At 63.9% G+C, this 47,777-nt stretch carries 41 protein-coding genes, 1 pseudogene and 1 riboswitch; of the genes and pseudogenes, 33 read left to right on the top strand and 9 right to left on the bottom strand.

Annotated features, from left to right (window positions below; translation table 11 throughout):
* Positions 1 to 157: 157 nt before the first annotated feature.
* Positions 158 to 3,976: an S-layer homology domain-containing protein gene (locus Q0Y09_RS01940; protein WP_297716850.1), complete on the top strand. Its 3,819-nt coding sequence runs from the start codon at positions 158 to 160 to the stop codon at positions 3,974 to 3,976.
* A gap of 546 nt (positions 3,977 to 4,522) precedes the next feature.
* On the opposite strand, the gene Q0Y09_RS01935 is transcribed toward Q0Y09_RS01940, so the two are convergent.
* The gene (locus Q0Y09_RS01935) at positions 4,523 to 5,551 is read right to left on the bottom strand and encodes a hypothetical protein (protein WP_297716848.1); all 1,029 of its coding nucleotides are present in this window, start codon (positions 5,549 to 5,551) and stop codon (positions 4,523 to 4,525) included.
* 585 nt (positions 5,552 to 6,136) lie between these two features.
* Between Q0Y09_RS01935 and Q0Y09_RS01930 the strand changes: the two genes are divergently transcribed.
* The 4 genes from Q0Y09_RS01930 to Q0Y09_RS01915 all read left to right on the top strand — a co-directional run bounded on the left by Q0Y09_RS01930 (position 6,137) and on the right by Q0Y09_RS01915 (position 12,485).
* Entirely contained in the window at positions 6,137 to 8,149 is a 2,013-nt protein-coding gene (locus tag Q0Y09_RS01930; protein WP_297716846.1) for an LTA synthase family protein, read from the top strand.
* A gap of 10 nt (positions 8,150 to 8,159) precedes the next feature.
* The gene (locus Q0Y09_RS01925; protein ID WP_297716844.1) at positions 8,160 to 8,486 is read left to right on the top strand and encodes a hypothetical protein; all 327 of its coding nucleotides are present in this window, start codon (positions 8,160 to 8,162) and stop codon (positions 8,484 to 8,486) included.
* Between the two features lie 14 nt (positions 8,487 to 8,500).
* Complete coding sequence (locus tag Q0Y09_RS01920; RefSeq protein ID WP_297716842.1) at positions 8,501 to 10,570, top strand: serine hydrolase; 2,070 nt, start codon at positions 8,501 to 8,503, stop codon at positions 10,568 to 10,570.
* 328 nt (positions 10,571 to 10,898) lie between these two features.
* Positions 10,899 to 12,485, top strand: a complete 1,587-nt coding sequence (locus Q0Y09_RS01915; RefSeq protein WP_297716840.1) for an MBL fold metallo-hydrolase — start codon at positions 10,899 to 10,901, stop codon at positions 12,483 to 12,485.
* Between the two features lie 74 nt (positions 12,486 to 12,559).
* Here Q0Y09_RS01915 and Q0Y09_RS01910 read toward each other — a convergent pair whose 3' ends face one another.
* Entirely contained in the window at positions 12,560 to 13,204 is a 645-nt protein-coding gene (locus tag Q0Y09_RS01910) for a YitT family protein (RefSeq protein ID WP_297716838.1), read from the bottom strand.
* A gap of 355 nt (positions 13,205 to 13,559) precedes the next feature.
* On the opposite strand from Q0Y09_RS01910, the gene Q0Y09_RS01905 reads away from it, so the two are divergent.
* The 3 genes from Q0Y09_RS01905 (at position 13,560) to Q0Y09_RS01895 (ending at position 17,385) form a co-directional block, all read left to right on the top strand.
* Positions 13,560 to 14,066, top strand: a complete 507-nt coding sequence (locus Q0Y09_RS01905) for a dihydrofolate reductase family protein (protein ID WP_297716836.1) — start codon at positions 13,560 to 13,562, stop codon at positions 14,064 to 14,066.
* A 222-nt stretch (positions 14,067 to 14,288) separates the two neighbouring features.
* Positions 14,289 to 16,196: a S41 family peptidase gene (locus Q0Y09_RS01900; protein WP_297716834.1), complete on the top strand. Its 1,908-nt coding sequence runs from the start codon at positions 14,289 to 14,291 to the stop codon at positions 16,194 to 16,196.
* Between the two features lie 178 nt (positions 16,197 to 16,374).
* On the top strand, positions 16,375 to 17,385 hold the full coding sequence (locus tag Q0Y09_RS01895; protein WP_297716832.1) for a copper amine oxidase N-terminal domain-containing protein: 1,011 nt from the start codon (positions 16,375 to 16,377) through the stop codon (positions 17,383 to 17,385).
* 243 nt (positions 17,386 to 17,628) lie between these two features.
* Here Q0Y09_RS01895 and Q0Y09_RS01890 read toward each other — a convergent pair whose 3' ends face one another.
* From Q0Y09_RS01890 to Q0Y09_RS01880, 3 genes are all read right to left on the bottom strand, one after another.
* On the bottom strand, positions 17,629 to 18,423 hold the full coding sequence (locus tag Q0Y09_RS01890) for an ABC transporter ATP-binding protein (RefSeq protein WP_297716830.1): 795 nt from the start codon (positions 18,421 to 18,423) through the stop codon (positions 17,629 to 17,631).
* The gene (locus Q0Y09_RS01885; RefSeq protein ID WP_297716828.1) at positions 18,416 to 19,363 is read right to left on the bottom strand and encodes an ABC transporter permease; all 948 of its coding nucleotides are present in this window, start codon (positions 19,361 to 19,363) and stop codon (positions 18,416 to 18,418) included. The genes Q0Y09_RS01890 and Q0Y09_RS01885 overlap by 8 nt, the downstream gene beginning before the upstream one ends.
* 105 nt (positions 19,364 to 19,468) lie before the next feature.
* Complete coding sequence (locus Q0Y09_RS01880; RefSeq protein ID WP_297716826.1) at positions 19,469 to 20,470, bottom strand: ABC transporter substrate-binding protein; 1,002 nt, start codon at positions 20,468 to 20,470, stop codon at positions 19,469 to 19,471.
* Between the two features lie 200 nt (positions 20,471 to 20,670).
* Between Q0Y09_RS01880 and Q0Y09_RS01875 the strand changes: the two genes are divergently transcribed.
* From Q0Y09_RS01875 to Q0Y09_RS01860, 4 genes are read left to right on the top strand one after another with little or no spacing between them, the layout of a single operon-like run.
* A complete protein-coding gene (locus Q0Y09_RS01875; RefSeq protein ID WP_297716824.1) occupies positions 20,671 to 21,402 on the top strand; it encodes a WecB/TagA/CpsF family glycosyltransferase in 732 nt (243 codons plus the stop codon).
* Positions 21,399 to 22,067: a thymidylate kinase gene (locus tag Q0Y09_RS01870; RefSeq protein WP_297716822.1), complete on the top strand. Its 669-nt coding sequence runs from the start codon at positions 21,399 to 21,401 to the stop codon at positions 22,065 to 22,067. The genes Q0Y09_RS01875 and Q0Y09_RS01870 overlap by 4 nt, the downstream gene beginning before the upstream one ends.
* Positions 22,068 to 22,103: 36 nt before the next feature.
* Positions 22,104 to 22,649, top strand: coding sequence for a DJ-1 family glyoxalase III (locus Q0Y09_RS01865; RefSeq protein WP_297716820.1), 546 nt, complete (start codon positions 22,104 to 22,106; stop codon positions 22,647 to 22,649).
* Positions 22,627 to 23,211: a 5-formyltetrahydrofolate cyclo-ligase gene (locus Q0Y09_RS01860; RefSeq protein ID WP_297716818.1), complete on the top strand. Its 585-nt coding sequence runs from the start codon at positions 22,627 to 22,629 to the stop codon at positions 23,209 to 23,211. Before Q0Y09_RS01865 ends, Q0Y09_RS01860 begins: the two co-directional genes overlap by 23 nt.
* Before the next feature lie 86 nt (positions 23,212 to 23,297).
* Here Q0Y09_RS01860 and Q0Y09_RS01855 read toward each other — a convergent pair whose 3' ends face one another.
* On the bottom strand, positions 23,298 to 23,474 hold the full coding sequence (locus Q0Y09_RS01855) for a hypothetical protein (RefSeq protein ID WP_297716816.1): 177 nt from the start codon (positions 23,472 to 23,474) through the stop codon (positions 23,298 to 23,300).
* 133 nt (positions 23,475 to 23,607) lie between these two features.
* Between Q0Y09_RS01855 and mltG the strand changes: the two genes are divergently transcribed.
* From mltG to Q0Y09_RS01780, 15 genes and pseudogenes are all read left to right on the top strand, one after another.
* Positions 23,608 to 24,798, top strand: a complete 1,191-nt coding sequence (mltG, locus tag Q0Y09_RS01850) for an endolytic transglycosylase MltG (protein WP_297716814.1) — start codon at positions 23,608 to 23,610, stop codon at positions 24,796 to 24,798.
* Between the two features lie 60 nt (positions 24,799 to 24,858).
* A complete protein-coding gene (locus Q0Y09_RS01845; RefSeq protein ID WP_297716812.1) occupies positions 24,859 to 26,073 on the top strand; it encodes a U32 family peptidase in 1,215 nt (404 codons plus the stop codon).
* Positions 26,074 to 26,167: 94 nt separating this feature from the next.
* A complete protein-coding gene (locus Q0Y09_RS01840; RefSeq protein WP_297716810.1) occupies positions 26,168 to 26,779 on the top strand; it encodes a hypothetical protein in 612 nt (203 codons plus the stop codon).
* 57 nt (positions 26,780 to 26,836) lie between these two features.
* On the top strand, positions 26,837 to 27,409 hold the full coding sequence (locus tag Q0Y09_RS01835) for a hypothetical protein (protein WP_297716808.1): 573 nt from the start codon (positions 26,837 to 26,839) through the stop codon (positions 27,407 to 27,409).
* Positions 27,410 to 27,707: 298 nt separating this feature from the next.
* On the top strand, positions 27,708 to 30,380 hold the full coding sequence (gene alaS, locus Q0Y09_RS01830; protein ID WP_297716806.1) for an alanine--tRNA ligase: 2,673 nt from the start codon (positions 27,708 to 27,710) through the stop codon (positions 30,378 to 30,380).
* Positions 30,381 to 30,382: 2 nt separating this feature from the next.
* On the top strand, positions 30,383 to 30,562 hold the full coding sequence (locus Q0Y09_RS01825; RefSeq protein ID WP_297716804.1) for a DUF4250 domain-containing protein: 180 nt from the start codon (positions 30,383 to 30,385) through the stop codon (positions 30,560 to 30,562).
* 154 nt (positions 30,563 to 30,716) lie between these two features.
* Entirely contained in the window at positions 30,717 to 31,343 is a 627-nt protein-coding gene (locus Q0Y09_RS01820; RefSeq protein WP_297716802.1) for a hypothetical protein, read from the top strand.
* Positions 31,344 to 31,361: 18 nt separating this feature from the next.
* Positions 31,362 to 31,700 carry a histidine triad nucleotide-binding protein gene (locus Q0Y09_RS01815; RefSeq protein WP_297716800.1) on the top strand — a complete coding sequence of 113 codons (339 nt, stop codon included), beginning with the start codon at positions 31,362 to 31,364 and terminating at the stop codon, positions 31,698 to 31,700.
* Between the two features lie 155 nt (positions 31,701 to 31,855).
* A pseudogene (locus Q0Y09_RS01810) lies at positions 31,856 to 31,936 on the top strand (HIT domain-containing protein); the annotation flags it as partial.
* Positions 31,937 to 33,308: 1,372 nt separating this feature from the next.
* Positions 33,309 to 33,527, top strand: coding sequence for a helix-turn-helix transcriptional regulator (locus Q0Y09_RS01805; RefSeq protein ID WP_297716799.1), 219 nt, complete (start codon positions 33,309 to 33,311; stop codon positions 33,525 to 33,527).
* Positions 33,520 to 35,769 (top strand): DNA internalization-related competence protein ComEC/Rec2, encoded by a 2,250-nt coding sequence (locus Q0Y09_RS01800; protein WP_297716796.1) that lies wholly within the window; start codon positions 33,520 to 33,522, stop codon positions 35,767 to 35,769. Before Q0Y09_RS01805 ends, Q0Y09_RS01800 begins: the two co-directional genes overlap by 8 nt.
* Before the next feature lie 11 nt (positions 35,770 to 35,780).
* Complete coding sequence (holA, locus tag Q0Y09_RS01795) at positions 35,781 to 36,842, top strand: DNA polymerase III subunit delta (RefSeq protein WP_297716794.1); 1,062 nt, start codon at positions 35,781 to 35,783, stop codon at positions 36,840 to 36,842.
* A gap of 20 nt (positions 36,843 to 36,862) precedes the next feature.
* A complete protein-coding gene (locus Q0Y09_RS01790; RefSeq protein WP_297716792.1) occupies positions 36,863 to 37,459 on the top strand; it encodes a toprim domain-containing protein in 597 nt (198 codons plus the stop codon).
* Positions 37,450 to 39,672 (top strand): ATP-dependent DNA helicase RecG, encoded by a 2,223-nt coding sequence (locus tag Q0Y09_RS01785; RefSeq protein ID WP_297716789.1) that lies wholly within the window; start codon positions 37,450 to 37,452, stop codon positions 39,670 to 39,672. Before Q0Y09_RS01790 ends, Q0Y09_RS01785 begins: the two co-directional genes overlap by 10 nt.
* Positions 39,673 to 39,693: 21 nt before the next feature.
* Positions 39,694 to 40,083 carry a C-GCAxxG-C-C family protein gene (locus Q0Y09_RS01780; RefSeq protein WP_297716787.1) on the top strand — a complete coding sequence of 130 codons (390 nt, stop codon included), beginning with the start codon at positions 39,694 to 39,696 and terminating at the stop codon, positions 40,081 to 40,083.
* An 84-nt stretch (positions 40,084 to 40,167) separates the two neighbouring features.
* On the opposite strand, the gene Q0Y09_RS01775 is transcribed toward Q0Y09_RS01780, so the two are convergent.
* The 3 genes from Q0Y09_RS01775 to Q0Y09_RS01765 form a co-directional block, all read right to left on the bottom strand.
* A complete protein-coding gene (locus Q0Y09_RS01775; protein WP_297716786.1) occupies positions 40,168 to 41,256 on the bottom strand; it encodes a lysylphosphatidylglycerol synthase transmembrane domain-containing protein in 1,089 nt (362 codons plus the stop codon).
* Positions 41,256 to 42,344 carry a glycosyltransferase gene (locus tag Q0Y09_RS01770; protein ID WP_297716784.1) on the bottom strand — a complete coding sequence of 363 codons (1,089 nt, stop codon included), beginning with the start codon at positions 42,342 to 42,344 and terminating at the stop codon, positions 41,256 to 41,258. Before Q0Y09_RS01770 ends, Q0Y09_RS01775 begins: the two co-directional genes overlap by 1 nt.
* A 79-nt stretch (positions 42,345 to 42,423) precedes the next feature.
* Complete coding sequence (locus Q0Y09_RS01765) at positions 42,424 to 42,924, bottom strand: 4'-phosphopantetheinyl transferase superfamily protein (RefSeq protein ID WP_297716782.1); 501 nt, start codon at positions 42,922 to 42,924, stop codon at positions 42,424 to 42,426.
* 171 nt (positions 42,925 to 43,095) lie between these two features.
* Here Q0Y09_RS01765 and Q0Y09_RS01760 point away from each other — a divergent pair, with 171 nt between their 5' ends.
* From Q0Y09_RS01760 to Q0Y09_RS01735, 6 genes are all read left to right on the top strand, one after another.
* The gene (locus tag Q0Y09_RS01760; protein ID WP_297716780.1) at positions 43,096 to 43,857 is read left to right on the top strand and encodes an exodeoxyribonuclease III; all 762 of its coding nucleotides are present in this window, start codon (positions 43,096 to 43,098) and stop codon (positions 43,855 to 43,857) included.
* Positions 43,858 to 43,959: 102 nt separating this feature from the next.
* Positions 43,960 to 44,499 carry a stage V sporulation T C-terminal domain-containing protein gene (locus Q0Y09_RS01755; RefSeq protein WP_297716778.1) on the top strand — a complete coding sequence of 180 codons (540 nt, stop codon included), beginning with the start codon at positions 43,960 to 43,962 and terminating at the stop codon, positions 44,497 to 44,499.
* Between the two features lie 220 nt (positions 44,500 to 44,719).
* Positions 44,720 to 45,106, top strand: a complete 387-nt coding sequence (locus Q0Y09_RS01750; protein ID WP_297716776.1) for a hypothetical protein — start codon at positions 44,720 to 44,722, stop codon at positions 45,104 to 45,106.
* Positions 45,103 to 46,182, top strand: a complete 1,080-nt coding sequence (locus tag Q0Y09_RS01745) for a response regulator (RefSeq protein ID WP_297716774.1) — start codon at positions 45,103 to 45,105, stop codon at positions 46,180 to 46,182. The genes Q0Y09_RS01750 and Q0Y09_RS01745 overlap by 4 nt, the downstream gene beginning before the upstream one ends.
* A gap of 668 nt (positions 46,183 to 46,850) precedes the next feature.
* On the top strand, positions 46,851 to 47,051 hold the full coding sequence (locus tag Q0Y09_RS01740) for a hypothetical protein (RefSeq protein ID WP_297716772.1): 201 nt from the start codon (positions 46,851 to 46,853) through the stop codon (positions 47,049 to 47,051).
* A gap of 93 nt (positions 47,052 to 47,144) precedes the next feature.
* Positions 47,145 to 47,232, top strand: a riboswitch (cyclic di-GMP riboswitch).
* A gap of 34 nt (positions 47,233 to 47,266) precedes the next feature.
* On the top strand, positions 47,267 to 47,777 hold a 511-nt coding region (locus tag Q0Y09_RS01735), incomplete at its 3' end, for an Ig-like domain-containing protein (RefSeq protein ID WP_297716770.1).

Here is a 47,777-nt window from a genome sequence, read left to right as displayed (position 1 = left end):
TGTTACAAAAGGCTCCATCCCCTTGACGGGAGGGGGTCGGATGGGGTATCATGAGCCCAGAGGTGAGGGGAGTTATACTTTGCTAATTGCCGAAAAAGTTCGGAAAAATGGCAAAAATACTCCAATTACCACAATTTTTAGAAGGAGGAATTCCAAAATGAGAAACCTCAAGCGGGCTCTCAGCCTGGCTCTGGCCTCCGTCATGGTGATGTCCATGATGGTCATCGGCGCCGGCGCTGCGAACCTCGACGACTTCTCCGACAAGGAAGAGATCGTCAACAAAGAGGCCGTCACCGTGCTGACCACTCTGAACGTCATCAACGGTAAGGACAACGGCTCCTATGATCCCACCGGGATCGTCACCCGTGCCGAGATGGCCAAGATCATCTGCGTCACCCTGAACGGCGGCAGCGACCCTGCCCTGGGCGCCGCCACCACCCACACCTACACCGACACCGTTGGTCACTGGGCTGAGCCTTACATCGAATACTGCACCCAGCTGGGCATCGTGGCCGGCAAGGGCGACGGCACCTTCGATCCCAACGGCACCGTGACCGCCACTGAGGCCGCCAAGATGCTGCTGGTGTCTCTGGGCTACAACGCCAGCTTCGAGAACATGGTGGGCGCCAACTGGGCCGTCTCCACCAACGTGCTGGCCAACCAGAACAAGCTCTACGCCGGTCTGAAGATCGACGTGGACGCCGGCCTGACCCGCGACAACGCCGCTCAGATGGCTTACAACGCCCTGAACTGCGAGATGGTGGGCTACACCTACGCTCTGGTCACCGGTCCTGACGGCTCCCTCACCTCCATCCCCCGCGTGGAGAAGGAGGACGAGACCCTGCTGAGCAAGAAGTTCGGCGGCGTCCGCGTCGAGGGCGTGGTGGTCCGCAACGAGCAGACCTCCAACAACTTCGAGGGCAAGACTGTCATCGACATCACCAACGGCGACGAGCTGGCCAAGGTGGGCCACAACTTCGTGACCACCTCCGGCGGCACTGTCAACAGCAAGGGCACCTTCGAGGTCTCCACCGACGCCTCCCTGCTGGGCACCTCCGTGTTCTTCTACGCTGTCCCCTCCGTGGCTTCCCCCAACAACACCGAGAAGGCTGTTGTTCTGGGCTCCGTCATGGACTCCGGTAAGAACGTGGTCGTCTCCACCAATGCCAGCTTCGGCGATGATGACATCAACGACTTCATGGACGGCGAGGACATCGACCTGGCTAAGGATGAACACGGTAACAATGCCTACACCACCTGTGTCAATGGCAGCGAGAAGACTAATGGCATCTCCGACCTGACCGCTCAGGAGAACGGCTACGAGATCAAGTTCATCGACAACGACAACGACGGCGAGACCGAGTACGTGGTCCAGACCACCTACGGCTTCGGCAAGGTCGTCCGCTACGACTCTGACGAGAAGGACGGCGGTCTGACCATCGACAGCCTGCCCGGCAGCAAGGACTACAAGGCCGAGAAGGTCATTGGTCTGGCTGACGTGGCCAAGGGCGACTATGTGGTCTACAACGAGATGGGCGGCAAGCTCTACGTGGTCAAGGCTGAGACCGTCACCGGCAAGCTGGAGACCTTCAAGGACAACAGCAAGGCCGACAACACCGACTACTACAAGGCCAACCTGACCGTGGACGGCACCACCTACAAGTTCTCCGGCGGCAAGCTGGACTACAACAGCCGTGACGGCGAGCTGAAGGACCCCATGGACTACACCAAGAACGACGCCATGGGCAAGGAGATCGTCCTCTACCTGGATAAGTTCGGCTATGTGGCCGCCACCTCCGACGTTGAGGCTTTCACCGACTACGCCTATGTGGCCAACGTCCGGACCAACGACGACGCCACCGCCATGTCCGGCTCCGTCCGCGTCTACGTGGTCCTGCCCGACGGCTCCGAGAAGTCCTACATCGTCAACAACTTCAACGGCAGCGATTCCTTCTCCGCCGCTAGCATCATCCCCGGCAACGTCTACGGCTACTACATCACCAGCGACGACAAGATCGACCTGACCGGCGCCAACAACATCGCTTTTGGCACTGCCGACCAGAACGTGAAGCACACCAGCGGCGATGTCACCGTGCTGAATGACACTACCAACACCAAGATCGCTGTCGACAGCGACACCATCTTCTACTATGCCCTCCTCAAGAGCGACAAGAGCGGCGTGAAGAGCGTGGAGACCTACGGCGGCAAGGACAAGGCTCCCTCCTTCGACCTGATCGTGGGCAACGGCACCACCGACCTGTCCGGCGTGCGCTATGTGGACCGTGACAACGACGGCGTGGCCGAGGCTCTGATCGTCACCACCGACAAGGTGACCTCCGCCAACGTCCTGTACCTCTACCGCTATGTGAAGAGCAATGGCGAGTACGCCATCTATGACGCTGTCATCGACGGCAAGCTGGTCGAGGGCATCTCCGTGGACTCCAAGGCCACCAACCTGGCCAAGAAGCCCTACAACTACACCATCACCAGCAAGGGCGTCTATCAGCTGACCGAGACCAACAGCACCTTCGCCAGAACTGACTTCGTCAAGCTGGCCGACGGCAAGCGCGTGATGCTGGCTGACGGCACCGAGGTGAAGATCACCGATGGCACCGCCATGGCCGAGATCGACGGCGGCGACACCGCCATCATCACCAACGTGTCCAAGAACGACTACGTCACCGTGGTCTTCGACACCGAGAACAAGGCTTACGGCATCTACCTGCTCCAGGCTTACTCCACCGACAACAAGGGCATCCTGGACATCAAGGAGCCCGGCACCACTGACCTGGAGAAGGTCAACGGCAAGTACCAGACCACCAGCACCACCATCGCTGACATCAAGGGCGACCTGATCGTCCCCGTGGGCAGCAAGGTCGTGATCGCGGCCTCCAAGCCCGCTAATCTGGCTGCTGCCGTTGCTGCCACCGACGTGGCCAGCCTGTCTGCCGGCAACCCCTACTACATCGTGGTTGTCTCCGAGGATCAGTCCGCTTACTCCGTTGACGAGCTGGTCATCCTGACTGGCGCTGCGGCTCCCACCTTCAGCACCGACCTGTCTGCCTCCCAGACTGGTTACGCCACTCTGACCGTCAACGCTACTGTCACTGACGGTGGCACCGTGAGCTATCAGTGGTACAAGAAGGGCGTTGGCGGCGCTGAGGACGAGGCTGTCTCCGGCGCTACCTCCGCTACCTACACCCCCACTGAGGCTGGGACCTACTACGTCATCGCCACCAACACCCTGAGCACCGGCGCCAAGGCCACCGCTAAGAGCACCGCGTGCGTCGTCAGAGCTCCCGCTGATACTGCTGCTCCCACCGTTCTGACCATCGCTGCTGGTACCGGCTCTGGTATCACCGCTGATCAGGGCAACCTGCTCACCACCTCCCCCAAGGTGACCGGTATTGCCGGCAGCACCGCCAAGATCTCCTACACTGTGACCGCTGACCAGTACATCACCATCACTGCCAATGGCAAGCCGGTTGTGGAGGAGATGCAGGGTTCCGGCGACTCCAAGAACTTCGCTCTGACCACCGCCAACATCACCGGGAAGACCCTGGAGATCAAGGTTGTTGTCACCGAGGACGGCCACAAGAACTTTGAGAAGACCTACACTGTGGCTGTTGAGCAGACCAAGGCTGCCGCTCCTACCGCTCTGGCCCTGGTGGGTGAGCAGGGGACCGGCGCTACAGATGCCCCTACCGTTGCTAGTAGCGGTAACCTGCTGAACCACAGCAGCAATGCTGTTACCGTGAGCAGCGCCGAGGAGGGCAACACCCTGAAGGTCACCAATACTCCTTCTGCTAGCACTACTGTGGAGTATGCCATTGATGGTGCCGGTACCGACACCACTGATGCCGCTTACAGCATCGTTGCCGAGGACATTGGTAAAACCGTTACCGTCACTGTCACCGTTACCCATGCTGGCTATGCTGATCTGGTTCTGACTTACGAGATCACTGTCACTGCCTGATTGCATTTGAGACACAGCAGTCACCGGTAAAGACTGACGAAGAATACAGCGCCCCGGACCATCTGGTCCGGGGCGCTCTTCTACCCATTTTTCGTTCTATCATCTGATTGCATGCCCTTGTGACCATGAAGGACAGGGGACGGATTCTTCGCCTGCGGCTCAGAATGACGCCCCCCGTCGTCCTGAGCGCGAGCGAAGGACCCGTTTCCCCCGTCCTTTTCGTAATGTCTGAGCGGAGGGAATGCGGATTCTTCGCCTGCGGCTCAGAATGACGAGGAAGGCGGTTCCGAATGACGGACATAGGGGCCGATGTCCCCATCGGCCCGCGCGCCCCCGCAGACCTTCCCCCTCTCAGGGGGAAGGTGGCATTTGCGGAGCAAATGACGGATGAGGGTGGGCATCAGGCGTGGCTTGGCGCTCCGGCCACTCCCTCAGTCGCCTGCGGCGACAGCTCCCTCTGAGAGGGAGCCAATGGCCCGCTGGGGTCGTCGGGCCCCACAACAAAAGAAATGCCGCGCCCCGCTGAAAGAGTGGGCCCTGCGGCCCTCACAGCACCACCACGCCATATTCCATCACCTGGGCGTTCCCGGTGAGCTCGATGCGCAGGCTGGCCCCCGGCCCGCCCGTCCCATCCAGAGAAAAGGCGGTCTCAGTCAGTCCGGTGGTCCCTGTTACGCTGGTGATGGGGCGGCTCTCCCCCTGGACCATGGCCTGCCAATCCTCCTCCTGCCCCCGCCGCCACAGCAGCTTGGGCGCGGCGCCGTAGCGGTGCCGTACCCAGGCCAGGACCCGGTCATAGTCCGATTTCAGATCGTAAAGGGGGGTGTGCATCCAGGCGTCCCTGGAGGGCCGGGGGGTACATTCCAGCCCATAGGCAAAGAAGTCCCGACTGCCCCAGGTGGCCCGGAGCTGGTGATAGCCCTCCGCCACCGAGCTGCCCGTGGTGACGGCGGTGTAGCGCATGATATAGGTGTGGTTCACCGACACATCGCAGGTGATGGGAAACCGTGTTCCGGCAAAGGAGCCGCTCACCGTGACCACCGGGGAACTGGCCAGCACCTGGCCGTCCAGTAAAATCTCCAGCTTGGCTGTCCCGGTGGTGACGGTGCTCTTGTCGGACTTGACACACTGGGCGTAGACCGTCACCGCCTTCAAGGTGCCGTTTCCGACGGCCGCCCACCGGTTGTCCCGGGTCTGGGAGGTGGACACCTCCAGCGTGGCGTCCTGCCATCTGGCATCCTGGTTCCCCAGACCCTGGGTCTCCACCTGGAGCATGCCAGAGGTCCACAAGAGGCCTTCGCTCTTCTCGGCGATGCCAGACATGTCGCCAAAGCTGTCGAAGAGCATCCCCTTTTTCCAGCCCATGTATTTGCCCTCGTAATACCGTTGCAGCATCAGGTTGTTCAGGTCGTAGCTCAGCAGCGGCAGGGCCCGGTCACACCGTCGGGCTATCTCCGCCGTTTCGCCCAGCGCCTCGTCCAGCTTTTCATTATTTTGGTTAAATTCCTCCCGTAAAAATTTGTCCCCCGGTTCCCACTGGCACAGCCCGTAATTTGTGGTATAGTTGCTCGCCATAATAGCATCCCTCCTCACCCATACCCGTCCCGGCCCGTCCAGTTGCATGGCTCCGCCGTCCCCCGGCCCGCCCCTGCCCGCAGGCTGCAAAAAGTCCATGAATCGGGACCGTTCCCGACGCCTTCCCTTGGGGGAAGGTCTGCGGGGGTGGGCGCACACACAGGTGTGCCCCACCCCCGTCATTCTGAGCCGCAGGCGAAGAATCCGTCTTCCTGCCCCGGTACAAAAGACCAGGGGACGGATTCTTCGCGCCGCTCAGAATGACGAATGTAGGGGCCGATGGGGACATCGGCCCCTACGCCCAACGGTGCGGCAGGTGTGTCGGGGCCGGTGTCCTCACCGGCCCGGCGTTTCGGCGTGGTATTTCTTTTGCTGTGGGGCCCGACGAGGTCGTCGCGCCCCACAAAATATAGCTCCCCCTTGACGGGGGAGCTGTCGCCGCAGGCGACTGAGGGGGTGGCCGGCGCGCAAACCACGCCCGATACACCCCCTCATCCGGCGGCGAATGTGCTCTTGCTTTTGGCCCCCCGCCGTTGTAAAATGAACGGTACGCCAACTCTTTATCATAAAAGGAACGAAACGACCATGAGCAAAGCGACCTCCGTCAAACAAAAACGCGGCGCAAAGGCCTCCCCGGCCCGCCGCCCCCTGTATTACCGCCGGGACCGGCTCCTCCCCGCCGCCGTCCTGGCCGCCGCCATCCTCCTGGGCCTGACGGCCTGCGGGCTCCCCCTGTGGCAGGGGCTGTGCTGGGCCCTGGCCCTGGGGGGCGTCTTCCCTCTGGCGCTTGATTTGGAGGAAAAGGCCGCCGCCCGGTGCCGGTGGGCCGCCTTCGTCCTCGGCCCCCTGCTCTCCTTCGTGCTGGTGGAGCAGATGAACTACAACTATCTGGTCTGGAAGGAGCTCTCTGCCCTCCAGATCGCGCTGAATCTGGCGTGGTATTACATGCTTGCCGGAGTGCTCTACCTGGTCACGGGCCGGGTGCGGCTGACGGCGGGGCTGACCGCCGGGTTCTTCGTCTTTGTGGGCCTGGCCAACCGGTATGTCATTCACTTCCGGGGGCGCACCATCTTCCCCGGCGATCTCCTCACCCTGCGGACGGCGGCCAACGTGGCGGGGAACTATGACTACACCCCGGACGCCGTGCAGCTCCACTGCCTGATGGCCCTGGCCCTCTTCCTCCTGCTGCTGTGGAAGGTGCCCAAGAGCGCCGGGCGGCAGAAGCCCCACTGGCAGGCGGCTCTCCCCGTCGCCCTCCTGGCCGCCGCCTATCTGGCGGTCTTTTTCCAGACCGACTTCCTCCGCCGTTTGGAGATCGAGCCCTCCCTGTGGACCACGCGGGGCAACGGCTTCGTCCTCAACTTCTCGGTCTGCCTGCGGTACAGCCGGGTGGAGGAGCCGGAGGGCTATTCTCAGGAGACCCTGGCCGCCATCGCCCAAGAGACGGAGGAGGGCCCGGCGGGCGGCGCGGCTGGCGCAGAGACCCCGGTGAACATCATCGTGGTGATGAACGAGTCCTTCTCCGACCTGGCAGAGGTCTTTGACCTGGAGACCAACACGGACCCTTTGCCCTTCTTCCACAGCCTCACGGAGAACACCATCCGGGGCACGGCCTACGCCTCCGTCTTCGGCGGCACCACCGCCAATTCGGAGTACGAATTTTTGACCGGCAACACCATGGCCTTCCTCCCCGAGGGGACGGTGCCCTTCCACATGTATGTGGGGGAGGAGGAGCCCAACCTGGGCGGCCAGCTCAAAGCCCTGGGCTACCACACCATCTTTATGCACCCCTACCTCACCTCCGGGTGGAATCGCCGGGCGGTCTACCAGAGCTTCGGCTTTGACGAGATTTACTTCCAGGGGGATTTCAACGACCCCGCCTACATGCGAAATTACATCACCGACCAGGCCAACTATGAGGAGCTGGTGCGGCGCTACGAGGGAAAAGAGGCCGGGGAGCCCCTCTTCGTCTTCAACGTCACCATGCAGAACCACAGCGCCTACAACGTGCCCTGGACGGGGCTGGACAAGACGGTCTGGCTCACCGGGGACATGGAGGGCCGCTACGGCACCGTAGACCAGTACCTCTCCCTGCTGCGGCAGTCGGACTATGCATTGGAGTACCTCATTCACTATTTCTCCCAGGTGGAGGAGCCCACCCTGATCCTGATGTTCGGCGATCACCAGCCCCAGGTGGTGACCAACTTCTACAACGAGGTGCTGGGGGGCGACTTTGAAGCGGTGGACATCGCCGCCGCCCAGCAGCGGCAGGAGGTGCCCTTCCTCCTCTGGGCCAATTACGACATCCCCGAGGCGGAGGGGGTGACCACCTCCCTCAACTACCTCTCCGCCATGCTGATGGAGACGGCTGGACTCCCCCTCACAGGGCACCAGCGGTTCCTGCTCCGGCTCCGGGAGACCGTGCCCGCCCTCAACGCCATGGGCTTTCTGGATGCCGGCGGCGTCTGGCACAAGGGCCGGGAGGACCTGCCGGAGGCGGCCCGGACGGGGCTGCTCCAGTACGAGTCCCTCCAGTACAACCTGCTCTTTGACAGCCCCGAAAACCGGCTGCCCGATTTCTTTACCCTGAAACCGTAAGGAGGAACAGATGGAACAGGAATTTTATCTCCCGGTGCTCTCCCACTTTGAAAACGACAACGGCTGGTCGGGGAGCCGGGGCCTGCTGTGCTACGAGATCGAAAAGCCCAAAGAGGGGACCCTGCGGGTGGTCATCTGGCAGGGGCCCTTCTGCCGGCAGTACGCCCGGCAGGAGGGGGAGGAGACCTTCCCGGTGAGCCAGGCGGGCATCGACGCCATGCGGGCCTGGCTCCTGGCCCAGGCCGACGCCATGAACGCCCACCCGCACCGGACGGCGGCGGAATGTCGGGCCTACTACGAGGAACGGACCAGACAAAGCGAAAAAACGGAAGAATAAGAGGAGGAACCATCATGAACTGGAAACGGATGCTCAGCGGGGCCCTGGCGGGGCTCATCCTTGTGCCCGCCCTGACCCTGCCCGCCTTTGCCGCCCAGGAGACGGCGGCGGGGGAGACCCTGGAGGACAAGGCCGCCCACGCCATCGCTCTGGCGGGGCAGTACGGCGGGGCCGACTCGGTCCGCTACGCCCTGTGGGAGGACGGGGAGATCACCGCCCAGGGGGGCTGGGGGATCTACTCCAAGACGGAGAACCGGGCCCTTACCGACGACATCCTCTACGGCATCGGCTCGGTGTCCAAGACCTACACCGCCGCCGCCGTCCTCACCCTGGCCCAGGCCGGCAGGCTGGCCCTGGAGGACCCGGTGACCAAGCACCTGCCCGGCTTCACCATGGCCGACGAGCGGTACAAGGACATCACCGTCCGCATGCTGCTGGACCACTCCTCCGGCCTTATGGGGGACAGCACCCGGGACGCCTTCCTCTTTGGCGATGCCGACGAGCACGCCGCCGACGACCTGCTGACGCGGCTGTCCACCCAGCGGCTCAAGGCCGCCCCCGGCGCCTACTGCGTCTACTGCAACGACGGCTACACCCTGGCCCAGCTGGTGGTGGAGGCGGTGAGCGGCATGGACTATATGGACTACCTCCACGCCGCCGTCCTGGACCCGGCGGGCCTTGCCGACACCTACGCCCCCGGAGATGACTTCGACACCAGCCGTCTGGCCAAGACCTACGCCTCCGCCGAAGACGTCCGGGCCCTCCCCCAGGACACCGTGGGCATCGTGGGCACCGGCGGACTCTACGCCACCGCCGCCGATCTGGCCGCCTTCGGCGGGCTCCTGTGCGGGAACGAGCTGCTGGAGCAGGAGTGGCTGGACCTGATGAACACCGACTGGGCCGCAAAGGGCCTGTGGCCGGAGGAGAGCGAAAACGACACCCTGGCCTTCGGCCTGGGCTGGGACAACGTCCACCAGTATCCCTTCAACCAGAGCGGCATCACCGCCCTGGTGAAGGGTGGCGACACCCTGCGCTACCACGCCTCCCTCGTCGTCCTCCCGGAGGCGGACAAGGCGGTGGCCGTCCTCTCCTCCGGCGGCGTGAGCACCTACGATCAGCTGGCGGGGGAGCGCATCCTCATCGACGCCCTGGCCGAGGACGGGGTGGCGGTGGACGAGGGCCTGCCTGCCCTCCCTGCCGGTCAGCCGGCGGCCATCCCGGAGGCGGTGAAGGCCAATGCCGGCGCCTATGTCTCCCTGGGCATGGTGGCCGCCGTGGCCTTCCCCGACGACCAGACCATGACCCTGACCGCCGCCGCTGCCCTGGGCGGGACGGTGCAGACCTACACCTATCGGGACACCGGCGTTTTTCTGGATGAGACCGGCACGGCGGCCCTGACCTTTGTCACGGAGGACAATGGCCGGACCTACCTCCGCCAGGAGGACTATGCCCCGGTGCCCGGCCTGACCTCCTCCGGCACCGCCAACTACGTCCTGGAGAAGCTGGAGCCCAACACCGGGGCCAGCCAGGCCGCCCTGGACGCCTGGGCCGCCAGGGGCGAAGAGCTCTACCTCATCGTCAACGAGAAGTACACCTCTCAGGTCTACCTGTCCGGGCCCTTCGCCGGGGTGACGGCCCTGCCGGAGACGCCGGGCTACGCGGCCGGCTTTGAGCGCATCGTGGACGAGACCCTGGCCCAGCAGTACATCCAGGTGCCCGGCAACGGCAGCCGCAACGGGGCCGACTACCGGATCGTCTCCGTGGACGGCAAGGAGTACCTGAAGGCGGGGGACTACCTGTGCGCGCCCGGCTCCGGGCTCGCGGACCTCTATGCCGGGGCGGGGGCCTACTGCACCATCCTGGACGACGGCCATGCCCGCTGGTTCCGCGTGGGGGCCCTGGCGGGGAAGACCCTGGCCGTTACCCTGCCGGAGGCGGGGGGCTTCACCGTCTATGACGCCAATGGCGTGGCGACGGCCAGCTCCGTGGCCTTCGGAGATACCTCCGCCGTGCTGCCGGAGGGGGGCTGGATCGCCTTCGCCGGCACACCCGGCGCCCGCTTCCACCTGAGTCTGGTGCAGTGAACAGTGGGGACGTGAGCGAGCTTCACCACTGATGGCGCCCCCACCCATCTGCGCAAGACGTTCCAACCTATGTCATTCTGAGCGCAGCGAAGAATCCGTTTTTCTCTGTCCTTATGCAGGTGGATGAGGAAGACGGATTCTTCGCTGCGCTCAGAATGACGGAAGGTGCTCAACATGGCGCATGGGCAAACAGAACATGAGATGACACGGGCCCGGCGCGAAGGGAAAGATCTTCGTGCCGGGCCAAAATGTAAACTTTCTGGGATGGCTTTACAGGGAGACTGCAAGGGGGTAGAATGGGGATAAGGAAAAACAAAGGAGGTGCCCCATGAAGCTCACATTTTTCGGCGCTGCCAAGGCCGTCACCGGGAGCTGTCACTGTGTGGAGGTCAACGGAAAGCGCATCCTCATCGACTGCGGACTCCAGCAGGGACGGGACGAGCGGGACAACCGTGTGCTGGACTTCGCCCCGGGCTACATCGACTATGTCATCGTCACCCACGCCCACATCGACCACACTGGCCGTATCCCGCTGCTGGTGAAGCAGGGCTTCCACGGCAGGATCGTGGCCACCCGCCTGACCGGGCAGCTCATGTCCATCATGCTGCGGGACTCGGCCCACATCCAGGAGTCGGACGCCCAGTGGCAGAACCAGAAGGGCCGCCGGGCCGGCCGGGCGCCGGTGGAGCCCCTCTACACCATCGCCGACGCCGAGCACGCCATGGAGCTGGTGGAGACCTATGAGTATGGGGAGCTGGTGGACCTGTGCGAGGGGGTTCGTCTGCGCTTTACCGACGCCGGCCATCTGCTGGGCTCGGCCAGCGCCGAGCTGTGGCTCACCGAGGAGGGGGTCACCCGGAAGATCGTCTTCTCCGGGGACCTGGGCAACGTGGACCAGCCCGTCATCCGGGACCCCCAGCCCATCGACGAGGCCGACTATGTGGTCATGGAGAGCACCTACGGAGACCGGCTCCACGAGCCGCCGGAGAGCTATACCCAGGCCCTGGCCCAGATCATCGACGAGACCTTTGAGCAGGGCGGCAACGTCATCATCCCCGCCTTCGCCGTGGGACGCACCCAGGAGCTTTTGTACTTCATGCGGGAGATGAAGGAGGAGGGGATGGTGAAGTCCCACCCCGACTTCCGTGTGTGTGTGGACTCCCCCCTGGCCAACGAGGCCACCCGCGTCTACTCCGGCAACCTCCGCGGCTATCTGGACGAGGAGGCTATCGAGGCGTTGAAGGGCGGCGCCCTCTTCCAGTTCCCCGGGCTCACCCTCACTGAGACCAGCGAGGAGTCCAAGGCCCTCAACCTGGACACCAGCTCCAAGGTCATCCTCTCGGCCTCCGGCATGTGCGACGCCGGGCGCATCCGCCACCACCTCAAGCACAACCTGTGGCGGAAGGAGTGCACCATCGTCTTTGTGGGCTATCAGGCGGAGGGGAGCCTGGGCCGGGCCCTTCTGGAGGGGGCCAAGTCGGTGAAGCTCTTCGGCGAGGAGATCGCCGTCAACGCCCGCATCGTCAACTTCAAGGGTCTCTCCTCCCACGCTGACCGGGACCACCTCCTGGCCTGGGCCACCCACTATGCCCCCAAGCCCCGGCACGTCTTCGTGGTCCACGGGGATGCGGCGGTCACCGAGATCTTTGCCCAGAAGCTGCGGGACGCCGGGCTTGCCGCCCACGCCGCCGAGTATGAGGAGGTCTACGACCTGGCCGCAGACCGGATGCTCTCCGCCGGCGTGCCCCTGCCCCCCAAGCCGGTCTCCGTCTCCGGTTCCCCCGCCTACCGGAAGCTGGAGGCCGCCGGTCAGGACCTCATGGAGGCCATCCGCCACAACAGGGGCGGCGCCAATCGGGATCTGGCCCAGTTCGAAAAGGAACTCCTGGCCCTCATTCAGAAGTGGGACCGCTGAACCAGACAGGACAGAAAACAACAGGGACGCTTCCGATGGGAAGCGTCCCTGTTTTCTATCCGTGTTGCCCTGCGTCACTGCGCCGGCTGGGCCTCGGGGGTGTCCTCCGCTCTGCGGCCCATGATCTGGATGCGGCCAATGAGGAAGGAGGAGAGGGTGACGGTGACGAGGGAGTAGAGGATGCGCGTGAAGGGGATATAGCTCAGAGAGAGGGCCAGCACGGTGAGGTCGGTGATGAGGTAGCACCGGGCGATGGGCCACTTGGTGAGGTGGGAGATGGTGAGGGCCAGGGCGTCGTCCCCGCCGCAGGCGCCGCCGATGCGGACCACCAGCCCCACGCCCACGCCCACGAAGAGCCCGCCCGCCAGGGCGGCGGCCAGGGGGTAGGCGCTCAGGTCGGGGAGGATGGGAGGGAACTGCTCCCAGAGGCCGTGAAAGCCGGCGAAGGCCAGACTGGCGACGACGGCATACTCGGCAAAGGCGCCCCCCAGGAAGCGCCAAGCCAGCACATAGCAGGCGATGTCCATGACGGGGCTTGCAATGGCGGGGGAGAGCCCCAGCCAGTGGTTGAGAAAGAGTGCCATACCCAGCACACCGCCCTCGGTGACCTGGGTCTGTTCGTGAATGTTGTAAAGGCCGAAGGACAGGATGGCGGAGCCAAGCAGGATGATGCCATAGGTGCGGAGGAAGGACAGGATGCGCTGCCGGGGGGAAAGCATGATAAAACTCCTAACTTAATTTTGTTGATAAAATATAGTATATCAGAAGTTTTGACCGGAGACAAGGGGAGACTCCAGTGGCCCCTGTTTACTTTTTTGAATGGCCCGGTTCCTGACTTTGTCAATTTCGCGGGGCACTGATTAAGACATAAAACTTTATGTGCCAAACGCGCGCCACGAAAATGGGAAAGGCTTGCGGCGTATGAAGTTTATGCGCATATGGGCCGTCCCGGCCCATGCGCTTTGATTCCATGGCCGTGCCGCTGAAAGCGGCACATAGCCATATTTGCTGTGCTTTTGCATGGCAAATATGGTAAAATAAAAGGCAAATCTGAACTTGTGGAGGGGGATAAAAATGAGCATATATTTTTATGGCTGTATGACATTGGACGGATACCTCGCGGATAGAAAACATAACTTAAACTGGCTTTATGAAACTGGAACCACTGAAGAGACAGATTATGAAAATTTTTATAACAATATGGATATTACGATCATGGGGAAAAGGACCTACGATGAAATATCGAAGTCAGGAGATGTAAAATCCGTCTACCCAACCACAAAAAACTATGTCTTTACTCATTCGCAAGAGATTCAGAGCGGAGTGGTTCCCGTGAATTGTGATGTTTTGGAATTTGTAAAACAAATTGATCCAGATAAAAACATCTGGATTGTCGGTGGAAATACGATATTATCACCGTTATTAGATGGTGATATGGTGGATTCCTTAATCATTCAAATCGCACCTGTGCTGCTTGGAGCTGGCATCCCACTGTTTACACAAAAGGAAGCATTAAAACGCTTTTCCCTAAAAACAGTAAGGCAATATGGACAGTTTGCGGAATTGGTTTATAGCAAATGACACTTGCAAAATTCCGGCTGATTAACAGTTATCATCTGTGAAGATACCTCCCTTCGTCATCTTGGTGAAGGGAGGTCGTCTTTTGTTCCGGGGTGTCCCAAGGGTGACCAGGGACCGTTCCACGGGCGATTGTTCACAGAACTGTAACCAAAGGATGGTGGACAGCGGAAAAGGGGGATGCTACAATGATAGGACCAGATACGGCAAAGGAGAACGTGACCCATGAAAACAAAACTGCCTGTACGCGCGGCGGCCCTCACCCTGGCCCTGACGCTGACCCTGAGCCCGGCGGCTGGGGCCATCACCGTGGAGGAGGCCCGGGAGCTGCTCCGGACGCATTACATCGACGAGATCCCCGAGGAGATCCTCTCCCTGCCCACCATTGAGGAGATCACCGCCGCCCTGGGCGATCCCTACACCTATTACATGACGGCGGAGGAGTACGCCGCCTTCCAGAGCGGCATGGGCGACACCAACGTGGTTGGGGTCGGCGTCATGGTGGAGAAGACGGCTGACGGACTGCTGGTCATCAGCGTCGCCCCCGACGCCCCTGGTCAGAAGGCGGGCTTGCAGATCGGCGATCTCATCGTGGCTGCCGGCGGGACCACCATTCAGGAGGCCGGCTCCCCCGACGCCCTGGCCGCCCTCATCACCGGAGAGGCGGGCACCCAGGTCACCCTTACCTTCCTCCGGGAGGGACAGGAGCTGGAGCGCACCATGGTCCGGGAGCCGGTGGTCTTTCCCACGGTCACCGGCCAGGTGGTGGACGACCACATCGGCTGGCTGAATTGCAGCAGCTTCGGCGAGACCAGCGGAGACTATTTTGAGACCTACATCACCGACGAGGACGAGGCCGCAGACCGCTGGGTGGTCGATCTCCGGGGCAATCCCGGCGGCTCGGCCACCGCGGTCATCCAGGCGGTGGGCCATGTGCTGGGCAACCACGACGTGGCCTATGTGGTGGACCGGCAGGGGAGCCTTGGGCTCTGGCGGCCCAACCCCTTCCCGGTGGAGATCCCCGGCCTGGTCCAGGAGCCCCTGGTGGTCCTGGTGGACGGGAACTCCGCCAGCGCCTCCGAGCTCTTCGCCGCCGCCATGCGGGATTACCGCTACGGTCTGGTCATCGGGACCCGGACCTTCGGCAAGGGCATCGCCCAGAACGTCTTTGAACTGGCCGAGGGCGACGCCTTCAAGATCACCACCAACCGCTACTACTCCCCCAACTATGTGACCCCGGACCGCTCCGGCGTGCTGCCCCACCTGGTGGTGGACGCCGATCTGGCCGACGAGGTGGCCCGGCTTCTGTGCGGGGTCGCGGCGGAGGTCCCCTCTGAGGACGTGCTGGCCATTGAGCTGGTGGACCAGACCTGGTACGTCCACCGGGAGGAGGCGGCGAGCGGGGACTACGCCCCCGCCTTTGCCCAGCTTCTGGCCGCGCTGCCCCCCGATACCCCCATGACCCTGGACGGCGAGGCCGTCACCCCGGCGGAGGCTGCCGAAGCCTGGGATGTGACCTATGATTCCCGCTGGTTTGCCGATGCCGCCGATTCCCCCTATGCCGATGAGATCAACACCCTGGCCTCCCTGGGCGTCCTCCTGGGCGACGGGACGGAACGCTTCGATCCCCAGGGCCAGCTCACCCGGGCCGAGCTGGTGTCCATGATGGTCCAGGCCATGGGCTACTGGTGCTGGGAGAGCCAGGGCAGGGCCCCCTTCTCTGACGTGACAGAGGAGGACTGGTATGCCGCCGCTGTGGACATCGCCTACAACCTGGGCCTTGTCCGGGGGGACGAGACCGGGGCCTTCCGGCCCGACGAACTGGTGGACCACCAGCAGTTTCTGACCATCCTGACCCGGATGGGGGAGCGGTCCGACCTCTCCGTCGAGCGCCGCCTGGAGCAGGTGACGACGGAGGAGCTGGCCGCCGAAGCGGTACAGACCTATGACGCCTGGGCCCGGCCCTTCGTGGTGACGGCGCAGGAGCTGGGCTTCCTGGCCGGGCCCCTGGAGGAGCTGGCCCCCCATGTTCCCACCACCCGGGAGGAGGCCGCCGCCATGCTCTATCACATGCTGGACTATATTGGCATCCTGACCCCTGCGGTATCCGAGACAGCAGATGGGGAATCATGAAATTTATGCGCATATGGGCCGTCCCGGCCCATGGGCTTTGATTTCATGGCCGTGCCGCTGAAAGCGGCACATGGCCAATTTTGCGATGCTTGCTATGCTTTTGCATAGCAAAAAAGGAACCATTTTTGCGTGGACGTCGTCCAAAAGCAGAACGACGGAGAAGGAGGCAGATGCCAATATGAATTACCGCAAGATGCTGGGCGCCGCCCTGGCGGCGGCCCTGGCCCTGACCCTGGGCGTCCCCGCCCTGGCGGCGGAGGGGAAGAGCGTCCCTGTGACTGGGACGGACCCCGTCTATACGCTCATCCAGCGGGGCGCGGCCTTCCCCACCCGGGTGTGGGGGACCGCCGTGGAGCTGGGCGACAGGAGTCTCACCCTGGAAAACAGCGATGAGCGCGCCCCCCATCAGAAGGTCGTGGTCAACGTGGGAGAGGAGACCGTCATCCTGGACGCCGTCTCCGGCGCAACCAGGAGCTTTGACGATCTGCGGGCCGGCGAGACCCTCTATGCCTGGGTGGGCCCGGAGATGACCATGAGCCTGCCCCCCATCAGCACCGCCCGGGTCGTCCTGTGCGGCATCCCCGCCGACTTCGCCGTCCCCACCTATGCCGAGGTGGAGACCATCACAGTGACCGAGAAGGGCGTGGACGCCTATGTGAGCAATGATGTGCTCCTCCACCTGAGCGCCGACACCGAATATCTGGCCGCCCCCGGCGGAACGGAGAAGGTGGAGGCCGCCGACATCGTGCCCGGCGCCCGTCTGCTCGCCTGGTACAGTGTGACCACCATGAGCCTGCCCGCCCAGGCGTCTCCCAGCAAGGTCATGGTCTTCCCCTCTGATTACACGGGCTGGGTGTCCGCCGACGGCCTGGAGCTCGCCATCAACGGTGAATCGCTGACTCTGGAGGGGCCCTCCGCCGCCAAGGTGAAGGAGGGCCGCCTGCTGGTGCCGGTGCGGGCGGTGGCCGAAGCTCTGGGTTGTGAGATCACCTGGGAGCCCTATACCAGCCAGGTCACCGTGTCCAGGGGGGACACGGAGTGCTATCACTTCACCATCGGCGCTGACCAGGCCGCCATGGGCGACGTCACCGTGGGTCTGGTCCGTGCCGCCGAGGCTGTGGACGGGGTCACCTTCCTGGCCCTGGATGACCTCATCGTCCTCCACGGCTTGAAGCTCTCTCAGGGCTGAGACGAACGGATAAAAAATTCCCCGGACCAAGAGGTCCGGGGAATTTTTGTGTTTTCAGCCCAGCAGGAGCTTGTCGTCAGCTTCGTCAGAACCGCTGTTTCCCCAGCCGGCCTGTGGCCGGCCGGGGGGCTAGATTGCATTTCCATGGGCGGAAGTGAATTCCGCCCATGGCAAGGTTTTGCTGCACAAAACGCTTGTACGGCGTGACCGCCGTCCCATCTGCGATGGGACCCGGCCAGCGGCTCAGCCCAGCAGGAGCTTGTCGTCGGCTTCGTCAGAACCGCTGGCCTGGCTGAAGAGGGAGAGAAGCTGTTCCACGGTGAGGTTTTTCTTCTCCTCGCCGGAGACGTCCACCGCCACCCGTCCCTCATACATCATGATGAGCCGGTTGCCGTGGGCGATGGCGTCCCGCATGTTGTGGGTAATCATGAGGGTGGTGAGGTTGTCCCGCTGGACGATCTTCTCGGTGGCGTCCAGCACCTTGGCCGCCGTCTTGGGGTCCAGGGCGGCGGTGTGCTCGTCCAGGAGGAGGAGCTTGGGCTTGACCAGGCTGGCCATGAGGAGGGTGAGGGCCTGGCGCTGGCCGCCGGAGAGGAGCCCCACCTTGGCGGTGAGCCGGTCTTCCAGGCCCAGGTCCAGGATCCGGAGAAGCTCCCGGTATTCGCTCCGCTCTTTGGCGGTGATGCCGGCTTTCAGGCCCCTGGACCTGCCCCGGCGGGCGGCCAGGGCCAGATTTTCTTCGATCTGCATGGTGGCGGCGGTGCCCATCATGGGGTCCTGGAAGACCCGGCCAATGTACTGGGCCCGCTTGTGTTCGGGCAGGCGGGTGACGTCGATGCCGTCGATGGTGATGGTGCCGGAGTCCACCGGCCACACCCCTGCCACGGCGTTGAGGAGGGTGGACTTGCCGGCGCCGTTGCCGCCGATGACGGTGACGAAGTCCCCGTCGGCCAGGGTGAGGGAGACCCCCTGGAGGGCCCGTTTTTCATTGATGGTGCCGGGATTGAAGGTCTTGCGCACCTCTCTGAGCTCAAGCATTGCGGACGCCCTCCTTCCGAACGGTTTTGGTGAAATATCTGCCCTTCCAGTAGGGGATGGTGAGGAAGACGGCCACCACCAGGGCGGTGAGCAGCTTCAGGTCGGTGGACTCCAGGCCAAGCCGGAGGACCAGGGTGATGACCACATAGTAGATGATGGCGCCGATGATGGCGGAGAGGAGCTTGAGGGCGAAGTTGATGAAGACCTTGCCCAGAAGCACCTCGCCGATGATGACGGCGGCCAGACCGATGACGATGGCGCCCCGGCCCATGTCCACGGTGGCGCTGCCCTGATACTGGGCCAGCAGGCCGCCGGAGAGGGCCACCAGACCGTTGGAGACCACCAGACCCAGCACCTTGGCGAAATTGGTGTTGATGCCCTGGGCCCGGGCCATGCTGGGGTTGGCGCCGGTGGCCCGGAGGGAGCAGCCCAGCTCAGTGCCGAAGAACCAGTAGAGAACGGCAATGACCGCCGCCGTGAGGACGAGGAGGAGGAGGAGGGGGTTGCGGAAGCTCACCTCACGGATATAGCGGGAGGATAGGAGAAGGGACTGCTTGTCCACGCTGAGTGCCAGGGTGGCCTTGGTGCTGGCGCCGCTGCCGATGGCCATGATGCGCAGGTTGATGGAGTAGAGGGCCAGCTGGGTGAGGATGCCGGAGAGGATGGCGGGGATACCACAGGCGGTGTGGAGCAGCCCGGTGACCAGACCAGCCAGCATGCCGGAGATGACAGCCAGGAGCAGGGCCACCCACGGATTGAGGCCCAGGGTGATGCCCAGGGCGGCCACCGCGCCGCCGGTCGCCAGGGAGCCGTCCACCGTCAGGTCGGCCACGTCCAGAATGCGGTAGGTGATGTAGACGCCGATGGCCATGACGCCCCAGGCCAGGCCCTGACCGAGGGCCCCGGGCAGGGAGTTGAAGAAGGAGAGCAGGAAGTCCATAGGTCGATACCTCCAAAGGATGGATTTCGCCGCGGGCGGGAAACGCGCAAGAACAGCGGAGGCGCGCCCCGCTGTTCTTGCGATTTTAGAAGGAGAAGGGGAGACTCAGGCGATGGCCTCGTAGTCCTCGGGCATGGTGAGGCCCAGGGTCTCGCAGTTGGCGGCGTTATACATTTTGGTGACGTTGGGGGCGTACTCCACGGGCATGGTGGAGATATCGGCCTCACCGGTGAGGATCTGAGCCGCCATCTCACCGGTCTTGTAGCCAATGTCGTAGTAGCTGATGGAGAGGGTGGCCACGCCGCAGCCGGTACACAGGCCGACCTCGCCAGTGATGACGGGGACGCCGGCGGGGAGGACCACATTGGCGATGGTCTCGGTGTTGGCGGCGGCGGTGTTGTCCGTGGGGATGTAGAGCACGTCGGAGCCGTCGCAGGCGGTCTGGGCCACGGAGGACAGGTCGTTGACGTCGGTGAAGGCGTACTGGGTGCAGGCATAGCCCATGTCCTCCAGATGGCCCTGGATGGTCTCCACCTGGTAGACGGAGTTGGGCTCGCCGGAGCAGTAGAGCAGGCCCACGCTGGCGGCGTCGGGGAAGAGCTCCTGGAGCATGGCGGCCTGCTGGTCCAGGGGGGCCAGATCGGAGGTGCCGGAGATGTTGCTGCCCACGGTGCCGGTCCAGCCGTCGATGGAGAGGGCGGTGGCGTAGTCGGTCACCGAAGTGCCCAGCACGGGGATGTCGGCGGTGGCCGAGGCGGCGGCCTGGAGGGGATAGGTAGCGTTGGCCAGAATGAGGTCCACGTCGGAGGCCACAAAGCCGTCCATGATGGTGCCGCAGTTGGCGTACTCGCCGCCGGCGTCCTGCTTCAGGAACTCCACCTGGTTGGGGAGCAGCTCGTTGAGGGCGTCCATGAAGCCCAGGGTGGCGGCGTCCAGCGCCTCATGGGTCATCTGTTGGCAGATGCCGACGGTGTAGGTAGCGGCGCCCTCGGCGGGAGTGGTGGTATCCGGGGCAGGGGTGGAGCCGGAGCCGCCGCCGCAGGCGGCCAGGGACAGGACCAGAGCGCTGGCAGAGGCCAGAGCGGTCACTTTCGTGAAAAGATTCATTCTCCTCATCCTTTCGATTGGTGCAAGTCGACACTTCATTGCTTTTTTGCATTAAAGTATTGTCTGTATTATAGCCTGTTTTCCCAAAATGTCAATGCTTAATTTTTCATAAAACCTGGATAGGCGGTCCAGGTTCCGATAGACTTTTGGGCAGGGGTGTGGTATGATGGCTGAGAATGATGAAAATGGAGGCATGTGCCTTGCGGACAGAGATCATGGGGGTCGGCTTTGACGACCTGACCCTGGACGAGGCGGCCAAGCGGGCCGCCGGTATGATAGAGGAGGGGGGCTTCCACTATGTGGTGACCCCCAACCCGGAGCTGGTGGACCGCGCCCGGCGGGAGGAGCCCTTCCGCCAGGCCCTCAACGGGGCCGATCTGGTCCTCCCCGATGGCATTGGGGTGGTGTACGCCGCCAAGATCCTGGGCCGGCCCCTGAAAGGGCGCTGCCCCGGCATCGACTTTGCGGGAAAGCTCATGGAGCACATGGCCCGGAGCGGGCTGCGGCTCTATCTGCTGGGGGCCAAGCCCGGCGTGGCCGAGACCGCCGCCGCCCGGCTGGAGGCCGGGTACCCCGGCCTCACCATCTGCGGCACCCACGACGGGTACTTTCAGGAGGACGAGGCCGTGGTAGAGGACATCCGGGCGGCCGGGGCCGATGTGGTCTTCGTCTGCCTGGGGGCCCCCAAGCAGGAGTACTGGATGGTCAAAAACGGCCCCGCCACCGGCGCACGGCTCATGGCCGGGCTGGGCGGGAGCCTGGATGTCTTCGCCGGCGTGGTGGAGCGGGCCCCGGAGGGCTGGCAGAAACTGGGTCTGGAGTGGCTCTACCGGCTGATTCGGGAGCCCAGCCGCATTGGTCGGATGGCGCGGCTGCCCCTCTTCCTGGTGTCCGCCTTCGGGGCGCGTGGAAAGGGGGAGAAGGGGACGTGAAGGGCAGACTCATTGTGCTGGAGGGTACCGACGGGTCGGGTAAGTCCACCCAGTTCGGCCTTCTCTGCCGGCGGATGGAGGCGGAGGGCAAACCCTTCCACCGCATCGTCTTTCCCCAGTATCAGGAGCCCTCGTCGGCCCTGGTGCGGATGTACCTGGGGGGCGAGTTCGGGTCCCGGCCCGACGACGTGAACGCCTACGCCGCCTCCTCCTTTTACGCGGTGGACCGGTACGCCTCTTACAAAAAGGTGTGGGGGGCGGAGTATGAGGCGGGAGGGCTCATCCTGTCTGACCGCTACACTACCTCCAATGCTGTCCACCAGACCAGCAAGCTGCCGGAGGGGGACAGGGAGCCCTTCCTGCGCTGGCTCTTTGACTTTGAATATGACAAGCTGGGGCTGCCCGCCCCGGACCTGGTCCTCTATCTGGACATGCCCACTGACCAGGCGGTGGAGATGCTCCGCCGCCGGGAGGGGGAGACCCACACCACCGGGGACATCCACGAGGTGGATACGGCCTACCTCCGCCGGTGCCGGAGGGCGGCCCTGGCCGCCGCCGGGCTGTGCGACTGGGAGCGGATCTCCTGCGTGGATGCGCAGGGGGCGGTCCTCCCGCCGGAGGTCATCCACCGGCAGATCTGGGACCGGGTCAGCCCCCTGCTGTGAGGGGTTATCACACAAATCATCGGAGGAGAATGATCCATGGTATATATTCTGCTGGGAGAGGGCTTTGAGGAGGCCGAGGCCATCGTCCCCGGGGACCTGCTGCGGCGGGCCGGGGTGGAGGTGGCCTATGTGGGCCTGGAGGGCCCCCAGGTGACGGGGAGCCACGGCGTCACCGTCACCGCCGACCTCACCCTGGAACAGGTGAAGACGGAGGACATGGAGATGCTGGTGCTGCCCGGCGGGCTGGGCGGCGTGGCCTCCATCCAGATGGACCTCTTTGCCACCGCCCTCATCCAGAAGGCCAGGGACCTGGGCTGCTGGCTGGCGGCCATCTGCGCCGCCCCCTCCATTCTGGCCCACATGGGCATGCTGGAGGGCCGCCCCGTCACCTGTCATCCCTGTGTGTGGGAGGAGATGGGGACGGCCCAGGTGGACCGGCAGGCCCAGGTGGTGACGGACGGGAAGATCATCACCGCCCAGGCCGCCGGAGCCGCCTTCCCCTTCGGATTGAAGCTGGTGGAGGTCCTCAAAGGCGCTGAGGCGGCCCGGAAGATCGCCGATGGCATCCTGTACCGGGGCTGACAAGGCCGCGCTGCGGGCGGCCATCCGGGCAAGGGCAGCCGCCCTGGACCCGGCGGAGCGCCGGCGGAGCGACCAGACCCTGACGGACCGGTTCCTGACCCTGCCCTGGACGGCCCAGGCCCATACTGTCCTCCTTTTTTGCGGCGTGGGGACCGAGCCGGACACCCGCCCCCTTTTGGAGGGGCTGTGGCGCTCCGGCAAGCGGGTGCTCCTGCCCCGGTGCCTGCCCGGCAGGGCCATGGAGACCCGGCTGGTCCGGAGCTGGGCGGAGCTGCGCCCCGGGGCCTATGGCATCCCGGAGCCCGGTGATGCCTGTCCCGTGGTGGAGAAGGGGGACATTGACCTCATCCTGGTCCCCGCCCTGTGCTATGACCTGTCCCGCCGCCGTCTGGGTCAGGGGGGCGGCTACTATGACCGCTATCTGACCGGATTCGGGGGGCGGACGGCGGGCCTCTGCCGGGCGTGTCTGCTCCAGAAGACGTTGCCCGTGGAGGACCACGACAGGGCGGTAGACCTGGTGCTGACGGAGGAGCGCCGGCTGGAGGACCCGTCCCATATCTGAGCAAAAAAGAGGCGGAGCCGGCTGGCTCCGCCCCGGAGGGAGGACTGCGGTGCTGTAAGTAGGCCGGGGAGGCAGTTACAGGGGACTTAGCAGCAGGGGTCGCAGCCGCAGCTGTTGTTATTGTTGCAGCCGCACCCGCAGCCGCAGTTGTTGTTATTGTTGCAGCTGCACCCACAGCCACAGCTGTTCCCGCCGCCGCAGCAGCAGCACACCAGGATGAGGATCAGGATGATCCAGCAGCAGCTACCATTGTTACCGAACATGAACGACACACCTCGTTTTCAGAGTTTGGAGGACCGCCGGTCCAGCCGGTGGGGTTTCCCTCCAACTGGCCTATTCTATGTGGCGGGACTGCAATGGGTTCCCCGCGACGCGCACCGGAAGGAGAAACTGCCTATGTCACAAGAGGAAAGAAAAAGTCCCGCCGGACGGCGTGAGCAGCCCCGGGAGGGGAGCGAGCGCACCGTCCGCAGGAGAGGGAGAAAGAAAAAGGGCGTCAGCCTGCTGGGTACCCTGCTGTATGTGGCCTTTGTCATCGGCATCTCCACCCTGCTGGCGGCGGTGGGCTGGGTGGCGGCCAACGACGTGCTGGCCCTCAACAAGGAGGAGCACTCTGCCATCATCACCCTGCCGGAGGACATCTTCACCGAGAAAGAGGTGGAGGTGAAGACCGACGAGGGCACCAAGACCAAGACCATCGAGGTGGCCGATCTGGGGTATGTGGCCGACCAGCTCAAGGAGAACGGCATCATCGAGTTCAAACTGGTTTTTGGGCTCTTCTCCCTGTTCTCCAACGCGGAGGAAAAGATGACCCCCGGCACCTATCAGCTGGACACCGACATGGACTACCGGGCCATCGTCACCAACCTGGGCTCCAACTCGGCCAGCCGGCAGATGGTCACCGTCACCATCCCCGAGGGCTTCACCGTGGATCAGATCTTCCAGCGCCTGGATGAGAAGGGGGTCTCCACGGTGGAGAAGCTCCAGTCCATGGCGGCCTCCCATGACTATGCCTTCTCCTTCCTCCAGGAGATCCCTCTGGGCGATTACCACCGGCTGGAGGGCTACCTCTTCCCCGATACCTACGAGTTCTATATGGGCGAGGACCCCAAAATGGTCATCAACAAGATGCTGGTGAACTTTGACCGCCGCTTTACCGACGAGATGCGGGCCCAGGTCCAGGAGAAGGGGTATACCGTCCGGGATATGGTCATCATGGCCTCCATGATCGAGCGGGAGACCGACGGCAATGACCGGGCCACCATCTCCTCTGTCATCTATAACCGCCTCAACAACCCCAACGCCGGCACCCAGGGCTATTTGCAGATCGACGCCACCCTGGTCTACGCCCTGGGGCGCACCATCACCTCGGAGGACTATACCGCCGACACGCCCTATAACACCTACACCAACAAGGGCCTGCCCCCCGGACCCATCTCCAACCCAGGTCTGGCCGCCATCCGGGCCGCCATGGAGCCGGAGAACACGGGCTATTACTACTATGCCCTGGGCAGCGACGGCACCCACTCTTTCTTCCAGAGCCTGGAAGCGCAGCAGAACTTCATCGCCCAGCAGCGGGGCAATTAACAAAGACATTGGAGGGCCGCCGGGTACGGCGGCCCTCTTTGCAACAGGAGGAGCATGAGCATGAGCATTGAGCTGTTGGCCCCGGCGGGGGACATGGAACGGCTGCGGATGGTGGTGGCCTACGGCGCCGACGCGGTGTACCTGGCCGGGGGTGACTTCGGCATGCGGGCCTTCGCCGGCAACTTTGACCGCAAAGAGCTGCGGGAGGCGGTGGAGCTGTGCCACAGCCGGGGGGTACGGGTCCATGTGACCTGCAACACCATGCCCCGGTGCGAGGAGGTGGACCGGCTGCCGGAGTGGCTGGAGTACCTGGACAGCGTGGGGGTGGACGCCGCCATCATCGCCGACCTGGGGGTCTTCCGCATGGCTGAGAAGTACGCCCCCCATCTCCAGCGCCATATCTCCACCCAGGCCGGCGTCACCAACCACGCGGTGGCCCAGAGCTGGTACGACCTGGGGGCCAGCCGGGTCATCCTGGCCCGGGAGCTCTCCCTGGAGGAGATCCGCACCATCCGGGCCAAGACCCCCAAGGAGCTGGAGATCGAAGCCTTTGTCCACGGGGCCATGTGTGTGAGCTATTCGGGGCGGTGCCTGCTCTCCAACTACATGACGGGGCGGGACGCCCAGCGGGGCATGTGCGCCCAGCCCTGCCGCTACAAGTATGCCCTGGTGGAGGAGAAGCGGCCCGGGGAGTACTTCCCCGTCTATGAGGAGGACAATGAGACCTTTATCATGAACAGCCGGGACATGTGCATGATCGACCACCTGCCCGAGCTCCTGGAGGCCGGACTGAGCTCTTTGAAGATCGAGGGCCGGGCCAAGTCGGCCTACTACGCCGCTGTGGTCACCGGGGCCTACCGCCACGGGATCGACGCCGCCCTGTCCGGGGAGCCCCTGGACGCCGTCTGGCGGGATGAGCTGGACAAGGTCTCCCACCGGCCCTACGCCACCGGCTTTTATTACGGCCCGCCGGGGCAGTACACCGGCGACGCCCGCTACATCCGGGATTACCAGGTCTGTGCCATGGTGGAGACCTGCGACGCCGCCGGAAATGCCGTCCTCTCCCTGCGCAACAAGTTTTCCGCCGGGATGGAGGTGGAGCTGCTCTCTCCCGGCCTGACGCCCATGACCTTTGCCGCGCCGGAGATGGAGGACATGGACGGTCTCCCCCTCCAGGAGCCCAAAAAGCCGGAGATGCGCTTCAAGATGCGCCTGCCCCGCCCGGTGAAGCCCCTTTCCCTCCTCCGCCGCCGGGTGGAGCTGAGCCCACAATAGTTCTGCACAAAAACTAAGTCTGGAAATCTGAGAAATTTGTGCTATAATATGATCTGATAACAGCCGGCGGCCTCCCAGAGGAGGCCGCCGAGCCATGAGGAAGGGAGGGATCGCCATGAAGCGGCTGCTGCGGCCCATTTTGCTGGAATTTTGTCGGAGCCATCTGATCCTGACGGCTGCCGTTTCCCTCCTCACCGTTCTGATCCCGGCGCTGAACAGGCTGCTGGGCCTGGGGAGCGCCGTGCGGGGCGTTCTGCCCTTCCAGCTCCAGGGGGCCGCGCTGGGGTTCAGCGCCGCCCTGCCCGCCCTGATCCCCATCGTCCTCGGGCTGCTGGCCTATGTCCCCGCAGGCCGCATGACCCGGAAGCGAAACCTTCTGCCCAGGCCCGATGTGGAGGAGGCCCTGCTTCTGCTGCTGATCCCGGCAGCCGCCTTCTGGCTGCTGCTGGCCCTGGCCTACCTCATCCCCCACGGCACCGGTCTGCTGGTGGCCGCCATGCTCCTCAACTGTCCGGCCTACGGGCTCTTCGCCGTCCTCTCCAGGGTCCTGAGCTGGGGCCTGGGCGGCTCCCTGTGGTCGGTCTATATCGGCGGGCTGGTCACCGGCCTCCTGCCGCCCCTGCTCTACCTCATCGGTAGCTATCTCCCCATCGCCGCCCTGGACCGGGAGGGGGAAAGGGAAGAAGAATTTATTGAAAAACAATAAAAATAAATTGACTTTCAATATTTGACGTGATACGATACCCGTGAAAGGGGTGATCGTATGGCGAAGCATACCTCCCTCCGTGCCCGGTTTCTGGGCTTTGCGGGGGGACATTTTGTACTCTCCGCCCTGGGCGTGGTGGTGGTCGCTGTCGTGTTTGGGGTCACACAGGGCCGCGGGGGCGTGCTGGGGGCCGTGGAGAGCAGAGCGGGGGCGCTGTGGGGATTCATTCTCCTGCTGTTCCTCCTCTATTTGCCCATGGGGGCGGCGGTGGCCCGGCTGATGGGCTGGGCGCGGCCCACGGTCCGGGAGTGGCTCCGGGCGGTGGCCCTGACGGGGGGCGTGGCCTGTCTGTGGGGCTTCGGGGGCTTCGCCCTCTTCTGTATAAAGCCCACGTCCCTGCTGGGCTTCTGTCTGCTGATGTCCACCGCCTTCCTGGCCAGCCCCTCCTTCTGCCTGATGTTTGCGGTGGTGGTGGAGCACCTGTTTGACACTCTCGCTGTGTTCTACCCCGCCATCGCCGCCGCCGCCCTGCTGCCCCCCGTTCTCTTTTTCCTGGGGACGGTTCTGCTTCCAAAACGGGGCGAGGACGGGAAAAACCAGTTGACAACGCCCCAAAACGTGATAAAATAGATGAGCTTACAGGCAGAGACGAAGCCAAGCGGGCCGCGCCGCGACGAGCGAGAGGGGATGGTGAGAGCCCTCCGCGATACGGGTCCGCAAGCCACTTCACCAGCCGCCCGGGAGGACCGGGACGGATCATCCCCGTTACAGGATGGAATGAGATGCGCTTTTTCAACGAAGCGTAATCAGGGTGGTACCGTGGAAATGCTTTTCCGCCCCTGGCTTGAGGCCGGGGGCGGTTTTTTGTTTCCCGCCGCCCAGACCGGTGTGTCGCAAAATCAATTTGAGATAAACGGAGGTAATTCCCATGCCCACCAAGCCTTACGGCCTGAACGAGCTGCGCGAGATGTTCCTGAAGTTCTTCGAGACCAAGGGACACCTGCGCCTGCCCAGCTTCTCCCTCATCCCCCAGAACGACGCCAGCCTGCTGCTCATCAACAGCGGCATGGCCCCCATGAAGCCCTTCTTCACCGGAGAGCAGGAGCCCCCCCGTCACCGGGTGACCACCTGCCAGAAGTGCATCCGCACCGGCGACATCGAGAACATCGGCCACACCGCCCGCCACGGCACCTACTTTGAGATGCTGGGCAACTTCTCCTTCGGCGACTACTTCAAGACCGAGGCCATCCACTGGGCCTGGGAGTTCCTGACCAGCCCCGAGTGGGTGGGCCTGGACCCCAACCGCCTCTACCCCTCCGTCTTCGCCGGCAACGAGACCACCCCCGCCGACGATGAGGCCTTCCGCATCTGGAACGAGGAGATCGGCATCCCCGCCGACCACATCTTCAAGTTCGGCAAGGAGGACAACTTCTGGGAGCACGGCTCCGGTCCCTGCGGCCCCTGCTCCGAGATCTACTATGACCGGGGCGAGCAGTGGGGCTGCGGCAAGCCCGGCTGCACCGTGGGCTGCGACTGTGACCGCTATATCGAGGTCTGGAACGTGGTCTTCTCCCAGTTCGACAACGACGGCGAGAACCACTACACCGAGCTCAAGCAGAAGAACATCGACACCGGCATGGGCCTGGAGCGGCTGGCCTGCGTGTGCCAGGACGTGGCCTCCCTCTTCGACGTGGACACCGTTATGAACATCACCAACAAGGTATCCGAGATCACCCACGCCCACTACGGCGAGACCGCCGCCAAGGACGTCTCCCTCCGGGTCATCACCGACCATATCCGCTCCGCCACCTTCATGATCTGCGACGGCGTCCTCCCCTCCAACGAGGGCCGGGGCTACGTCCTCCGCCGTCTCCTGCGCCGGGCCGCCCGCCACGGCAAGCTCCTGGGCGTCAACGACCCCTTCCTCTACGAGGTGTGCGACACCGTCATCCACGAGAACGAGGGCCACTACCCCGAACTGCGGGAGCGGCAGGACTATATCACCAAGGTCATCCGCACCGAGGAGGAGAACTTCGCCCGCACCATCGACGGCGGCCTGAGGATCTTCAACGACATGCTCGCCGAGCACCAGGCCAAGGGGGAGAAGACCTTCTCCGGCGCCGACGCCTTCAAGCTCTACGACACCTATGGTTTCCCCATCGACCTCACCATCGAGATGGTGGAGGAGCAGGGCATGACCGTGGACCAGAAGGGCTTCCAACAGCTGATGCAGGAGCAGAAGGAGCGGGCCCGCAAGGCCCGGGAGGCCCTGGGCGACCTGGGCTGGGCCGGCGTGGAGTTCGGTAAGGACGTGCCCGAGACCGAGTTTGTGGGCTATGACCACACCACCATTGAAGACGCCCGCGTGGTGGCCCTGGTGGTGGAGAACGAGCAGGCCGAGGAGCTCATGCCCGGCGTGGAGGGCATCGTGGTCCTGGACAAGACCCCCTTCTATGCTGAGATGGGCGGCCAGGTGGCCGACCACGGCGTCATCACCGCCGGCGGGACCGTCTTCACCGTCACCGACGTGCAGAAGAACAAGGGCGGCAAGTATATGCACTACGGCAAGCTGAGCGGCGGCGTCCTCAAGCTGGGCGACACCGTCACCGCCGGCATCGACGTCAAGCGCCGGAAGGCCGTCATGCGCGCCCACTCCGCCACCCATCTGCTGGACAAGGCCCTGCGCACCGTGCTGGGTGACCACGTCCACCAGTCCGGCTCCCTGGTGGAGGAGGATAAGCTGCGCTTCGACTTCACCCACTTCTCGGCCATGACCGCCGAGGAATTGGCTCAGGTCTCCGCCATGGTCAATGAGGCCGTGCTGGAGGGCTACGACGTCCACACCGACGTGCTGCCCATCGAGGAGGCCAAGCAGCGGGGGGCTATCGCCCTCTTCGGCGAAAAGTACGGTGACACCGTCCGGGTGGTGGACATGGGCGAAGGCTATTCCGTGGAGTTTTGCGGCGGCACCCACCTGGACAACACCGCCAAGGTGGGCGTCTTCCACATCGAGAGCGAGTTCTCCGTGGCCAGCGGCGTCCGCCGCATCGAGGCCACCACCGGCCTTGCCTCTCTGGAGGTCATGAACCGGAACCAGGAGATGCTCTTCCAGGCCGCCGCCGCCCTGAAGGCCAAGCCCGGGGAGCTGCGGGAGAAGGCCGTGCAGAATATGGAGGAGCTCAGAGAGCTGCGCCATATGGTGGAGGCATTCAAGGCCAAGGAGGCCGTCAGCGAGGCCGGCCAGTTCCTCATGGGGGCCAAGGATGTGGGCGGCCTGAAGCTGGTCACCGCCACCCTGGCCGACGCCGACGCCGACCGCCTGCGCAAGATGGGCGACTTCCTCCGGGACAAGAGCCAGGCCGTGGTGGCCGTCCTCTCCGCCGTGCGGGACGGGAAGATCACCTTCCTGGCCGTCTGCGGCAAGGAGGCCGTCCAGAAGGGAGTCAAGGCCGGCGACCTCATCAAGCACGTCACCGCTATCTGCGGCGGCAAGGGCGGCGGTAAGCCCGACTCCGCCATGGGTGGCGGCACCGACGTCCTCAAGCTGGACGACGCGCTGGCCACCGTGGATGACTTCGTGGCTGGCAAGCTGGGGCTGTGAGCATGCTGCCCCAGGACCCGTATCTTTTGCTGAGCGTTGTGAACACGAAGCTCCGGGATGAATTTGACAGCCTGGAGGAACTGTGTCAGGTCCAACAGGTTGACATGGATGAGATGTCACAGCGACTGGCCGCCATTGGGTATCGCTATATCCCGGAGCAGAATAGATTTGGTTCGTGCTAAGTGTACACGGGGCTGCCTGGTTCAGGCGGCCCCGAATTTTTCCCTGACAAAAGAATGACATTCGATCATTGATGTGCTATACTAAAGACGATTAGATGGTTTTTGACGAAGGATGTTCCTGATTGGACAGATTCTGAGGAAAGGACTGTGGGGCATGAGAGATACCGACTATATGCAGCTGTTCGATTCACGGATGGAACGCGGCTCACAACCGCTTTCCCATCAAATTGCGGTCTTGCAGGGGCTGGGGTTAACGGTTCCGGAGAACATTGTCCAGGAAGTCTTTCAGAAAGGAAATCCACCCTCAGATTTCGGTGAGCTTCTGGCCGCGATTGGAGTTGGAGAATTTGATTGGGATACCGGCGTATGGACGCCCGTGTCCAATCAGGTATTCTCTTTCGATGGAGAGGTTTTTAGCATTGAAAATATGTATCCAAACTTCATCAAGGGCCTGCAAGCAATCTCCGAGGGAGAGCTTGTTTTTTCTGATGCAGCGCAGGATGACAGCGATGTGGATTGGGAGGCCCCAGGCGGGATTATGCACGTGTCTTACCGCATCAACGGTGTGCTGTGCAGCTTTGACGCTCAATTTATGGGGGATTGGCTGGATGTTTCTTTCCAGGATGCGGTAAATCATGAGCTGGAAAAGCTGGGAGTCCAAAAACGGTTTTATGCCACAGATGGCATTCAGGGGAATACGTTATTTTTCTGTACAGAAGAATGGGCAAGAAAATTTGAAGAAGCTACATTGTGTTATATGTCCTATTCTGGTAATATTTGATTGGTAGGAGTTGATGATATGTTCGATTGTCTGTTCTGCAAGATCGCGGCGGGGGAGATCCCCTCCAACAAGGTGTATGAGGACGAGACCGTCTACGCCTTCTACGACATTGATCCCCAGGCTCCCACCCACTTTCTGGTCATCCCCAAGGACCACATCGGCTCTGTGGCCGAGGTGACGCCGGAGAACGCCGCTGTGGTGGCCCACATTTTCGCCGTCATCGCCAAGGTGGCCCGTGACCTGGGCCTTGCGAGCTACCGGGTGGTCTCCAACATCGGCGAGCAGGCGGGCCAGTCCGTCCACCATCTGCACTTCCACGTGCTGGGCGGACGGGATATGACCTGGCCTCCCGGCTGATGCAGCCTGCTCGCCGGGTCCCCGCAGAGCGGGGCACGCCGTCAGGCGTGTCCAAGTGTTTTGGGCACAGCCCAAAACCTTGATGCCGGGCGGATTCATTCCGCCCGAGCAGATATAATGAAAAGCGGGGTCCCCGCAGGGCGAAAGCCCTGTGGGGGATGCAGGCGGGCCAAAGTGTCCACCATCTGCATTTCCACGTGCTGGGCGGACGGGATATGACCTGGCCTCCCGGCTGACCGTATACGCGCCATCCGTATCCCCCGGCGGCACAGCCGCCGGGGGATGGTTTTTCTCCGGTGGAAAATGTGTCGGTATGGGACTGCTTTTGTGCGGGGCACGACGGCCCCGGCGCGCCCATACATTTTCCGTCATTCTGAGGCGAAGCCGAAGAATCCGTCCTCCCAGCCCCTGGCGTTGCAGGAAAGGGCAGGAGAGACGGGTCCTTCGCTTCGCTCAGGACGACGTGGGCAGGGGCGGCTATCAGCCGCCCGTCCGGCGTGGCACTGCGCCGGTCTGCGGGCGGCAGGCTGCCGCCCCTACATGCCCGTAGAGCGGCGTGGCCGCCATGCCTGCGGGCGCACACACAGGTGCGCCCCACCCCCGTCATTCTGAGCCGCAGGCGAAGAATCCGTATTCCTGCCCCGGTACAAAAGAACAGGGGACGCGGATTCTTCGCTCCGCTCAGAATGACGAATGTAGGGGCCGGAGTCCTCATCGGCCCGGCGTTTCGGCGCGGTATTTCTTTTGCTGTGGGGCGCGTCCGGGAGGCCGCGCCCCACAAAATACAGCTCCCCCTTGACGGGGGAGCTGTCACCGAAGGTGACTGAGGGGGTGGGCAGGGCACAAACCACGCCACGCGGGCCGATGGGGACATCGGCCCCTACGCTCCTTGCGGTGGTTTTGTAGGGGCGGCTATCAGCCGCCCGTCCGGCGGTGGTTCCCCATCCCTTGAGCACCGGCGGCGTTACGGAGTAAGCCGGCGGTGCAAATGGCGCAACGGTAGAAGAACTCCGGGGGGTACATCCAATAGGGGGGCCGCAGCCCCCCTGTGTTGGCCGTTTCAAGGGGGAGAGTCCAGAGAGGGGGGAAATCGGAATCCCCCCTCTCTGGGGTGTCTTTGGTTCCTTTCTGCACAAGCAGAAAGGAACGCCCCCGGCAGGGCGGACAACGGTGCAAATATAAACTGCTTTTACTCAGAAGAAAATCATTTTGTTTCCATCTCCGATGGAGAACGGCCTCCGGCGGGCCCCTTTCTGAATGACCAGAAAGGGGCGAAAGAGTCAGTCAAGGAGGGGGATTTCGATTTCCCCCTCCTTGACAATCCTCCCCTTAAAACGACCAAGCACAGGGGGGCTGCGGCCCCCCTATTGGATGTACCCCCCAGGTCTTCTGTTGCTACGCTGCTTGCACCGTCGGCTTACTTCGTAACGCCGCCGGTGCTCGGTGCATAGGGACGGCTGTCAGCCGTCCATTGTCTGCTTTCCCATCCGGCGGCTGGTGGAGAGATCTCACTCTTGATTAAAATCCTGTAAATGGTAAAATAGAACCGTATAGTCCTGTATTGCCTGCGAAAACCTACCGTATGGTAGTGTTGAGCAGGTGATAGGAATGTATTTCAGACGACTGGCTGATACACGTATTGACAGAGATCTAAAGCAGAAGGAAGTAGCGGCGATTCTGAATATGAGTCCGGAGGTCTACCGCCGGTACGAAAAGGGCCTGCGGGAGATCCCGGTGTGGGCCCTCCTCAAGCTGGCGGACTACTACCAGACCTCCACCGACTATCTGCTGGGCCGCACCGACGACCCCTCCGCACCCCGTGCGTAAGCTGGCGGCAGTGGCCGTCGGCTTTGCCGCGGCGGTCTTTCTGGCCTGCCAGGGGCTGTGGGCGCCGGCCCTGCTCCTGCCCCTGCCGGTCCTGCTGAAACGGGAGGACCGGTGGCGCCGCTGCGCCCTGGTATGCCTGGGCGTGGCGGCGGGTCTGGCCTGGACGGCGGGCTACAACGCCCACTTCCTGGGCGCAGCCCGGGAGCTGGACGGGACCGGGTCTGCCCGCTCCGCCGCCGTTATCGACTGGCCCTATGAGACGGCCTACGGCGCCGGCGTGGAGGTGCGGGTGGACACAGAGAACGGACCCGTGCTTCGGGCCATACTCTATGGCGACGGCGAGGAGCTGCTGGACCTGCGCCCCGGGGACGCCCTCACGGTGACGGCGGACTGGAAGGGCCCGCCGGAGCGGCTCACAGAGGGGTGGGAGCGCCGCCTTGCCCGTGGCGTCCACCTGACGGGGGATGTGCGGAAACTGGAGGCGGAGCGCCCGGAGCGGCTGCCCCTCTGGGCAAGGCCCGCCCATTGGGCCCAGGCGGTCAAGGGGGCCGTAGCTGCCGCCTTTCCGGCGGAGAGCGCCGGCCTGGTCACCGCCCTCCTCACCGGGGACACCGCTGGTCTGCCCCAGGGGGACTACGATGCCCTGCGCCGGGTGGGGCTGGCCCACGCCGTGGCGGTGTCGGGGCTCCACATGGGCTTCCTGGTCCAGCTGGCGGTGGCCCTCACCGGCAGCCGGTACCGCCGCCGCACCGCTTTTGTTGTCCTGCCGCTGATGGCGGTCTATGCCCTGGCGGTGGGTTGTACCCCCTCGGTGGTGCGGGCCGCCGTGATGAACGGCCTGCTGCTGTTGGGGCCCCTGCTGGGCCGGGAGAACGATTCTCCCACCAGCCTGTCCCTGGCCCTGCTGCTGCTCCTGCTCCAGGACCCCTACGCCTCGCTGAGCGTGGGGCTTCAGCTCTCCTTTGCCTCGGTGGCGGGTATCCTGGCCTTTTCCGGGCGGGTGCGGGACTATGTGACCGGGCTCGTTCCCGCCCCGGAGAAGAAAGAGAAGCGGCCCGGTCCGCTCCGCCGGCTGGGCCGGTGGGCGGCGGGCTCCCTGGGGGTCACCGTGGGGGCCATGGTCTTCACGGTGCCGCTGCTGGTGTGGTACTTCGGCAGCCTTTCGCTGGCTGCACCCCTCGCCAACCTGCTGTGCCTGCCCCTTTTGCAGCTTACCTTCCAGGGCGGGCTGCTCACCGCCCTGGTCCAGCTCCTGCTCCCCGCCTTGGGGACGGCCCTGGGTCAGGCGGTGGGCGTGCTGCCCCGGCTGGCACTGTGGGTGGTCCGGGGGCTGGCCGACGCCCCCTTTGCCGCCGTGACGGTGGCGGGACCCTACCTGCTGGGCGGCCTTGCTGTGGTTTACCTGCTCTGGGTCCTCTTCCTGACCATGAAGGGCCCGCGCCGCCCCCTGACGCCCCTGTGCTGCTCTGTGCTCGTGCTCACCGCCGCCCTGGTGCTCAACCACGCGGCCTACCGGGCGGGAGCCCTCACCATGACCGTGCTGGACGTGGGCCAGGGCCAGTGTGTGGTGCTCCGCTGCGGGGACCGGGTGGCGGTGGTGGACTGCGGCAGCACCGGCGGGGACGCCGGCGACCTGGCGGCAGGCTACCTGAGCACCATGGGCATTGAGCGGGTGGACCTGCTGGTGCTCACCCACTGCCACAGCGACCACGCCAACGGGGTGTCCACCCTCCTGGACCGGCTGGAGGTGTCCAATCTGGCCCTGCCCAAAGTGATCGAGGCCCCAGAACTCCAGACCGAGCTTCTGGCCCAGGCGTCGGGGCGGGGCGTCCCGGCCATGCTGGTGTGGAACGACGTGGTGCTGGACTTCGGGAACGCCGCCCTCACCTTGTACGGCCCTCTGGGGAGCGGGGATACCAACGAGGAGGGGCTGAGCCTGCTGTGTGAGACGGATAACTTTGCCGCCCTCATCACCGGGGACATGGACCAGGTGGTGGAGGGGCGGCTGGTGAAGTACGGGCAGCTGCCCGATGTGGATGTGCTCCTGGCGGGCCATCACGGCTCCAAATATGCCGCCTCGGAGCTCCTGCTGGAGACAGTGACGCCGGAGACGGCGGTGATCTCCTGCGGCTACAATACCTATGGACACCCCGCCCCGGAGACCCTGCTCCGGCTGAGCACGGCGGGCTGCGATATCTACCGCACCGATTTACAGGGAAACGTCACCATTACGGTGAGATAAGGAGGTCCCCCATGGCCAAGACCAGCGCCGCCGACGCCGCGGCATTGAAACAGCTCAAAAGTGAGCTTTCCGCCGGAAAACCGGGGCAGCTTTACGTTTTCCACGGGGAGGAAGCCTACCTGCGGGACTTCTACCTGGGGCAGCTGAAGAAAAAGCTGCTGCCCGGCGGCATGGAGGCCTTCAACCTCCACACCCTCCAGGCCAAGGAGTGCGATCCCAAGGCCCTGGGACAGGTCATCGACTGCCTGCCCATGATGAGCGAGCGCACCATGGTGGTGGTCTACGACTACGACCTCTTCAAGGCCCCCGCCGACCAGCGGGAGGCCATGACCGCCCTCTTTGCCGACCTGCCGGAGTATGTCTGTCTGGTCTTCGTCTACGACCTCATCGAGTACAAGCCCGATGCCCGGACCAAGCTGGCCGCAGCCATCAAGGCCCACGGCACGGCGGTGAAGTTCACCCGGCAGGAGCAGGGGGACCTGGTGGACTGGGTCCGCCGCCGGTTCCGGGCTCTGGACCACGACATCGACTCGGAGCTGGCCCGGTACCTCATCTTCCTGTGCGGGGACCTGATGACGGGGCTCATCTCGGAGATCGGCAAGATCGGGGCCTACGCCCGGAACCGGGCGGTGACCCGGTCCGACATCGACGCCGTGGCCATCCCCCGGCTGGACGCGGTGGTCTTTCAGCTCACCGACGCCATCGCCGCCGGAGACTTTGACCGGGCCTCGTCGGTGCTCTCCGACCTCCTCCACATGGGGGAGCCCCCCATCAAACTGCTGTCGGTGCTGGGCCGGCAGCTCCGACAGCTCTACTCCGCCCGGCTGGCCATGGAGGAGCGGAAGGGGACGGGCTATCTGGTAGAGCTGTGGGGGATGCGCTCGGCCTACCCGGCCCAGAAGCTCATGGACGCCGCCCGGCGGTTTGACCGGAGCTGGTGCCGGTGGGCGGTGCTCCAGGCGGCGGAGACCGACCTGGCCATGAAGTCCAGGCCTGGGGCCGACGGGGGGGAGCTCCTCATCGACCTCATCCTGAAGCTGGCCAACCGCCCGCCCAAGACGGGCATCGCATAACAAGGAAAGGAGCCCAGGGGATGCTGCACATACAGGAGGCCATCGTGGTGGAGGGCCGTTATGACAAAAACACCCTCTCCCAGGTGGTGGATACGGTGATTTTGGAGACCGCCGGCTTCGGGGTGTTCAAAAATCAGGAGCTGGTGGCTCTGCTGCGGCGGCTGGCGGAGGAGCGGGGACTCATCGTCCTCACCGACTCTGACGGGGCGGGCTTTCTCATCCGCAGCCACCTCAAAAGCGCCCTGCCCGCGGACCGGGTGAAGCACGCCTACATTCCCGACGTCTACGGCAAGGAGCGGCGCAAGCGCGCCCCCGGCAAGGAGGGCAAGCTGGGGGTGGAGGGCATGTCCCCGGCGGTGCTGGAGGAGGTCCTCTGCCGGGCGGGGGCCACCTTCCTGGAGGAGCTGGCCAACGGAAGTGCGCCCAAAGAGGCCATCACCAAGGCCGACCTCTACCTGCTGGGTCTCTCCGGCGGCCCAGACTCGGCCCAGCGCCGCAGCGCCCTGCTCCAGCATCTGGACCTCCCGGAGCACATGAGCGCCAACGCCCTGCTGCCGGTGCTCAACGCCCTCTATGACCGGGAGACCTTTTTCGAGGAGGCGCAGTCATGGATGTGAGCACCCCCCTGCGGGAGCTCCCCGGCGTGGGGGAGAGCCGGGCCAAGGGCCTGGAAAAGCTGGGGCTCCGGACGGCGGGAGATCTGGTGGGCTATCTCCCACGGAGCTATGAGGACCGGCGGCAGGTCTATGCCATCGCCGAGGCCCCGGTGGGGGAGCCGTGCTGCGTCCGGGTCATGGCGGCGGAGGAGCCCCGGCGCATGCACATCCGCCGGGGCCTGGATGTGACGCGGCTCAAGGTAGTGGACGGGGCCTCCGCCATGCTGGTGACCTTTTTCAACCAGGGCTATGTCCGTCAGGCCCTTCACCGTGGAGAGGAGTATATTCTCTATGGCCGGGTGGAACTCATGGGGGGCCACCGGCAGATGACCAATCCTCAGTTTGAGGAGGCGGAGCGGCCCTGGGCCTGCGGGCGCATCCTGCCGGTCTACCCCCTGACGGCGGGCATCACCAACCATCTGCTGGCCGGGCTTGTGGAGCGGGCTCTTCATACGCTGCCGCCCCCGGCGGAGACCCTGCCCCAGGCCCTTTTAGAACAACACCATCTGGCCCCGGCGGCGGACTGCTGGCGGAGCATCCACTTTCCCGCTGACGAGACGGCCCTGGAGGCCGCCCGGCGGCGCTTTGCCTTTGAGGAGCTCTTTTATCTCTCTCTGGGCCTGGCCCTCCTGCGGGAGCGGCGGAGCCAGGGCCGGGGCCCGGTCTTTGGGGAGACCGGCCTGGAGGACTTTTACAAGCTGCTGCCCTTCACCCTGACGGGGGCCCAGAAACGGGCCCTGGAGGAGGCCGCCGCCGACCTGGCGCTCCCCCGGCCCATGAACCGGTTGGTCCAGGGGGATGTGGGCTCCGGCAAGACGGCGGTGGCCGCCGGCTGTGCCTGGCTGGCCGTCCGCTCCGGCTGGCAGTGCGCCATGATGGCGCCCACTGAGATTTTGGCCGAACAGCACGCCAAGACCCTCTCGGCCATGCTCTCACCCGCGGGCATCGAAGTGGGGCTCCTCACCGGCTCCATGCGGGCTGCGGAGAAGCGGAAGGTCCTCTCCGCCTTGGAGACGGGTGCCCTCCCCTTTGTGGTGGGCACCCACGCCCTCCTCTCCCAGGGGGTGGCCTTCCGCCGGCTGGGGCTGGTCATCACCGACGAGCAGCACCGCTTCGGCGTGGAGCAGCGGGCCGCTTTAGCGGCCAAGGCGAACACGCCGAAGGACCCGCCGCAGGCGGGACGCCGCCTTTGCGGCGAAGGCGGGGGGGATTCACTTCCCCCCGCCGCAGATAAAATCACAAAGGGGTGCCCCGGCGCGGCCTGCCGCGCTGGGGAGGTGGAGCAACGAGCTGCCCTGGCGGCCAAGGCGGGGGGCGAGGAGGACTTTTCCCCCAACGTGCTGGTCATGTCGGCCACCCCCATCCCCCGGACCCTGGCCCTCATCATCTACGGGGACCTGGACGTGTCGGTCATTGATGAGCTGCCCCCAGGCCGGATGCCGGTGAAGACGGTGCTGGTGGGGGAGAGCAAGCGGCAGCGGATGTACGGCTTTGTCCGGGACCAGGTGAAGGAGGGGCGGCAGGTCTACATCGTCTGCCCCGCCGTGGAGGAAAACCCGGAGGGGGCCTGGGACCTGAAGGCGGTGACCGAGTACGCCCGGGTGCTGGCGGAGCAGGTCTTTCCGGACTTGCGGGTGGGGCTGGTCCACGGCCGCATGAAGGCCCGGGAGAAGGAGGCCGCCATGGCCGCCTTCACCGCTGGGGAGACCCACATCCTGGTGTCCACCACCGTCATCGAGGTGGGGGTGGATGTGCCCAACGCCAGCCTCATCATCATTGAGAACGCCGACCGGTACGGCCTCTCCCAGCTCCACCAGCTCCGGGGCCGGGTGGGCCGGGGCAGCCATCAGTCCTGGTGCGTCCTTGTCAGCGACAACCGGAGCCCGGACACCCGGGCCCGGCTCAAGGTCCTCACCCAGACCAACGACGGCTTCAAGATCGCCGAGGAGGACTTGAAGCTCCGGGGCCCCGGCGATTTCTTCGGGGCGCGGCAGCACGGCCTGCCTGCCCTGCGGGTGGCCGACCTGGAAACCGACACCCGGGTGCTCCGGGAGGCCCAGGACGCCGCCGCCGGGCTCCTGGCGGCTGACCCCGGTCTGGAACTGCCGGAGCACCGCCCCCTGCTGGAAAGGGTGCGGCGGCTCTTTGCAGAGGACCCGGACCGATTCAATTAGCGAAGAACGGAGAGAATACGAATGGATATTTTGAAGCGCGCGGAGGAGCTCCACCACCTGTCGGAGCCCCACTACAATTGCGCCCAGGCCACCCTTGTTCCCGTGGCCGAGGACCTGGGGCTGGACGGCCAGACCATGTACCGCCTGACGGCCCAGTTCGGCGCCGGTATGCGCCGGGGTTCGGTGTGCGGGGCGGTGACCGGCGGCCTCATGGCCCTGGGACTGCGGGGGGCGGACAGCCGCACGGCGGCGGAATTCCAGCGCATGTTCAAGGAGCGGGCCGGGGCGCTGGAGTGCGCCCAGCTCCTCCAGAAGGCCAAGGAGACCGGGGAGGAGCGCTCCGCCCACTGTGACCGCATGGTCCTCACCGCCGTGGCTCTGGTGGAGGAGCTCACCGGAGAAAAGAAGTGAAACAACACAAAAACGCCGTCTCCCGGCCCCTGTGGGCCGGAAAACGGCGTTTCAGTTTATGAAAAAAGCCCTGAAAGGGAGGCTTCAACAGCCCAGCGAGGTCTGCCGTCCCGTCTTTTGGAGCCTGACAGCCCCGGAGACGGGGGTCTTAGGGAGCCGGTCCCGGCGGCGGTGGCTCAGGTGGACCCAGAGGGTGACCAGACCGCTGAGGAGGAGGAAGCTGTAAAAGCTGATCCCCCGCGCCACCAGAACGGCGGGGGCGGCCAGTCCCGTGCCGAAAAAGAGGGTGAAGGCCCGGAGGGCTGCCCCTTCGGCGGCGCCCACAGCGCCGGGCAGGGGGAGGGAGCCCACAGCCAGAGAGACCAGGGCCTGTGCGCCCGCCATCTGAAACAGGCCGGCCCCACGCAGCCCGAAGCCCAGGTAGACGGTATAGGGCACGGCGTAGAGGGCGGTGAGCTGGAGGGCGGTGAGGAGCAGGAGGAGGGGAAAGAGGTCCAGGTTGGCCCGCAGGCAGTCGGCCCCTTCCCGGTATGCCTTCATCTGGCGTTCCAGACCGGAGCGGACCTTGTCCTCATGCTTGACCAGCCCGGTCCGCACCCCCAGGGTCACCAGTCCGCCGGTAAGGCGGCGGGCGGCGTTGGGGAGAAACATCATGGCCAGCATCCCGACGGTGAGCATTACCATCACCGCGCCGCCGTAGAGGAGGAGCAGCCCCAGCCCGCCCCCCATGCCGGAGCGGACGTTGGGAAGGAGGAAGAAGGCGAGGGCGGCGTAGAGGAAGGTGACGGTCTGGTAGCATACGGCGATGAGCAGCATGTTGAGGGAGCCGTGGGCGGCGGGGACGCCGTCCCTGGACATGAAATAGATCTGGGCGGGCTGCCCCCCGGTGGAGGAGGGGGTGATGGAGCTCACATAAAAGCCCACAAAGGAGTAGCCTAAGCACTTCCGGTAGGGCATATTGTGGCCCAGGCGGCCCAGGATGAGCTTGGAGCACAGGGCCTCGCAGCCCACAAAGGTGAACATGAGCCCCAGGCCCAGGAGGAGATACCGGGGCCGCACCGTGCGGAGGACCTGAGCCAGGGTGGAGAGGGGCTGCTGGCGCAGGAGGAAAAAGAGGGTCCCGCCGATGAGGGCGGCCAGGAGGGTGAAACTGAGGATGCGTCTGCGGTCCATCAGCGGACCTCCTTTCCGGTGAGGGCGGTCATCAGCCGCTCCAGGCTCTGGGCCTCCAGCTGACCCTTCAGCCGGCGCATGTTCCCGGCCATCTGCTCCAGGGCCGGGCCGTCGGAGAGGAGCCGGGCGATGGCCTCCAGGCAGGCTTCGGGCTCCTTGGGGGCGATGCGTCCGATCTGGCAGCGGGTGAGGAAGCGGGCGTTTTCCCGCTCCTGCTGGAGGAAGGGCTCCCAGGCTAGGATGGGCAGCTCCGAGAAGATGGTCTCGAAGAGGGTGATGCCGCCGGGCTTGGAGAGCATCAGGTCGGCCCAGGCCATATAGTCGTACACCCGGTCGGTAAAGCCCACGACCTCAATGTTCTCATAGCGGCCGTGGAGCCGCTCAAAGAGCTTGTGGTTGTTGCCGGTGAGGATGGTGGTGCGTACGCCGGGCATGGCGTTGAGAGCCTCATAAAACTTATCCTTTTTGGGGAGGAGGCCCAATCCGCCCCCCATAATGAGAAGGCGACGCTCCCCCGGCCGGTGGGCCCGATGGGTGGGTCGGCGGAACTCCGGCTTCACCGGGATACCGGTGACCAGGATGCGCTCGGGCTCCACCCCCTTGGCGGCGAGGCGGTCCCGGATCTCCCGGGAGCCCACCAGGTAGCAGTCGGTGCCCTCGTTGAGCCACTCGGAGTGGGAGGAGAGATCGGTGATACAGGTCACCAGCGGAAGGCCGGAGCCGACCTCCTCTTTGTAGTCGGCCACCAGGCGGGCGCAGAAGGGGTGGGTGGCGATGACGGCGTCAGGCCGCTCCTCCCACAGCAGCTCCCCCAGCCTGTCCTGAAAGAGGTCGGCCAGGGGAGGACGGGCCTTGAGGGTGGCGTTCTCCGTGGCCTTGTAGTAGATGTTGTAGAGACCGCTCCCCTTGGTCACCAGCAGGGAGAACGCCTTATAGATGGCCTCGGATGCGTCGGGGATGGCGTAGGCGGGGAGGTCCACCACCTCCACACGGGCGCCAGGGAAGGCGCCCAGGAGCTGGAGGCGCAGCGACTGCGAGGCGGAGTAGTGCCCCATACCAAATTTACCGGTGAGGATCAGGATTTTCATGGCTGTCCCTCCTTCTCTTGATGAGAACAGTATACAGAAGGAACCTTTAGAAAAAACTGCTCCAGTTCTTAAAAGTCGCTTAAGAAGTTCTGATACCTTCTATAAGGGGGCCGGGGTCGGCGGCGCAGAGGGCGGCCCGCCAGCCCTCACCGGCGTAGGCGGTGAAGACGAGACCGTCCAGTTGGGCGTGCTGTCCGGGCTCCAGAAGGGGGACGGCGATGTCCCGGGGCGGGCGGGTGAGGCCGGCGCCGGACTGCTTCACCCGGGCCTCCTTCAGGGTCCACAGGGTGTAGAAGTCCTCCCAGCGGCTCCCCCGGTCCAGGAACCAGACAAGCTCCGCCCCGGAGAGGACCTTTTGGGGCAGCGAGGGGCGGCGGGGGCGGATGACCTCGACGTCGGCCCCCACCGGACTGTCGCCGAGGGCGCACAGGGCGTAGGGGCCGCTGTGGCTGAGGTTGAAACATCGGTGGGGGAAATTGTGGAAAACCGGCTTCCCACCGGGGGCGCGGTCCAGGTCCGGCAGGTCCTCCAGCCCCCATACCAGCCCCGCGGCCTGCCGGAGCAGAACATGTGCGTCCACAGCCTGTGCAAAAAAAAGCCGCAGCAAGGCCATCCCCCCTCGTTGTTTTTCCCATTGTATCATGCCGGAGAGAGAATAACAGCAGAAATTTGGGAAATAGCTGGTATTCAGTCCGCATATCCTGTAAAATAAAAGGGAGAAGGAAATCGCGCATCGTGGGAGGTACGAGCGATGAAATTTATCTCATGGAACGTCAACGGCCTGAGAGCCTGTGTGCAGAAGGGCTTTTATGACTATTTCAAGGCGTCGGACGCCGACGTCTTCTGTCTCCAGGAGACCAAAATGCAGCCGGGCCAGGCGGAGATCGACACGCCGGGCTACCTCCAGTTCTGGAACTCGGCGGAGAAAAAGGGCTACTCGGGCACCGCCGTCTTCACCCGGCGGGAGCCCCTGGCGGTGACCTACGACATCGGCGACCCCGCCCATGTGGGGGAAGGCCGGTCCATCACCCTGGAGTTCCCGGAGCTCTACCTGGTGACCGTCTATACCCCCAATTCCAAGGACGGACTGGCCCGGCTGCCCTATCGCATGGAGTGGGAGGACGCCTTCCGGGCCTATTTGAAGGGGGTGGACGAGAAGAAGCCGGTGGTGGTCTGCGGAGACCTGAATGTGGCCCACGAGGAGATCGACCTGAAAAACCCCAAGACCAACCGGGGGAACGCCGGCTTTTCCGACGAGGAGCGGGCCAAGATGACCCAGCTGCTCTCCGCCGGCTTCACCGACACCTTCCGCTATCTCAACCCCGACCTCACCGGGGCCTATTCCTGGTGGAGCTACCGCTTCAAGGCCCGGGAGAAGAATGCTGGCTGGCGCATCGACTATTTTCTGGTCTCTGACCGGCTGCGGGACCAGATCGAAGCGGCTGAGATCCACAGCGACGTGCTGGGGAGCGACCACTGCCCGGTGAGCCTTATTCTGACAGAACCCAGGTAAATTTTGTACCAAGTCATTCCAGTCCGTCTTCCTGTATAGGCAAAAGAATCCTGCGGATACTAAGGTCTGTGACCAAATATCACCGCGGGAGGAGACAGATAGATGAAAGCAACTGGCATCGTGCGCCGTATCGACGACCTGGGCCGCGTCGTCATTCCCAAGGAGATCCGCCGGACCATGCGGATCCGGGAGGGTGACCCGCTGGAGATCTATACAGACAAGGACGGCGGCGTGATATTCAAAAAGTACTCTCTTATGGGGGGGCTGAGTGATTTTGCAGTTCAACTGTGTGAGAGCCTGAACAAGACCACGGGCCGGGTGGCGGCGATCACAGACCGGGATGCCTGCATCGCCGTGGCGGGGGCCGCCCGGCGGGAGCTGACCGACAAGCGGATCTCTGCCGAGCTGGAGAACATCATGGAGGGCCGGCAGATCTATCAGAGGCAGGAGGGAGACGGCCCGCTGCCGGCCTGCGAGGAGAGCGACAAATTCCAGCTGGATGTGGCGGCGCCCATCCTGTCGGAGGGGGACGTGTTGGGCAGCGTGCTGTTCCTCTCCCAGGAGGGCGGGGCGGCAGGCGAGGCAGAGTACAAGCTGGCGCAGACGGTGGCGGCCTTTCTGGGCCGCCATATGGAGAGCTGACCGGTATTCAATAGGGAGGGGAGAGGAGGCCCGGCCTGCGTGCAGGTCTGGTTCCACTGGAGAAAGACCGGAGGGGCTGCAATGGCAGAGCGCCGCCCCTCCCATCCCATACATATACGGCAAGCTGAAAAAACAACATGGATAGAGGTCTGGCGGGATGCGGGCGGCCCGCGTTACATATCGCCGGTCTGTCGTCCACCAGAGAAATGGGGAGACCACAATGGAAAAGAAAGCGTTTATGGAGCTGCTGGAAGCAACCGGCGTTCAGGTCCAGCGGGCAGTGGATCGATTTATGGGCAATGAGAATCTGTACCTCACGTTCTTGGCAAAACTGCCCAAGCAGCTGCGATTCGAGGAGATCCTTCAGGCGCTGGACAATGAGGATGAGGAAGTATTCTATCTCCGGGTCCACGATTTGAAGGGACTGGCGGGGAACCTGGAGCTCGCCCCCATCTATGAGTGCGCGCAGGCGATCCTGGTGGAATTCAGGACGTCCCGGTTCCACCAGAAGAAAAAGCTGACAGACCTCACGCGGGAAGCGCGGCGGGAGAGCGAACAGATCGCGGCGCTGATCAATGGATATTTTAGGGAGGAGGAGCGGAAATGATACGGGATACACTGCTGGTGATCGACGATTCCGAGCTGGATCTGGCCATTTTGAATGAGATATTCAAGCACCACTTCCGGGTGGAGTGCGCACAGAATGCCCACCGGGGATTTACCTGTCTTAAGGAGAACCGGGAACGCATCTGCGCCGTGCTGCTGGATATCTGCCTGGAGCGGCGGGGGGCGGGGTTTACAGTCCTCAACCAGCTCCAGGTGGAGCGGGACACTGTGGACCTGCCGGTGATCCTCATTACCACAGACGCCAACGAAAAGGACGTGCGGGCCAGTGTGGAGCGCGGCGCGGCAGACTTCCTGGTGAAGCCGGTGGACCCCCATACCGTCCAGGAGCGGGTGTGCGCTGTGGTGCGGCAGGCTTGGCCGCCCAACTCTACCATACTGGATCATGTCCCGGAGGAAGAGCCGCTGCAGACCTCTGACGGGAGGAAGCGTACCCTGCTGTGCGCTGATATGACCGTAAAGGAAGCGGAGCCTTTGGTGCAGCGATGGCTGAAAAAGCTGGAGCTGGTTTGTCAGTTCCGGTCTATGCCGGCGCTGAAGCACCAGCGCCAGCTTGGGGCCCTCACCGCCTGTCTGGCCAACAGATATGAGAAGATGCACCCGGAGGGGCCCTTGACAAAAAAGGATGCGGCATGGATCGGTCTGGCTGCGCCCTTCTGCGACATTGGTCTGCTGGGGCTGCCCGATCCGGCGGGCGCCCAGGAGGAGGGCGACCCACGCCATACCACGCTGGGGTACGAGCTTTTGTCTTTCGAGGAGGAGGAGGTTCCTCTGCTCAGGTATGGGGCGGAAATTGCCCTTTGGCACCACAGGAACGCGGACGGCTCGGGTTGGCCCCAGGATATGGAGGGGGAGCCGCCCTTGAGTGCGGCACTGGTACATACTGCGCTGCGGATCCAGCACCACCTCCATTATTTCCAGGGCTACGAGGATGCCCTGGAGCGGACCATCCGCACCATGGCGAGCGAAGTGGGGAGTATCATTACCAAAGAAATGTATGAAGTCCTGATTGGATCGGAACAGTCTTTGCGTGAGCTCCTGCGCAACCAGGTAAAGTAGAAAAAAGAAAACGTCGCCCGGACCATACAGAACGGTCCGGGCGGCGTTTTTTCTTTCTGAAAACTCTGTGATAGGTTGCCCGGCCCCAGGCGGGGCGGACGATAGAGGCGCGCTGGTTCCAGGAACAGCACAACCCCCCGGCCATCCAACGTGACCGGGGGGCTACACGTGATCCTGAATCTCTACCAAATTTCGCTACCTCTTACTTTCTACGGATTTTTAACGCGCCCAAAATCCATCGCCAGGGAAAAAGACCTTTGCTTTGCAGTTACCACTTGAACAAGCTGTGACACATTCGGTTCCGTCATTTGCGATATTTCGCTAGGGGTGTGCCGTGTGCATTCTCACTTCAGTGAGCTTTGTCAGGGAACTTGCTGCGCTGGAGCTTTTTCTTTGCCGGGGAATTTTCAACGCGGTGGGCGCTGAATCATAAACTTGCGCCCGGGATAAGGACCGTTGCTTGTACCAGTCAGTACATCGGACTCACCTCATCCTTTCTGGCTATATAGTACAACATCAGCAGAGAAATGTCAAGGTGTTTTGTGAAAAAACTGCAATTATTTTGCGGGGCGGGGTCAGGGCTGGGGAATTTTGAAAATGTGACCGAAATGTAACCGACGGTGTGTATGATAGGGGCAGACAACAGGGAAGGAGGTCGTTGGCCCGGTATGGAGCACGAGACGAGCGAGCAAAAAACCTTTGTGATCCACATTCTCCACCAGCAGAATGCCACATGGCAGGGGACCGTCACCTGGCTGGATGGGAAACGGACGCGTCCCTTCCGCAGCGCATTGGAGCTGATCCGGCTGATCGACGGCGTCGTCGGGCAGGAGCTGGAGGAGGTGGAACCGCCTGGTTCCGATCCGTAGGAAGGGCGAAAGAACACAGGCGGGGGGTGAACGGCTCCCCCAGATCCCCGGCGGGGATCGTTTCAAAAGGCCGTTCCTCGCAAGAACGCGAGACCAGGAGAAAGGCAAACCGTCCGAAAGGGCGGGACGCAAAGCCAGGGGCTAAAGCGGCGCAGGCCGCCAAGTCAGTCCGGCTGCCGCATCAACACTTTCTGAATGAAGGGAGAAAGATCTTGATGTTGGCAAACACAAGAAAGAGAGCGATGGCGCTGCTGCTGACCTTCGCCATGGTGCTGGGCATGCTGCCCGTGGGGGTCCTGGCGGCAGAGGGCGAGGACCTGACCCCCGTGGAGCGGGGGAACCTGGAGGTCACAGCCGGAAGCAGCGTGACCATCAGCGACGCTGCGGAGGGCGACACGGCGTCGGACCAGGAGACCTGGTCCTCGGACGATGAGGCCGTGGCCACTGTGGATGAAAACGGCACCGTGACCGGCGTGGCCGCCGGCGAGACCGTCATCCACCACACCTATTTTGAAGCGGTGGAGGTCCCTGTGGCCCCCGCCCCTCCCATGAAGGCCCCTGTGGAGAGCACCCCTGTGGAGAGCACCCCTGTCCCCGAGGCGGAGGGCGGCGAGAGCACTCCCGCCCCCGAGACGGAGGGCGGCGAGAGCACCCCCGCCCCCGAGACGGAGGGCGGCGAGAGCACCCCCGCCCCCGAGACGGAGGGCGGCGAGAGCACCCCTGCCC

Origin of the sequence: Intestinimonas sp., from assembly GCF_026169115.1 — a bacterium.
Lineage (GTDB): Bacteria > Bacillota > Clostridia > Oscillospirales > Oscillospiraceae > Intestinimonas.
Note: the sequence above shows the minus strand (reverse complement) of the source record. Positions and strands in the feature narration are given on the sequence as shown.

Excerpts from the sequence above, each read along its gene's own strand:
- Q0Y09_RS01940 (WP_297716850.1), top strand. The coding sequence starts at position 158 with ATGAGAAACCTCAAGCGGGCTCTCAGCCTGGCTCTGGCCTCCGTCATG.
- Q0Y09_RS01935 (WP_297716848.1), bottom strand. The coding sequence starts at position 5,551 with ATGGCGAGCAACTATACCACAAATTACGGGCTGTGCCAGTGGGAACCG.
- Q0Y09_RS01930 (WP_297716846.1), top strand. The coding sequence starts at position 6,137 with ATGAGCAAAGCGACCTCCGTCAAACAAAAACGCGGCGCAAAGGCCTCC.
- Q0Y09_RS01925 (WP_297716844.1), top strand. The coding sequence starts at position 8,160 with ATGGAACAGGAATTTTATCTCCCGGTGCTCTCCCACTTTGAAAACGAC.
- Q0Y09_RS01920 (WP_297716842.1), top strand. The coding sequence starts at position 8,501 with ATGAACTGGAAACGGATGCTCAGCGGGGCCCTGGCGGGGCTCATCCTT.
- Q0Y09_RS01915 (WP_297716840.1), top strand. The coding sequence starts at position 10,899 with ATGAAGCTCACATTTTTCGGCGCTGCCAAGGCCGTCACCGGGAGCTGT.
- Q0Y09_RS01910 (WP_297716838.1), bottom strand. The coding sequence starts at position 13,204 with ATGCTTTCCCCCCGGCAGCGCATCCTGTCCTTCCTCCGCACCTATGGC.
- Q0Y09_RS01905 (WP_297716836.1), top strand. The coding sequence starts at position 13,560 with ATGAGCATATATTTTTATGGCTGTATGACATTGGACGGATACCTCGCG.
- Q0Y09_RS01900 (WP_297716834.1), top strand. The coding sequence starts at position 14,289 with ATGAAAACAAAACTGCCTGTACGCGCGGCGGCCCTCACCCTGGCCCTG.
- Q0Y09_RS01895 (WP_297716832.1), top strand. The coding sequence starts at position 16,375 with ATGAATTACCGCAAGATGCTGGGCGCCGCCCTGGCGGCGGCCCTGGCC.
- Q0Y09_RS01890 (WP_297716830.1), bottom strand. The coding sequence starts at position 18,423 with ATGCTTGAGCTCAGAGAGGTGCGCAAGACCTTCAATCCCGGCACCATC.
- Q0Y09_RS01885 (WP_297716828.1), bottom strand. The coding sequence starts at position 19,363 with ATGGACTTCCTGCTCTCCTTCTTCAACTCCCTGCCCGGGGCCCTCGGT.
- Q0Y09_RS01880 (WP_297716826.1), bottom strand. The coding sequence starts at position 20,470 with ATGAATCTTTTCACGAAAGTGACCGCTCTGGCCTCTGCCAGCGCTCTG.
- Q0Y09_RS01865 (WP_297716820.1), top strand. The coding sequence starts at position 22,104 with ATGGTATATATTCTGCTGGGAGAGGGCTTTGAGGAGGCCGAGGCCATC.
- Q0Y09_RS01860 (WP_297716818.1), top strand. The coding sequence starts at position 22,627 with ATGGCATCCTGTACCGGGGCTGACAAGGCCGCGCTGCGGGCGGCCATC.
- Q0Y09_RS01855 (WP_297716816.1), bottom strand. The coding sequence starts at position 23,474 with ATGTTCGGTAACAATGGTAGCTGCTGCTGGATCATCCTGATCCTCATC.
- mltG (WP_297716814.1), top strand. The coding sequence starts at position 23,608 with ATGTCACAAGAGGAAAGAAAAAGTCCCGCCGGACGGCGTGAGCAGCCC.
- Q0Y09_RS01845 (WP_297716812.1), top strand. The coding sequence starts at position 24,859 with ATGAGCATTGAGCTGTTGGCCCCGGCGGGGGACATGGAACGGCTGCGG.
- Q0Y09_RS01840 (WP_297716810.1), top strand. The coding sequence starts at position 26,168 with ATGAGGAAGGGAGGGATCGCCATGAAGCGGCTGCTGCGGCCCATTTTG.
- Q0Y09_RS01835 (WP_297716808.1), top strand. The coding sequence starts at position 26,837 with ATGGCGAAGCATACCTCCCTCCGTGCCCGGTTTCTGGGCTTTGCGGGG.
- alaS (WP_297716806.1), top strand. The coding sequence starts at position 27,708 with ATGCCCACCAAGCCTTACGGCCTGAACGAGCTGCGCGAGATGTTCCTG.
- Q0Y09_RS01825 (WP_297716804.1), top strand. The coding sequence starts at position 30,383 with ATGCTGCCCCAGGACCCGTATCTTTTGCTGAGCGTTGTGAACACGAAG.
- Q0Y09_RS01820 (WP_297716802.1), top strand. The coding sequence starts at position 30,717 with ATGAGAGATACCGACTATATGCAGCTGTTCGATTCACGGATGGAACGC.
- Q0Y09_RS01815 (WP_297716800.1), top strand. The coding sequence starts at position 31,362 with ATGTTCGATTGTCTGTTCTGCAAGATCGCGGCGGGGGAGATCCCCTCC.
- Q0Y09_RS01805 (WP_297716799.1), top strand. The coding sequence starts at position 33,309 with ATGTATTTCAGACGACTGGCTGATACACGTATTGACAGAGATCTAAAG.
- holA (WP_297716794.1), top strand. The coding sequence starts at position 35,781 with ATGGCCAAGACCAGCGCCGCCGACGCCGCGGCATTGAAACAGCTCAAA.
- Q0Y09_RS01790 (WP_297716792.1), top strand. The coding sequence starts at position 36,863 with ATGCTGCACATACAGGAGGCCATCGTGGTGGAGGGCCGTTATGACAAA.
- Q0Y09_RS01785 (WP_297716789.1), top strand. The coding sequence starts at position 37,450 with ATGGATGTGAGCACCCCCCTGCGGGAGCTCCCCGGCGTGGGGGAGAGC.
- Q0Y09_RS01780 (WP_297716787.1), top strand. The coding sequence starts at position 39,694 with ATGGATATTTTGAAGCGCGCGGAGGAGCTCCACCACCTGTCGGAGCCC.
- Q0Y09_RS01775 (WP_297716786.1), bottom strand. The coding sequence starts at position 41,256 with ATGGACCGCAGACGCATCCTCAGTTTCACCCTCCTGGCCGCCCTCATC.
- Q0Y09_RS01770 (WP_297716784.1), bottom strand. The coding sequence starts at position 42,344 with ATGAAAATCCTGATCCTCACCGGTAAATTTGGTATGGGGCACTACTCC.
- Q0Y09_RS01760 (WP_297716780.1), top strand. The coding sequence starts at position 43,096 with ATGAAATTTATCTCATGGAACGTCAACGGCCTGAGAGCCTGTGTGCAG.
- Q0Y09_RS01755 (WP_297716778.1), top strand. The coding sequence starts at position 43,960 with ATGAAAGCAACTGGCATCGTGCGCCGTATCGACGACCTGGGCCGCGTC.
- Q0Y09_RS01750 (WP_297716776.1), top strand. The coding sequence starts at position 44,720 with ATGGAAAAGAAAGCGTTTATGGAGCTGCTGGAAGCAACCGGCGTTCAG.
- Q0Y09_RS01745 (WP_297716774.1), top strand. The coding sequence starts at position 45,103 with ATGATACGGGATACACTGCTGGTGATCGACGATTCCGAGCTGGATCTG.
- Q0Y09_RS01740 (WP_297716772.1), top strand. The coding sequence starts at position 46,851 with ATGGAGCACGAGACGAGCGAGCAAAAAACCTTTGTGATCCACATTCTC.